Genomic DNA, 57671 nt, shown 5'->3' on the forward strand with positions numbered 1-57671 from the left:
TGGAACGGGCGGTGACGGGGGGACGGACGGTGGGAGGGGCTCGGAGTTCGCGTGCAACGTGGCCCGGCAGGAGGGCTGCGGCACCGGGGAGAGCTGCCACTTCGCGGATCTGCCGGACGGCGGCACGGGGAGCCGGTGCTTCGCGGCCGAGTGCGACGTCGTCCTCCAGAACTGCGCGCAGGGCCAGCGGTGCACGTACGTCACGGAAGGCGCGGCCACACGGCGAAGGTGCGTGGAGCCGGGCTCGGAGGCAGAAGGCGCGCCCTGCACGCTGGCGCCCACGGACGGAGGGCTCGCCTACGACACGTGCGCGGCGGGCCTGTTCTGCAAGGACGCGCGGCTGGAGGACGGCGGCACCGTCTTCTCCTGCCGGAGGCTGTGCCACGCCACGCCCACGTGCGGGAACTCCAGCGAGTGCAACACGGTGCTGCGGCTGGAGGGCACGTCCGAATTGCCGCTGGTGTGCGGCCCGCCGTCGGCGCGGTGCGACCCCTTCGCGGAGGACTGCGCATCTCCACTGAGCTGCTACCCGTCCATGTCCGGTCCGGTGTGCGCGGGCAGCGGCACGCGCCGTGAGGGCGAGTCGTGCGACTTCAGCAACCAGTGCGCCCCGGGGAGCAGTTGCGTGAATGCCGGCGGCGGCCTCACCTGCCGCCCGCTGTGCAAGGTGGGAGGCACACCCGCGTGCGCCACCGGCACGTGCCGCGAAATCAACGGCAACCCCGGCGTGGGCGCCTGCGTTCCGTGAGCCGCACTGTCCTCCCCTCGTCACCGAGGGGAGGGGCCACGCGGGTCAGCGGCCGTCGACACGCGCGCCATCGCCGGGCGGCTCCGGGGACGCTGCTCCGCTGAAGCCCGGGCGCGTCCTGAACGGCACCACGAGCGTCGTCCCGCTCAGGTCGCAGATGGAGCCCGGCCCCGCGTCGTCGGCCGGGTCGGGGCCCGGGCCGGTGGGTGCGCCCCAGAAGGAGCGCGTCGCATCCACGGTGTTCCCGGAGTCGTTGACGAGGCCGCAGTTGGGCATCGGCGGGAAGAAGCCGCCCACGGCCTCACCCAGGTTCCCGAAGAGGTCATTCCTCCGGAGCACGAGGCTCGGAACCTGCGAGGTCAGCACCCAGATGCCCGTGCCCCGGTTCCCGATGGCGTCGTTGTCCGTGAAGACGTAGCCCGTGCCACCGGCGGAGGAGAGCAGGAATCCAACGCCGTCGTTGCCGATGGCCCTGTTCGACACGATGGAGAAGCCGTCACCCAGGCCGATGATGAAGCCATGGCCGAAGTTCTCGTCCGTGCCGTTGGACGTGGCCACGTTGCCCGAGACGCGGTGGCCCTCCTGCGTGAAGCCGATGATGAAGCCGTGCCCATTCTCGTGGGAGAGGTTGTCGCGGAGCGTGTGATGCTCCCCTTGGAGGAGGAAGCCCGCGTCCCGGTCATCGTCCGCGATGTTGCCCGTCACCTCTACGTCCCGCGTGCCGGGCAGCACGTGCAGCCCGATGCCGTCATCGTCGCCCGTCCTCCGGGCGCCCGTCAGGGTGAAGCCCCTCCCATTCCCACCGAAGACGACGCGGCTCGCGGTGATGTTGACCACGTCCAGCCGCGCACCGGCGGCGTCGAGCACGGTGGCGGCGGCGCCGTCGGTCGACTCGATTCGCAGGCGCTTGTCGATGAGCACCATGCACCTGCAGCCGGTGTCCACCTCGGCCGCCTCCTCGCCGGGGTCGCTGAAGTCTCCATCCCCATTCAGGTCGCCATAGCGTCCGGGGCCCACCCGGATGCGGTCCCCCTCGCGGGCGTTGGCGATGGCGCGGCTGAGGGAGCGACACGGACGCTCGCTGGAGCCACACGTCGCACTGTCCACGGCGTTGTTCGCCACATGGAGGGTCCTCGCCGTCCACTCTTCGAGGGGCTCGGCCATCAGCATTCCCGGAAGCCCCAGCACTCCCAGCAAGACCCAGTTCGCGATTGTCCGCCTGGACATGGTTTCCCCTCCTGTCGAAGCCCGTCGAGCACGGGCTCACGGGCTGGATAGGGTGGGGACACGGAAGATGTGAGCCAACTCCGACCCCGAGAAGGACAGCGGCTCCGCCATCCGACGATTGTCGCGACGCCGGGTGGGGCAGATGGGGCTTGACCGTTGCGGGCGCGTCCGCTTTGGGAATGGGTACATGCATCCCGCACGGCCCCTCTTCTTCGCGTCGCTGCTGCTCTCGGGCCTCTCCGCCGCCGCCCCCGTCATCCAGGTGCCCGAGGGCGGCAGGGCGGTGCCCGCCATCTCGAAGGGCGTGGTGTGTGGCCCGCTGCGCGGCGGCTGGTCGCTGGCGGAGGACGGCCGCTCCGTGCAGCCGCCCTCGAAGCCGGACGACGACGCACGGACGCAGGAGGTGAAGGTCGCCGACAACGCGGACCAGTGCGCCGCCAGTCAATCCTCCGTCACGCTGATTGCCACCGGTCCCCTGCCCCGCATCGACGCGGCGGCGACGTCCTTCTATCCGGATGACGGCCGCCTGGAGCTGCGGGGCACGGGGCTGCTCGAGGTGGGCATCGCCTGGAGCGGCATGCCGCGCGGCGAGGCGCGGAGCACGCCCATGGAGGGACAGGACGTCTGCCTCACGCCGTCCCCGGGCAAGGGGCCGGTGGACTGCGCCGTGCCGGTGACGCAGGGCCTGCCCACGGACGCGGCGCTGTATTGGATTCCCCCGCACGGCCGGCGCGGTCCGGACGTGACGACGTACGACGCCAACGGGCGCGTGGTGGACCCGGAGTCCCAGCGTGTGCGCCCCGGCCGCGTCGTCCTCACCCAGCCGCTCGTCCTGTCCAGCGGCATCGACGTGTCGAGGGGCCCGGGCTCCGTCGCCGTCAGCCACTCCGAGGCGATTGCCACCGTGGACTGCGGGCTGGTGCGCTGCGAGGTGGGCGAAGGCGTCATCTCCGTCCGCAACGTCCCCGGGGTGGACGCCACCGTCACCCTGAGGCTTCGGCTGACGCCTCGCGTGCTGTTCGCCAAGGGCGACGCGCTGGAGCAGGTGCTGTCCGCGACGCTGCCCGTGCTGGCCTGCCCGCTCGCGGTGGTGGATGGCACGGCGCTGCGGGACGTGGAGGACTCGGCGCTGGTGGTGCGGCTGGACGCGGCCTGCGCGCATGACCCACGCGCGCTGGTGTGGACGGTGAACAACCAGCGCGCCCGCGTGGAGCGCGTGGTGAGGGCGGAAGGCACGTACGTGCTGCTGCGCACCGGAGGCCTGCCGGACCCGCAGGCCGTCATCACCGCGCTGACGTCGCGGCAGGACGGCACGGTGGTGGCCTCCGAGACGGTGAAGACGGTGCCCCTGCCCGCCCCGCGCGCCACCCTCGAGCTGCCCGGCCACGGCTTCATCGACTTCATCCCCACCAACCGCCCCGCCCGCGTGCAGGTGGCCGCCGCGACGGAGCAGGGACGCTTCTCGCTGCGTCCCCTCGCCGGCGCGTACACCGTGACGACGCAGGACGGCGCCACGCTCGCGCAGGGAGAGGCGGCCGCGGGAGGCTTCGTGGCGCTGCGCTTCGGCTACCAGGTGCCGTCGCTGCCGGGAGAGCTCGCCACCACGGACCTGGCCTTCTCCAACGAGCGCGTGCAGCGGCTCGTGCGTGAGGCCAGCGTGCCCGCGAAGATGGAGAACCTCTTCGAGCTCGTCTGCGCGGACGACACCGGCAAGGACGCGCGCCTGGAGCCGAGCCGGCCCCATCGGATTTCGTACGAGATGCGCAACACCTGCCGCGTCATCGTGCACCGCGAGCGGCTGAAGCCCGAGGAGGGCAACCAGGAGGTCCAGCTCCGCATCGACGTCACGAAGGTGGACGGCTCCGCGCGCTCCGAGAGTCACGTGGAGCAGCGCATGTTCCTGCGCCCCGAGGGGGACGAGCGCGCCATCCCCATCCCGGGCAACCTCGCGCAGTACGACCGCATCCTCGTGCAGGTGTCCCACGTGGCGGACGAGTCCCGCTACGCGCTGAGCACCACGGACCGCACGGGCCTGCCCTCCGCGCAGTGGACGGTCATCGTGAAGGGCGGCCTCTTCCGGCTCTACACGACGGCCACCATCCCCGCCGGCCTCTACCGCGCCACCGAGCCCACCGGGCAGCTCAACATCAACTTCGGCCTCGTGTCCCGCCTCGCGCTCCTCAATGACGAGGGCAAGGAGCGGTTGCTCGGAATCGAGTTGGGGTTGATGGGGCTGGGGCTCGTGCCGCAGTCGGGAGACATCCAGTTTCCCCCCACGCTCGCCGTCGTCGGAGGCGTGGGCCTGCGCGTGCCGATTGGCCCCGGCGCGGCCGTGGGCGCCCAGGCATGGGTGGCGTACGAGTTCCGCGACGAAATCAAACGGCGGACGAACGGGGACCCGAACATGGAGACCGTCGTCCCGTCGAGTCACTGGTCCTTCATCTTCGGGCCGTCCATCTCCGTCGGGAACGTGGGCTTCAACCTGTGAACACTCCCACTTGCGCCGTGGCGCTGTTGGCCGGTGAACGGCGCGTCCCTGCTTCCTGACAGGCGAGCCTCCAGGCAGGCGTCACGGGTGGGTGTCGCGTCGGAGTCAACCCGCTCGTCACGGCCAAGGTGGGTGCGCATCGTCTAGCGCCGGGAGGGCGAGGGGATGCGAGTGTGGCGGGCGTGGCTCGGAGTCCTGGTGTGCGCGGGGAGTGCGCTGCTGGCGTGCGCGGACAGCACGGGCGGGCAGCTCCCAGAGGAGGCTCCACCGGGAGACGACGGCGCGTCCATGGTGTCCGCGCCGAGTGAGCCGCTGGAGGTGGCTCCCGCGCTGGTGTTGAACGATGAACGCCGCGTGCGCGAGACGCCGCCTCCGGCACCGCCACCCGCGCCGCCCGACTCCTTCCAGCCCGGCTTCCACCAGGCGCTGCGCTGGTCCGAGAGCGTGGGCGGGATGATGACGTTCCGCCTGCGCGTGCCCGTGGGGCGCGAGGGCGGGCGCATCCGCGTGACGTTCCGCTCTGGCGACGGGACGCTGACGCTGCAGCGGGCCACGGTGGCGAAGGCGGGTGTCGAAGGCGCGCTGGCGTCCACGCCGGTGTCGCTCACCTTCGACGGCAAGGCGGGCTTCACCGCGCCCGCGCGCACGCTGGTGACGTCGGACCCGGTGGACTTCCCGGTGACGTTCCGCGACGACCTGGACATCAGCTTCGAGGTGCGAGGCGCGGTGGCGGCGAGCGCCATCGATGCCTTCCCCGGCAGCTTCGCGCGTCCGGGGGCGTTCTCGACGACGCCCGGGGCGATGGGAGGTCAGCCCTTCGAGCGCTCCGTGGGCGTGGCGACGGTGGAGGTGGAGGGCCCCACCACCCGGGCCTTCGTGGCCCTCGGTGACAGCATCACCGAGGGCTACATGGACATGAAGAACGACACCCGCAACGCGTGGCCCGCGCTGGTGGAGGCGGAGCTCGGCGTGCCGGTGGTGAACTCGGGCGTGAGCGGCCAGGGCTTCTACGACGCGCTGGAGTTGCTGGACGGTGAGGTGCTCTCGCTGGAGGGCATCACCGACTGCATCGTGCTGCTGGGCACGAATGACTTGGGCAACGAGGGCGCCCTGGCGCAGGCGCAGGCGCGGATGCTGCGGATGGTGGAGCGGCTCCGGCCCTTCTGCCGGGTGTGGGTGAGCACGCTCTTGCCCAAGGAGAAGTCGAACTTCGGCTCGTACGCGGCGGTGAAGGTGCAGCGCGTGGCCTTCAACGACTGGCTGCGAAAGGGCGGCACCGGTACGGACGTCATCGACCTGGAGGCGGTGATGCGCCGGCCGGACAACGTGCACCTCTTCCTGGAGGGACTGGGCGCGGACGGCATCCACCCCAGCCCCGCGGGCCACAAGGTCATGGCCGCCGAGGTGGTGCGCGTCCTCCGCGAGCAGGGGGGGCTGTAGCCCTCACGACTGGCGCGGGCCAATCACCCCGTGCAGCACCAGCAATTCGGCGAGCCCCGGCGGCGCGAGCAGCCAGTCCTCCTTCGTGGGCACCCAGCGCACCGGCGCGCCCGCGCCTTCGAGCAGCCCATTCACCTGCATCAGCAGCGGCTTGAAGGTGGGGCTCGGGTCGTCACGTGTCCCCTCCCCTGCATCCACCTCGATACCCGTGGGTTGGAATCTGAAGGCCGCTCGCCCCTCGAGCGGCTGCACCTGGAAGCCCGGGAGGTACGGCTGCATCGCCGCCTCCAGCCGCTCCAGCAGCGAGGCGTCCTCGTACGGGTGGGCAGCCTCCCAGTCGAAGAACGTCGGAATCTGCGAGAGCAGCTCCAGGTGCATCGGGTCGTCCTTGCTCTCGCGCCAGTGGTGCTCGGCCAAATCATAGGCCGTGGAGGGAATCCGCACGTCCCACCGCTCCAGCTTCGCGAGCAGCTCGCCCATGCGCTCCACCAATTCGTAGGGCGGCTCCGCGCGAGACACCCACTCCAGCTCGGACACGGACTGGCCGCGACGCAGGCCCGCCACGCGGTCTCCCTCGCGCAATTGCATGCGAGGCACTCCGGAGTCCTCGTCCGGATAGAGCGGCGCGTTGAACAGGCCCTCGCCCTTCTCCGGGCGCAGCCTCGCGAAGCCGTGCTTGCGGTTGACCTCGACCACGCTGAAGTTGTCCCTCGGCATCCCGTCCTCTCTCTTCCTACCCCGTGTTCCTCATACCGGCGGCGATGCCGTTGAGCGTGAGCAATAGCGGCCGGTCACAATCGGGCTCTCCCTGGCGCTTGCGCTTGAGCAGCTCCACCTGGAGGAAGGACATGGGGTCCACGTAGGGGTTGCGCAGGGAGATGCTCCGCTGCAGCGACGGGTTGTTGTCCAGGAGCCGCAGCTCTCCCGTGAGCCGCTTCACCTGCTTGCGCGTGCGCCGGTGCTCCTGCTGGATGCGCCGCCACAGCGCCTTCGTGGAGGGGGGCGCCAGCTTCGCGTAGCGGCCCGCAATCGCCATGTCCGACTTGGCGAGCACCATGGTGACGTTGTCGATGACGGTGCGGAAGAAGGGCCACTCGCGGTACATGCGCTTGAGCATCGCCGCCCCGCCCTCCTGTTTGGCGTACGCCTCCAGCGCCGAGCCCACGCCGTACCACCCCGGGAGGATGGCGCGGTTCTGCGTCCAGGCGAACACCCACGGAATCGCGCGCAGCGTCTCCAGTCCTCCCGCCTTGCGCTTGCTGGGGCGCGAGCCGATGGGCAGCGACGCAATCTCCTCCACCGGTGTCGCTGCGGTGAAGAGCTCCAGGAAGTGCGGGTCCTCCCAGACGAGCGCGCGGTACTCGCGCCGGCCCGTTTCGGCCAGCGTGTCGAACACGGCGCGGAAGGTGCTTTCGTGCTCCGGTGACGGGCGCGGCTGCGCGTCCAACGTGTGCAGCAGCACGCCGCCCAGGATGAGCTCCAGCGTGCGCCGCGCCAGCTCGGGCCGGGAGTATTTGTGGTCCAGCGCCTCGCCCTGCTCCGTCGCCTTGTAACCACCCGCCACCGCGCCCGGAGGCAGCGCGAGGATGGCCTCCTGCGCGGGGCCTCCACCGCGAGCCACGGACTCGCCGCGCCCGTGGAACAGGCGCAGGGCCACGCCGGCCGCGCGCGCGACTTCCGTCAACGCAATCTGCGCGCGCTGGAGCGCCGCGCTCGCCGCGAGCAGGCCCACCTCCTTGCCGGAGTCGCTGTAGCCCACCATGACCTCCTGCACGCCTCGCGCGGTCAGGTGGCGACGGTACTCGGTGTTGGCGAAGAGCGTGCGCAGCACGTCCGGCCCCGAGTCCAGCGCGCCGAGCTGCTCGAAGAGGGGCACCACGTCCACGGTGGCGCAGCCGCGCTTCTCGTCCCACAGGCCCGCGTGCTTCACACAGCGGAAGGCCGCGAGCACGTCATCCGCCGTGCTGGCCATGCTGAGGATGAGCGTGCGGCAGGCCGGCTCGCCGGACTCGGCCTGGGCCTCGCGCAGTTTCGTCAGCACCGCGAGCAGCCGCGCTCCACCCTCCGTGGGCGTGGGGCCTCCGTTCAGTGACGCCGCCGCGCTGACCGCGTCCTCCGCCGGCACGCGGGCCTCCAGCTCCGCGAGGGACAGGCCCAGCGCGCACACCCGCTCGCGCATGCGCCGCACCTGCCGCAGCCCCGCGTGCGAGCCCTTCGCCTCCTCCAACGAGCGTGCCAGCAGGTCCAGGTCCGCGAGCAGTGCCTCGGGCGTGCGGTAGGCGCCCGCGGGCATCGGAGCCGACTCACCCGCGCGCTGCGCCGTCACGTGGCTCAGCGCGCGCTGCAGGCGCTCCTCGATGAAGCGCAGCTTGCGGCGCCACGGCTCGCCGATGGTGCGCGGGCCCTGGCGGCGCTCCGCCTCGGGCAGGTCCGCCGCGTCGCGGACGAGGGATTCCTCCAGCTCCTCGGACGGCCTCGCGTGACGAGACGACTGCGACAGGCGGCCTCCGAGCTCCTCCAGCTCGCGAAGCAACAGCCGCAGCCCGCGGGCGCGATGGGCGCGCAGCGTGTCGGCGAACACCTCCGGCGTCACCAGCGGGTTCCCGTCCATGTCTCCGCCCACCCACGAGTGGACGCGCACGGGCGTGCCCGCCGGCCCGAGCGGCTCTCCGTAGGCGCGCTCGAAGGCCCAGTCCATCAGCTCGGGCACGAGGGAAATCTGCTCGGCGAGGACCTCCTCCACGTACCAGAGGATGTTCTTCACCTCGTCGCCCACGGTGGGGCGCTCGCGGCGCAATTCATCCGACTGCCACAGGCTGGTGATCTCCTCGCGGAGGGACTCCAGGTTGTCGGCGGACTCGCGTGGCGTCAGCTCGCACCTGTCGCGCTCCTCCAGGAGCCCGGCCATGCGGTACAGCTTCTCCAGCAGCGTGCGCCGCACGGCCTGCGTGGGGTGCGCGGTGAGGGTGAGCGTCACGCGCATGGCGCGGATGGCCTCGCGCACGCGCTCCGCGGGCACGCCGGCCGTCTTGAGCGTCAGCAGCGTGGCCTCCAGCGAGCCACGCTGGGGCGGCGACTCCGTCGAGCTCGCATGCTCGCGCGCGCGGCGGATGCGGTGGTGCTGCTCGGCGAGGTTGACGAGCTGGAAGTAGACGGAGAAGGCGCGCAGCACGGGCTCGGCGCGCTCCAGCGGCAGGCGCTCCAGCACCTCCGCCAACTCCGCCGCCGCGGCCCTCCGGCCCGCCATGGGGCCCCGGCGGCGCTGAATCGCCAGGCGCCGGACTTCTTCCTCGAGGTCGAAGAGCACCTGGCCCTCCTGCTCGACGAGCACCTCACCGAGGAGCCTGCCAAGCAGGCGGACGTCACGACGCAGGGGCGGATCCAACACACGCAGTCGGGCCATACATACGGGAAGCTAACAACGCACCGCGTCTTGGGCTTGGGTATTCCGCGAAAATCGCCCGGCACCGGAAGGAGATACGTCTCGTGACACCTGCGCTCACGCTTCGACCTTCATCCGAGTCCCCTGGAATCCGGCCCCGGGGCTGGTGGCGGCAGGACCGCGCCCCCTGGATTCACCCGGCCTTCGCCCCATGCCGCCACCGTCCCGGAAATAAGAAAGGCCATCGTGGCGGCAATCCAATAGATCAGAAACATGCCGAATGCCTCGTCCGGCCAACGGCTGTAGAGCCACGAGATGAAGAAGTAGTAGGTGAGGGCGATCCCAGTGCTCACGAGCGCCATGAGGCTCGACCTCATGGCCTTGTTCGCGGCTGCGCTTGCCCCACCGATGTCGTCCCTCTTGAGCGCTCTCTTCGCCCTCAACGCATCTCTGCATGCAGCGATGCTCATGAGGGTCGCCACCACCGAGACGAGCAGGACGCTCTCGGATTCGGGTCTCTGCAAAGGGTACGCGCCCGGAACGTCGCTGGGGTCGAGGGCGAAGAATAATAAGAAGACAGTTATCCCGTATTCGAAGATGCCGAAGATGGACACCCCCAGGGCGAAGCACGAGAGGCCCCAGCGGCTCTTGACCGGGGCCCCCTGGGGGCGTGGATGTTGCTCGGCGCCGCCGGGTTCTCTCCGAAGCGCAGGAGGGGGCTGTCCAGGCTCCGGCATGGACGTCACGTGGGTCGGCCCGGGTGGCTGCGGGTGCACGGGCATGGACGGTCGAGGAACCTCCGCGAGCGGTGGAGCGGTCAAGGGCATGGATGGCCCATGTCCCTGCGCGAGCCTCGGGGGCGTCGGCCTAGGTGACTCCGAGCGCGAAGACATGGACAGCCGAGGTGCCTCAGGAGGTGGAGGCACAGTCGATGGTCGGCTCTCCGGAGGGGAAGGCTCGGACCTGGGCGTCGACTTCTGCCTCGTCTCCATCTCCTTGCGTGCATGCTCGATGGAGGCACACAACCGGTTGACGTCGTACTGGAACCGGCTGTCGCTGACTTCGATGGCGTGGCGGCGCGCCAGTTGGGCGAGTGACGGGAGAAGCTCCTCCGCCGAGGGCATGGTCGCGCCCTGGACGAGCACGGGGATGACCCGGAGGTTGGTCGCCAGTCCCGTCTCTACCTCCAGCCGCACACTGTCATCCGGGAGATCGAGTCGGCGGCGCCCCCGCTTGTCCTGGATGGTGGCCCACTGCTTCCCGATGATGACGATGAGGACGTCACACTCGCTCAGTGCCTGCTGGATGGTCTCGAGGAAGTCCTCTCCGAATTCGATGCTGTCGATGTCCTGAAAGACCTGGGTCGCGCCGAAGTGGCCCGCGAGAAAGTCGTAGAGTCGTCCCGCATGGCCGGCGCTGTCCTCCCGGCGATAGCTGACGAAGATCTTCTCCTCCCTCATGGGCCGCCCCTCTCCCTGGATTGAAATTGCGGGTGGCGCGTGTGGATGGAAAGAGCAGCGCGGAAGCAAGGGAGCGGAGAGGCGGTCGGGGCAGGTCCACCCCGGACTGCTCCATGCGGAGCGCGGCTTCCCAGCCACACGAAGGTCCGGTCCGCCCCTTGCACAACACCCCTCCCGAGAGCCGCGGACACACACCCGCGGCAGGGAGTACGTGGCATGTGGACGACGAGGGTCTGGAAGGCGACGCTGCTGTGTGGCTGGCTGGCCGCGCCCGTGGCGCTGGCGCAGTCCGAGGAGGCCGCCTACGCCGAGGGCGCCCCCGACGAGATGGCCGAGCCGCTCGGCGTCGCGGACGAGTCCCAGTTCTTCATGGAGGACCCCGAGGCCATCGACGCCCCGCGCCTCCGCTACGCCGAGCCCCTCTCCTGCCCCGCCGTCCCCGAGGGGCGCGTCTGGGTCGCCGACACCGAGGAGTGCGGCGAGACGGAGTGCATCCGCAAGACGACAGTCTGGGTGGGTGACTGGACCATCGAGGACGCGGAGATGGAGGTCCGCTGCGAGACGGACCGCGTCGTCCTCGGCACCCATGACTGGCAGCTCGTCCTCGCCCCGGACGCCGAGGGCAGGCTGGACATGGCGGACGCGGCGCCGGGCGAGCCGGACACCGCGATGACGGCGGATGCGCCCAGGGCTCCGAACCCGAAGACCTGAGCCGCGCCTCTACGTCCCGATGCGCCGCAGAATCAGGATGGGCCCGTCGTCGATCTTCCGGTCGCGCAGGTCGATCTCGCAGTCCAGCATCCAGTCCCCGTGGCCTTCCGGGTCCATGATGCGCTGCTGGGCCTCCCACAGCCGCGTGCCCGACTCCTTGATGAAGCTGTTGGCCGGCCTGCGCGCCTGGGGCGTGAGCACCACCAGCTTGTTCTCCTCGAAGTACGGCGCCATGGCCTGCTCCAGCTTGGGCGCGGTCCACTCGCCCAGCGGGTTGTCCAGCATGGCCAGCGCGTCCATGTAGCGCTTCTGTCCCAGCGCGCGGAGCAACCGGTGCATCTCCTCGCGCACGCGGGCGGCGAAGGCCTTGGGGTCGTCGGTGAGCTCCTTCGGCTTGAGCTCCACCACCGGCTTCGCGGTGATGGCGGCCTCCGGGTTCTTCATCCGCTCCCACTCGTCCAGGAGGCTGGAGTCCACCTGCCGCAGCGTGGCGCGCAGGTGGTCGGCGAAGTCCTCCACCTCCTCGTTGCGGAAGCGCTCGGGCACCGTCTGCACCAGCGTCTTGTAGCAGTCATTCACGTAGCGCAGCAGCACGCCCTCGCTGCGCTGCAGGCCGTACTCGCGCACGTAGTCGTGGAAGGACATGAAGCGCTCGAACATGTCCCGCACCACGGACTTCGGGCGGATGTTCTCCTCGCCCACCCACGGGTGCTTCTGCGCGAACTTGTTGAACGTCCCGTAGATGAAGTCGCGGTTCGGCTTGGGCCACTCCAGCTTCTCCAGCTCCTCCATCCGGTCGTCGTACTCCACACCCTGCGCCTTCAGCTCGTTGACCTTCTCGCCCTTGAGCTGGTTGAGCTGCGCGTAGAGCACCACGTCCGGGTTCTCGAGAATCGACTCCACCAGCGTCACCACGTCGAGCGCGTACGTCTCCGTGGTGGGGTCCAGCAGCTCCAGCGTCTCCAGCAGGTACAGCGACAGGGTCTGGTTGAGGCTGAAGTCGTGCTGCAGCTCGCCGGCCACCTTCACCCGGGCGCCGGAGCCATTCTGCCCGCGCACCACCTCGACGATGCCCGCGCCCACCAGCGTGCGGAAGTCGCGCGCGGCCTCCTTCAGGTGCCGCTTCTTGAGGAAGTCCGAGTCATGGCAGCGCTGGATGAGGTGCACCAGCCGCCGGTAGCCGCCCCGCGCCTCCGTCTCGTGGTCGCTCTGGAGGAGGTTGAGAATCATCCCGTGCGACACGGCGAAGCGAGACTCCAGCGGCTCGGGCATGCCGTTCTGGAGCCGTTCGAAGGTGTTGCGGTCGTACTGGACGAAGCCCTTCTGCGGAGGCTTGGCCTTGGGCGCCTTCTTCTTGCCCGCGGCCTCCTTCGCCGCCTGCTTGATGTTCTCGACGACGTAATCGGGGGCCTGCGCCACCACGCTGCCCTGCGTGTCGAAGCCCTTGCGGCCCGCGCGGCCGGCAATCTGCTTGAAGTCGCGCACGCTCAGCGTGGCCAGCTTCTCGCCGTTGAACTTGAAGAGCTGCGTGAAGAGCACCGTGCGGATGGGGATGTTGACGCCCACGCCCAGCGTGTCCGTGCCACTGATGACCTTGAGGTGCCCGCCCTGCGCCAGCTTCTCCACGAGGAGCCGGTACTTGGGCAGCAGGCCCGCGTGGTGCATGCCGATGCCGTGGCGCAGGAAGCGCTGGAACTCCTTGCCGTAGGGCGTGTCGAAGGGCGCCTCCAGCAGCGCGAGCCGGATGGCCTCCTTCTCCTCCTTGGTGGAGAAGTCCACGCTCATGAGGTTCTGCGCCTGCTCGGCGGCGGCGCGCTGGGTGAAGTTGACGAGGTAGATGGGGTACTTCCCACGCGCGATGAGGTCTTCGATCGTCTCGTGCAGCGCCCTCTCGCTGTAGTCGAAGTCCAGCGGCACCGGGCGCTGGTCGCTGCGCACGGTGGCGACCTCGCGGTTGGTGAGCTTCTGGAGGCTCTCCTCGATGATGTGCGTGGGGCCCAGCGTGGCGGACATGAGGAGGAACGTCGTGTCCGGCAGGGCAATCAGCGGTAGCTGCCACGCCACGCCGCGCTCCTTGTCGGAGTAGTAGTGGAACTCGTCCATGACGACGTAGTCCACGCGGGCGCCCGCGTCACGCAGGGCCAGGTTGGCGAGGATCTCCGCCGTGCAGACGATGATCTTCGCGTTGCGGTTGATGCTCGCGTCGCCGGTGAGCATGCCCACGTTCTCCGCGCCGAAGGCGTCGCAGAGCGCGAAGAACTTCTCGTTGACGAGCGCCTTGATGGGACACGTGTAGTAGGAGACCTTGCCCTCGCACATGGCCTTGAAGTGGAGCGCGGTGGCGACCAGCGACTTGCCGGAGCCCGTGGGCGTCTTCAGGAACAGGTGCTTGCCCGCCAGCAGCTCGAGGATGGCCTCCTCCTGGGCCGGGTAGAGGCTCAGCCCGTTCGTCGACACGAAGCCGACGAAGCGGTTGAGGATTTCATCCGCGTCTAGAGGGGGCTCGCCCGGCTTGGGCAGCAAGGCGGCGAGCGGGGCTTGGGTTTCAGAGGTAGCCATCACACGCAGGACTCTAGGCGGCGGGCGCCTCCCCTCACCGGGAAAAATCGCCTGCTGGCGTACGGTGCGTGAAGGAGAACGGTGTCCCGCCCGCCCGGGGGCCGTTCCCGAGCCTCGCGCCGGATGGACCCGGGTCCAATGGGCGCGCGCGGGCGGAAGAGCCAGAGTTGGTGCGACCCGGGCACGGAAGTCCATGTCGCCTCGTGCCGGGTCGCTGACATGCCTCAGGCCGGGATGGGTGCTTCCTTTCCCTCACTCCTCCCGGCCTGTCCTTACCGGCCGCCGTGACACCCTCGCCTGCTTTCGCAATGGCGTTGCGAAACACGTCCTCGCGGCCACACTCGCCCTACCTCGTATGACAGTGGCAGGCGCCCATGGCGCGTCTCCACCCTCCGGCATTTCGCCGAAGGAGGCGTGGCATGCGGGTGGCGAGGCACTGGTTGTGGGCGGTGGTGGCGACCCGAGCTTCGACCTGGTGGCGATGGACGCGCAGGTGGCGGCGCACGCCAGCACGGCCCTGAAGGCGGACGCATTGCTCGCGCCGCAGGCGGGGAACACGGCGCTCGTCCAGGAGCTCCAGGCGCAGCGGCTGACGGTGCAGCAGCACCTCCAGGAAGCGGCGACGTTGCAGAACACCGTCTTCGGCGCCCCGCCCGCCACGCCGTAGTGGCAGGCAGGCACCCGGGGATACGTAGCGTGGCCCCGGGTGCGCCCAATCCAGGCAGGCAGCCGTTCCTGGGAGACGCTCGGCCGCACGCTCTCTCACTAGCCCTGCGTCCGACGCTTTACTTCGAGCGAATTCTCGACGGCCGCAGGTAGCGCTTCTTCATCTCCGCCACCACGTCGGCATGCCGGTGCACCCGCCCTGCCCTTGCATCGCCGAGCCCCTCTTCGATGGCCCCGATGAACAGGCTCCTTTCCGTCGACTCATCGATGGATTCGGGAGAGTGCTGCACGCCAGCGGTCTTTCCATTCTTCATCATGCAGCTCCAGCGCAACAACCGAATGCAGGCCTCCATCAGAGTAGCCTGCCTGCCACCGCGCATCCTCAGGCTCAGAGCACCTTCACCGCCTTCACCATGTCCGGAGCCAGCTCCTCGTGCGGGAGGATGGCGAAGCCCAGCTTCCGGCTGATGGTCTGCATGGCCCGGTTCCCGGAGAGGATGTCCGCGACGATTCGCTGCATCTTCCAGTCGCGTCCAATCTCCACCAGCCGGCGCAGCAGCTCCGAGCCCAGTCCCTGCTTCTGCGCCAGGTCGCTGATGAGGATGGCGAACTCCGCGTCCTGCGTCCCTCGCAGCCGTGTCAGCCGCCCCACTCCGAGCAGCGAGCCGTCCTTCCGCTCCGCCACCAGCGCGAGCTCGCGCGCATAGTCGTTGAAGCAGATTCGCGCCAGTCGCTCGTGCGCCACGCGCGTGTTCACGTGCAGCAGTCCCGCGTAGCGCAGGAACACCGTGTGCTCGGACAGCGTCCGGTGGAACTCCTCCATTCGCGGCTCGTCTTCCGGACGGATGGGACGCAGGAGCACCTCCTCGCCGCTCGCCATCCGGAAGGGCGCCACGTACTGCTGTGGGTACGGTTCAATCGCCAGCTTCGGGAGCTCCGCCTCCGTCACCTCCGGCGCATGCAGCACCACGCGCGCGTCCAGCGCCAGCAGTCGCTCCGGTGAGGCCAGCAGCGGATTGATGTCGATCTCCTTCACGAACCGCTGCTCCACCACCAGCCGGCTGAAGCGCACCATCAACTGCTCCAGCGCGCCCAGGTCTACCGGGGGCCGCCCACGCACGCCGCGCAGCGCTTGATAGATGCGCGTCTGCTCCATCATCCGCCGCGCCAGCGTGGTGTTGAGCGGCGGCAGCCCCAGCGAGCGGTCCTTGAACACCTCCACCAGGATGCCGCCCGCGCCGAACAGCAGCACCGGGCCGAACTGTGCGTCCTGCCCGCTGCCGACGATGAGCTCGTACCCGTCCAGCTTCACCATCGGCTGCACCGTCACACCCTCGAACGACTCCGCCTGTCCCAGCTCCCGCAGTCGCTCATGGATGCCACGGAAGGCCGCGCGCACCGCGTCCGCGTCCGGCAGGTTCAGCCGCACACCGCCCACGTCCGTCTTGTGCGTCACCGCCCGCGAGTGCAGCTTCACCACCACCGGGTAGCCCAGCGCCGAGGCCTCGGCCACCGCCGCGTCCTCCGTGAGCGCGAGGCGCGTCTCCACCGTGGGGATGCCGTACGCGGCCAGGAGCTTCTTGGACTCGTACTCCGTCAACAGCGTGCGTCCGGCCGCGCGGGCCTCGTCAATCTGCCGGCGCGCCTCGTTACGGGCGGCGGCGTGCTCCTCCGCCAACGTCGGCGTCTCGTACAGGCCGGCGAGGTTGTACGAGTACCGCCACATGTAATTGAAGATGCGCGCCGCCGTGTCCGGATAGCCGAACGTCGGAATGCCCGCGTCGTTGAGGATGCGCTCGCCCGCCGCCACCTCCGAGCCACCCATCCAGCTCGCCAGCACCGGCTTGCCGTGCAGCTTCGCGTAGGGCTTGAGCCGGTCCGCCGTCTGCGTGGGCTCGGTCATGTCTTGCGGAGTCAGGATGACGAGCAGGCCATCGCTGTTCGGGTCCTTCCCCGCCACCTCGAGCGCCTTCGCGTACCGCTCCGGGTCCGCGTCTCCGAGGATGTCCACCGGGTTCGCATGGCTCCACTGCGGAGGGAGAAATCCACCCAGCGCCTTGCGGGTGTCCTCCGTCAGCGCGGCCAGTTCCCCGCCTCCGGCGACCAGTGCATCCGTGGCGAGCACTCCAGGCCCACCCGCGTTGGTGAGGATGGTGAGCCTGCGCCCGGCGGGACGCGGCTGCCGGGCCAGCGTCTCGGCCATGTAGAAGAGGTCGGCGATGGAGTCCACGCGCAGCACGCCGGTGCGGCGGAAGGCGGCGCTGAGCACCTCGTCGCTGCCCGTCAGCGTGCCTGTGTGGGACGCGGCGGCCTGCGCGGCCTGCGCGGTGCGCCCGGCCTTGATGACGATGATGGGCTTGGTGAGCGCCACCTCACGCGCCGCGGAGAGGAACGCGCGCGCGTCGCCGATGGACTCCATGTAGAGCAGGATGGACCGCGTCATCGGGTCATCGGCGAGATAATCGATGAGGTCGCCCCAGCCCACGTCCAGCATGGAGCCCACCGAGACGAAGGCGCTGAAGCCCACCGCCTCGCGCAGGCTCCAGTCGAGGATGGCGGTGAGCAGCGCGCCACTCTGGCTGATGAAGGCAACGTTGCCCGGCCGGGCCATGGCGCCGGCGAACGTCGCGTTGAAGCCGCTCGTCGGCCGCATCACGCCCAGGCAGTTGGGGCCGATGATGCGGATGCGCGCCGCCTGCGCAATCTCGAGGATTTCGCGCTCCAGGCGCACGCCCTCTGGCCCCGTCTCCTTGAAGCCGGCGGAGATGATGATGGCGCCGCGGACGCCCAGCTCCGCGCACTCGCGCATGACGCCGGGCACCGAGGCGGCGGGCGTGACGATGACGGCCAGGTCCACCGGCTCCGGCAGCGCGCGCAGGGACGGCCACGCCTTGATGCCCAGCACGTTGGGCCGCTGCGGGTTGACGGGGTAGACGGTGCCGCCGAACGGGTTGCTGATGAGGTTCCAGAGGACGGTGCGCCCCACGCTGCCGGGGCGCTCACTGGCCCCCACCACCGCCACGCTGCGCGGCGCGAAGAGGACATCCAGCGGCAGCCGCGTGGGCTGCTGGTGGAGCACGTTGTGGGACGGGTCCGTCTTCTGGGAACCGGGAGCGCGCGAGTCCATGGGCCTGTCTTGAAACGGCGCCCGCCCGCGCGCAATGCCTTTGTCGTAGCCTCCGTGCGACAGCCGTCAGAGCGACTGTCGTGGCCGGTGAGCAGCCCGCATGCAGCCGGCGCCGGTGCGAGTCGTCGCAGAAGCGCTGAAATGCGTGTTTTGGCTTGTCTCCCGCAAGGCCGTGCCCTACTCAACTGTAGATGCAACGCGATCTACTTCAACGTCCCAGAGGGAACTGCATGCGCTCAGCTTCAGCACCGCTCGCGAGTCTGTTGGTGGCTTGTGTCATCTTGGGATGCTCGGGTGAACCCTCCTCGCCAGAGGCGCCGGGCAGCGATGGCAACGTCCCGGATGGCGCTGGGTGTGAAGGTGAGCGCCCCTGTGCCGGTGGCGAAGCCATCACCATCCTCCATGGCTCACAGCTCACCACCTCGGACGTCGGGCCGGCGGGGATTAACATCTCCTCCTTCACGAACGTCTCCGGAGGGACCTTCACCGGGACCGCGCTGAGCGGCTGGGGGGCTCTCGCACGCACCGTTGGCACCGGGGGCGAGACCATCGACGGCTTCGCCTTCCCGCAGGGCACCGTCGTCCTCCAGGGCGCGAACGTCACCTCGCTCATCACCGTCAACTCCGGATGGCTGGTGCTGCGAGGCTCCAAGGGCAGCCTCCTCCTCAACCACCCGACTGGAAATGGAGGTGGCGCCGCGGCGCTGTACAGCCAGCTCAGCTCGTTCAACGCGGCGGGGGCGAAAGACGGCAGGCAACCGGCGAAGACGATCTGCCACCGCTGCTACTTCCCGAACAGCGGGTTGGAGAACGTCTACTCCAACAACGTCACCATCACCGAGTCGTGGATTGCCGTGGCGCCCGGTGCCTCCGGCGACCATGTGGATGGCATCCAGACCTGGGGCGGGCAGTCGTACTTGAACTTCTCTCGCAATCGCCTGCAGTGGACGGGCGTCTGGAACAGCACGCAGTCCGGGTTGATTGCCATGTATTCCGACGGCTCGCAGGGCGGGTTCGCCGGCTACGACCACGTCACCGTGCAGGACAATTACTTCGTGATTGGGACGGGCGGGGGAATCGCTCTGCACGCGCCCATGGGCGTGGCGACCACGAACATGGTCGTGACCGGAAACCGCTGGGCGTGGAGCTCTGACTACGACGACCCGGACTACACGCCGGCCGTCTACAGAGGCTCCGGGACGGCGAACTACAAGACCGGCGGGAACGCCTGGTCGAACAATCGCTGGGCGGACGGCCCCTACGCGAACCAGTTCCTGCGGCCCGACAACAGCACCGGCACGACGGATTACTGAGGGCGCGGGTCCGTACCGCAGAGAGGCCTCTGAGGCCTCTGCGGTACGCCGACTTCAATCCTACGTGCTCGCGGAGATGAACCCGGTCATCTCCTGCTTCTGTGCCGCGGGTGCCCCGTCCCACATGTCGTCATGCCGGGTGGCGGGCAGCTTGGTGATTCTCATGCCCAGGGCGTGCTCCTCCGCGAGCGTCGGCGTCTCGTACAGGCCGGCGAGGTTGTACGAGTACCGCCACATGTAATTGAAGATGCGCGCCGCCGTGTCCGGATAGCCGAACGTCGGAATGCCCGCGTTGTTGAGGATGCGCTCGCCCGCCGCCACCTCCGAGCCACCCATCCAGCTCGCCAGCACCGGCTTGCCGTGCAGCTTCGCGTAGGGCTTGAGCCGGTCCGCCGTCTGCGTGGGCTCGGTCATGTCCTGCGGAGTCAGGATGACGAGCAGGCCATCGCTGTTCGGGTCCTTCCCCGCCACCTCAAGCGCCTTCGCGTACCGCTCCGGGTCCGCGTCTCCGAGGATGTCCACCGGGTTGCCATGGCTCCACTGGGCTGGCAGGAATCCACCCAGCGCCTTGCGGGTGTCCTCCGTCAGCGCGGCCAGTTCCCCACCTCCGGCGACCAGTGCATCCGTGGCGAGCACTCCAGGCCCACCCGCGTTGGTGAGGATGGTGAGCCTGCGCCCGGCGGGACGCGGCTGCCGGGCCAGCGTCTCGGCCATGTAGAAGAGGTCGGCGATGAAGTCCACGCGCAGCACGCCGGTGCGGCGGAAGGCCGCGCTGAGCACCTCGTCGCTGCCCGTCAGCGTGCCTGTGTGGGACGCGGCGGCCTGCGCGGCCTGCGCGGTGCGCCCGGCCTTGATGACGATGATGGGCTTGGTGAGCGCCACCTCACGCGCGGCGGAGAGGAACGCGCGCGCGTCGCCGATGGACTCCATGTAGAGCAGGATGGACCGCGTCATCGGGTCATCGGCGAGGTAGTCGATGAGGTCGCCCCAGCCCACGTCCAGCATGGAGCCCACCGAGACGAAGGCACTGAAGCCCACCGCCTCGCGCAGGCTCCAGTCGAGGATGGCGGTGAGCAGCGCGCCACTCTGGCTGATGAAGGCAACGTTGCCCGGCCGGGCCATGGCGCCGGCGAACGTCGCGTTGAAGCCGCTCGTCGGCCGCATCACGCCCAGGCAGTTGGGGCCGATGATGCGGATGCGCGCCGCCTGCGCAATCTCATGGGACCGTCTCGAAACGGTGCCCGCCAGCGCGCAACGACTTTGTCGTGCCCTCCGTGTGACAGCCATCAGTGCAGTGCGCCCGCCCAGTGCTCGTTCGATCCACAGAAAACAGACCGCATGCCTTACAGAGATGGATGAATTGCATGCGGAGACATTCAATAGCTGTCGTGAAGAACTATTGAACCCATGAGGACAAAGTAACGACGGAGGCTGGCAGCGCGGACCAGGGGCGGAGTTGATGCGCAGAGCCGCTGTGCCGCAAATGTTTGCTGAGCGGTAACGCTAATGACGAGCCCGCGCACACGGGCGCTTCTGGTCGACTCGTGGGGTGCCGAACACCCATCCCTGAAGACCAGTCTGTGGGTTCATTATGAGACTCAAGCGACTTGGCCCACAAAGGCAACCATGGTCGTCATTGCAATAATGAACGACCTCTTGAACCATTGACTTTGGCGATTTGTTGGTCGGCGATGGAGCTTGGTGACTCCATTGAGAGTTCAATGAAGGCGCAATACGCAGACAGCCCGATTGCCGCCCCAGGCGTGTGATTTGACGTGGCAACCCACAATCGAGGGAGGCTCAAGATGAGGCAAAGTTCAGTCGCATTGGCAGTCCTACCAATATTGCTTGCGCTGAGTGCAAGAGCTCAGACTGACGGAGGTGTTCCAGGAACTGCGGACACGACCCAACTGGCACAGGAACTCAGAATCACCGCTAGTGCAATCGAACAACTGCGGACCCAGGTAAATTCCATCACCCAAAAGGTCGACTCCCACGATGTTGCCTACAAACAGGTGATCGAGTTGGGGCAGAGGGTCAGCGACCTCGACAGATACAACACAGACGAATCACTACAAATCATCTCGGAGATAAAAGACCAAGTAGACATAAGGAACCTAAAGGATCAGGCAGATGTGGCGAGTCTTGAGCTCTTCAAGTTGTCTCGAGATGCCATCATCAGGCTCCAGGCCCCCAGGTTTAATGGGGTAAGGGCAACGGCGAACGCTGAAACGAAGGTTATTATCACGACTCTCGATGGCTACCTCGCAGGGCGAACGGGCACGGAGTCAGATTGGGAGAAGAGCGCCGCAGGGTACAAGAAGGCCATCAAGACCTCGCTGCAAGATGCCGTGGCGATTTCAAGCAATGCTGCGCTTGAGCGCCAGATATTCGGAGACATGATAAAGCATATGGACCTGTTTTCCGGTGAGGAGTCTCCATTGCTGAAGTCCCTGCTGGTAGGCGGGGGTGGGCTCACGACCTTGGTCAGCGGCATTTCCATTCTCGGCAATGGGGACAAATCAATGAGCCGGGGGCAAGGGGTCGCCTTAGCAGTGGGCGCCCTCGCGGTGAGTGGAGGTACGGTCTGGGAGATTCTTCAAAAGAACAAGAGCGTGGATTCGATTGCCAATGCGGTCGCCAGAAACCAAGCATTTGCAGCCGCGGCGAGATCTATCTCTTCGCAGGGCGAAGCCTTGAATGATGAGGAGGACAAGTGCCTCAAAAGCACTGAGGGAATTTCCGACGAGGCTCAACTCGCGGATACTCTTTCGGAGTGCATGTCAATTGCGTCCAAGCGGGTCGTCGCATATACCGCAGGCACCAACGTCCTGAAGGGGTACGTTGACAACGGTGGCATTGCCGGAATCCGCCCCAATGCTGAGAATATCAGCAGGGTCAAAGGGTTTATCGCCCAACTCGAAGAAACGACCAAATCGCTGAGATCCAGCTTCGAGAAGATCAGTGCAAATGCAAAGGAGAATGGCGATAACCTGCGAAAGCTCCAATTGGTTCTGCCCGCGCGCAAGGATGCCTCTGCCAAGATGGCGCAACTCCTGAAGGAAATGAAGGCGGCGGCGGGCAACGGCTGACCGCTGAACCCGAGATGCATCACATTGGCAAGCAAGATGCCGCGTGCATCCGATTGAGCACTGTGCTTCAGTCTTTAAGAAACGCGGAGATGACCCCGTTCATCTCCCGCTTCTGCGCCTCGGTCGCTCCGTCCCACATGTCGTCGTGCCGGGTGGCGGGCAGCTTGACGATTCTCATGCCGAGGGCGTCCTGCTCCGCCACATCCGGCAACACGCCTTCATCCGCCGGCTGGTCGCTGGAGCGGATGGAAAAGACTCGCGGCGACCGCGTCCGTGGCAGCGGCATGCGCCGGTTGTCGAGCGAGATGACCTTCTCGACGAGCGCCGGATACTCCTGCGCGAACAGCATGGCCATGTCACCGCCGTTGCTGTGCCCCAAGAGCAGCAGATGCTCCACGTCGAGCTCCGAGTGGGTGCGCCGCAGTTCCTGCCTGACGTAGAGCATGTTCCGCACGCCCTCTTCCCAGTTGGGACGGCGGGCCTCACGGAGGTTGCCGCTGGTGGCGATGGGCGGGTCGCCGGGCCGTCCGTGCTGGATACTGGCCACGAAGTAGCCGTGCTCCACCAGATTGCGCGCGATGAAGGAGTAGTCGGTGTTCGCACCGCCATAGCCGTGGCTGAGCAGGGCGAGCCTGGGGCGCTGGCCCACAGTGTCGCGGTGATACAGGGCCACGGGGATGGGGCGACTCCGGGACGCATCGAACAGCGTGAGCGTTTCGGTCCGGATGTCCGCGTCGGCGCTTGCCGAACCTGGGGCAGGAGCGTTGCGGCTCGCGGGAGCGCAGCCCGCTGCCAACCCGAGCACGCCCAGTGCCAGAGCGAGGGTGACTCTCATGGGGACGAGTGTCCCATGATTCAACGATGAAACAACTGTCGGCTCTGGCTCCGTGCGGTGCCAGGATGCGGTTGCGAGAGCGACACCTTCGACCGAATCACCATCGAGGCCCTGCTTGGAGAACGCATTCCGCGGCGTCGTGCACAGCGGCTGCTTCATCGATGAGCGCAACCTGGCACTGGTCGTCAGCCATCCGCATCCGGACGGCGACCACGGAGGCGGACCCGGCCCCGTCGAGGAGTGGCGCGAGCCCCACGACGCGGACGCGTACCGGTCCCTCATCGACTCCGACTTCGACCCCGACGATGTCTCCTTCGAGGTGGACGCGTTCCAACACGTGGCGGTGTGTACCGGCGGCGCGTGGACCCTGGAGGAGCTACCGGGCGCGGGAACCATCGAAACCCTGTGCCGCCTGGGCACGGGGAACCTCGGCGCGCTGCTCTCGTACGGCGGTTCGGCCTGGTTCGCGGCCATCCGCGACGGAGGCCACTGGAAGAGCTTCGAATACCAGGGCCTGCCTGCCGGACTCATCCAGATGCGCGCGTGTTTCAGCGGCGCGGACGTCGTGCTCGCTGGGAGCCGTTCGTACGACCTCGACCAGCCCTCCGAGGTGGGTCTGCTCGTGCGCGGCGAAGGCGCCATGACGTGGGCTCGCTCGCTGGGGCAGGTCCCCGGGCGCGTGCTCGCGCTGGATGGTTGCCTCGGCGAGGACGGGACGAGGGTCCTCTATGCCGGAGGCAAGAACCTCTGGATGCATTCAGACGACGGGTGGCGCGAAGTGCATGCGTACCTGAGCGGCGAGGTGGTGTTCCTCCGCAGCTTCCCTTCCGGCGAGGTCATCGCGGGCACGGCGAAAGGCGACGTCATCGCCGGGACGGGACCCGGCTGCCGCGTCGTCGGGCGCGTGGGGCCCATCCATTCCGCCGAGCGGTGGGGTGACACGCTCTACGTGGCGGACTCGGAGCGCGTCTATCGCCTCGGCCCGTCCGGCTTCGAGCGCTGCGCCATTCCCCTTGAGGACTCCATCGGCCAGTACGCGACGGTGGGCCGGCTCTCCTCAGGCGGTGGCCGCCTCTGGCTGGCGGGAAGCCACGTGCTCGCGTCCACCGTCGACGGCACGGAGTGGACGACACACCCGGTGCGCTGACGTCGCTCAACGTTCATTGCGAGGAGGGCCCCAGGCGGTGCTCAGGCTTCGGCGCGCCCTGGAGCGCAACCCATCAGCCGAGGCCTGATTCAGGCGACTCGGTCCAGGTCCAGGTGAACAGGAGGGCGCCCAGCATGAGCATGAATTGCTGCCCGGCGGCTCGAAATTTCCGGCTCTGCAAGGCGACACGCATGAAGCCGAGGTGACTCAGCGCGTGCAGGCGCGTCGTCCCCTGCCCCAGTTGATGCGCATGAATGAGGTGCAACATCGCGAGCGCGCGTTGCCCCGACCGCAGGGCGACAGACGCCGCATTCCACTCCTGGCCGAACGTCTCGACGAGTTGCTCCTGAGGCACTGTGAAGCTCCTTTCGCAGCGTGGAGGACCTGCGGACCAGCCCTGGCGCGAATCAGTCGAGCCCGCTCTTCCCCGCCGACCAGTACGCCTTCACCTTCTGTGTCGCGCCCACGCCATCCGCCCGCAGCCGCGAGCGCAGCGCCTGGATGGCCTGCGCCCGTCCCGTCATGACGAGGTTCGCCCCCGGCCGCTGCTGAAGGGCGGCTCGCAGGCGCTCCGCCACCGCGGGCAGGTGCGCCTCGTCGGGCGTCTTCTCGACGACGGCGCTGCCCGACAGGTGGAGCTCCTTCAGCACCCCTTCGGACTCGGCGCGCGAGGAGACCTCGAACACCTGCTCGACGCCGCCCACGCCAGCCCGCAGGTTCCGCAGCGTGTGGGCCACGGCGAAGGACGTCTCGTCGCCGAACAGCACCACCGGTCCTTCAAGGGCTGCGAGCGAAATCGAGCCCCTCGGTCCCATGAACTGGCAGCGGTCTCCCACGCGGACGTTGCGGCCCCACTCCGCGCCCGGGCTGTTGCCGTGGAGATACACGAGCAACTGCGTGGCCCCTCTCACCGCGTCCCACGCCAGGGGCGTGTACGTCCGCATCCCCCGGCCCGGCAGGAACACCTGTACCTTGTCCCCCGCGCTCCAGTGCACGTCGCGCAGCCCCGGCCCCACCAGCTCCATCCACCGGAAGTGCGGCGAGACGTCGCGCACCTGCTCCACCTTCGCCTCGCGGAACAGGAACCGCCCCAGCATGCTTCCGAGAAACGCCTTCCCTGACGCCATTCCGAGTCACTCCCGGGAAGGCGCCTCGCCTCCCCTTCACATGGTTCATCCTCGCACCGAGGCGCCGGAGCCGGGATGAACCCATGTGAGGGAAATATGAAGAAGCGTGAAGCGCGTCAGGCGGCGGCCGTGGAGGCCTTCTCCACCGCGGGCTTGAGCACCTCGCGGGCCCACTTCGACAGCGGCGTGGGCGTGGTGGTCTCCGGCGAGCGCGGCTCGGCGGGGTCCATGCGGCCATCGATGATGGCGCCGTACATCTCCGCGAACGTGTCCACCATCCACGCCGGAAGGCCCGCGCCAGCCATGCCCTTGCGCGCGTCGTCCATCGTCACCTGCACGTAGCGGATGGGGCGGCCGAGCGCCTCGCTGAAGAGGGGCTCCAGCTCCGCGTACGTCACGTGCGCCGGGCCATGGATGCCCACGTAGCGGTGCCCCTTCCAGCCCGCGTCGAGCAGCACCTCGGCCGACTTCGCGGCGATGTCCGCCACCGCCACCATGGGAATGGCCTTGGTGCGCGGCATGGGCATGAACAGCGAGCCCGTCTTCGCCAGCGTCCCGACGTCGCGCAGGAAGTTCTCCATGAAGAAGCCGGGCCGCAGAACCGTGACGTCCGGGCACACGGCCTTGAACGCCTCCTCCACCGCCAGCAGCGCGCTCACGGGGCCCGTGCCGCGACCATTTTGCGCGCCCACGCTGGACAGCACCACCACGCGCTTCACGCCGTGCTTCTTCACGGCCTTCGCGGCGATGCGCGCCGTCTCCTCCGCCCAGGTGATGAAGTCCGGGCGGAAGGCCGGCGGCGTCAGCCAGAAGAGCGTCTCCGCACCCGCGAGCGCGCGGTCCAGCACCGCGGCGTCGTCGGTGGAGCCCTCCACCAGCTTCGCACCGCGCTTCACCAGGTCCGCCACCTTGTCCGCCGTGCGGCTGATGACGGTGAGCTGGCGGCCCGCCTCCAGCAGGCGCAGCGAGAGGGGACGGCCAATCTGCCCATTGGGGGTGTTGATGACGATGCTCATGGGTGCCTCCGGGAACGTCGAGATGGGCGTAACGTGCTCCCGCTCCCGCCATGAGGCCACTGCATGTTACTCATGTGCACATGAGCCCTGTTCATGCCCGCCGCGCTCGTGCGCCCGCCCCCGCGACGCCCGAGCCGCCACCGCCGGACCTGTCCGGCATCAACCTCAACCTCGTGGTGGCGCTGGACGCGCTGCTGACGGAGGCCAACGTCACGCGGGCCGCGGCGAAGGTGGGCGTCACCCAGTCGGCCATGAGCCACTCGCTGCGGCAGCTCCGCGAGCTGCTCGGAGACACGCTGCTCATCCGGGGACGCGGCGGCATGGTGCGCACGCCTCGCGCGGAGCAGCTCGCCGCGCCCCTGCACCGCGGACTTCTGGAGCTGCAGCGCGCCCTGCGCAACGAGCCCGTCTTCGACCCCGCAACCGCCCGGCGCCGCTTCACGCTGGCCACGGGCGACTACTTCGCCGCCACGCTGCTGCCGGAGTTGCTGGTGGTGCTCAACACCGAGGCGCCGCACGTGGACCTCGTCGTCAAGCACCTCGTCCCGGACCAGGCCATCTCCCTCCTGGAGAGCGGCGACGTGGACCTGTGCGTGTCCGCCTTCCCCGACTCCTCACTGTCGCTGCGGCAGCAGAAGCTCTTCCGCGAGGAATTCGTCTGCGTGGTGCGCGAGGGCCACCCCGCCATCCGCAAGGGCCTGGATTTGGAGACGTACCTGCGCCTGCCGCACGTCCTCATCAGCCCCCGGGGAGAGGGGGCCGGGGCGGTGGACTCCGCGCTGGCGGCCATGGGGCGCTCGCGGCGCATTGCGTTGCGGCTGCCGTACTTCCTCACCGCGCCGCTGTCGGTGGTGCGCTCGGACCACATCCTTACCGCACCGCGTCGTCTGGTGGAGACCTTCACTGAGGGCGGGCGCTGGCCCCTGCGGGTCCTCCCGCCACCGCTCGCGCTGCGCTCCTTCGACGTCCTCCAGTTCTGGCACGAGCGGTTCGATGGCGACCCGGCCCACCGCTGGTTACGAAGCGCGGTGGCTCGCGCCGCCGGAGTCACGGGCGACCTCCCCTCCAGGTCTTCACGGCGGGTGCGTCGGCCACAACCTGCCTGACACTGCTGTACAGGGACACTGAACGCAGATTCAAGGGTGGGAGAGCATCCCATGGCCCTGCCGTTGTATAGGTGGTCCTCTATGACTTCTTCCGAGAAGCTTGTTTTTTCTCAAACGGTCGACGCGCTCTTCGTGCGCGCTCTGGAGAACCGACTGACCCCGGCGTGCCGTGAGCACCTGCGCCGGGCGGGGTTGGACCTGGAGCAGAAGCTGGCGCGGACCTACACCTTGGAGCAGTGGAAGGAGTTCCTCCGTATCGCCGCGGGCCACGTCTATGGAGGCGTCCCGGCGGAGGCGGCGTATTACTCGCTGGGCGAGCGCTTCATGGACGCCTACTTCGGGACGTTCTTCGGCCGGGCGCTGCTGGGCGTGGTGAGGCTGGCGGGACCCCGTCGCATGCTGCTTCGCGCGGCCATGGGGTTCCGGGCCGGCAACAACTTCAGTGAGGTGGACATCGTCGAGCGCGGCCCGACGATGGTGGAGCTGAGGATGAATGACGTGCTGGCGGACCTGCCCACCTTCGCCTCGGGGCTGCTGGCCCGCGCGGTGGAGCTGTGCGGCGGCTGGCGCGTCGTCGCGGTGCCCGAGGAGTTCGACGGCACCTCCGCCTCGTTCCACATCCGCTGGTCCGAGGTACCCGTCGAGGCCGCCCTCAGCGCGACGGGCGACGGCTCTGGGGCCTCGCGGACCCGGGCGTAGCAGTTCCTCTTCGGGGCCCGGTGAAGGCGAGCGTGTCATGCGCTACCACTCCGGGCCCTGGGACGGGCTCACGACTCCGGCACGTGTTCCGTCGAGTCGTTCCGTCCAGCGTCACCCATTGCCTGGTTTGACGATGCTGGCGATGGCGCGTCCCAGTCCTTCGGGGTTGTCCTCCGAGAAGCCGTGTCCGGACGCATCCACGGTGACGACGGGGATGCCCGCCTCGGCCACCTGCCGCGCGGTCTCCATCGTCGCGTCGTCGCTGAGCGCTCCAAGGATGTAGCCCTTCACCGGCACGGGCAGCGCGGCGAGGCGCGGAATCAGCCCCTGCCCCACCCGCACCAGCGACGTCGCACTCCGGTGGAAGGCCACCGGGTCCGCGAGCCGCACGCTCTCGCGGTACATGGGCGAGGACATCGACTCCACCCACCGCGGCCACTTCGCGACGAAGGCATCCACCGGTGTCGCCGCCGCCACGGCGCTCCCGGTGGCGTCCTCCGCGCGCAGGTTCGGCTCGGCGACGAGCAGGGCCACCGGCGGACGGCCCGCGCGCACCAGCTCCTCCGCGACGAGGAGTGCCAGCGTGCCGCCCATGCTGTGCCCCACCAGGGCCACGGGTTGCGACTCGCGCGCGAGGAACGTGGCCACCCAGCGCGCCTGCTCCGGCAGCTCGTAGCCGTAGTCTCGGGGACGCTCGCTCTGGCCGAAGCCGAGCAGGTCGAACCACACACTCGCCCGGCCCGCGAGCGCGGCGCTCCGGGCCACCGGCGGCCAGTCCCGGCTCCCCGCGCAACCCAGCCCGTGCAGGTACACCAGCAGCGGCCCCGTTCCCGGCGTGCGTCCACCCACGGCGTGCGAATGCGTCCCCGGAACCTCGATGCGCAGCGACTCGGATGAAGAGCTCACGCGCGTCACGCTACGGATGCACGCGGCCGTGCGTCCACCGTGTCGAGGAACGCGAGGACGCGCCGTCCGCACGCCTCTGGCTGCTCCAGCGGGAACAGGTGCGTGGTGCCCGGCAGCTCCTCCGTGTGCACGCCGGGCACGGTGCGTTGCACGCGCTCCAGCGCCGCCGGGGTGAGCGTGGCCGTGTCGCCACCGCGAATCACCAGCGTGGGCACCGTCACCGAGCGCAGCGCGGACCATACGCCGAGGGGAATCGTCTCGAAGATGCGCGCCTCCCACGCCGCGGGGATGGTCAGCCGCACGCCGCCGCCGGGCATGTCGACGAGGCCGTGGGTGAGGTAGTCCTGGAAGGACTCCGGGTCGAAGCGGCGGAAGAGGCCCTTCTTCTGGTAGCTGGCGGCCACCTCCTCGCGCGAGGCCCAGGTCTCGCGGCGCTTGCGCGCGCCCCGGGCCAGCGGAATCCGGCTCCGCATGCCCAGCAGCGCCGCCGCGCGGAGCGTCCACAGGCGCTTGCCGGTGACGAGCACGGGGTCCAGCGCCACCACGGCGCGGAACAGTCCCGGTGACTTCACGGAGGCGAGCATCGTGGCCACGCCGCCCATGCTGTGTCCCACGCCGAGCACGTTCTCCAGCCCGCGAGAGCGCAGCGTGTGGGCCAGCTCGTCGGCCAGCTCCGTCCAGCTCCGCAGCATCGCCGGGTCCGAGCCTGGTACGAGACACCGGCTGCGCAGCGTGAGGACGCGGTAGCGCGTCTTCAGCAGCTCGATGAGCTTGCGGTAGCTGCCCGGAGGAAAGCCATTGGCGTGGGCCAGGTGCAGCACCGGGCCGGTGCCGCCCCAATCATCCAGTTCCAGAGCGTCGCGCATCCCCTTCCGAATACTCCAGACGCTCCCGGGTGTCTCCACCCGCCGCGTGCCTCATGCATGAGCATGCTTGCGGTTGAGGGCGTGCATGGCGAGCACGGCCGCCAGCGCTCCCACCGCGGCGCCGAAGATGTTGGGAGCGCGCAGGACGAACAGCGATGTGCCCGCGTTGAAGCTTCCCACGAGCATGCCCCCAACGACGCTGCCCACCATTCCGACGAGGAGCATGGAGACGAGGCCCATGTGCCGCACGCCCGGAAGGATGACCCGGGAGATGAGACCGACGACCCACCCGATGATGACGAACGCGAAAATCCCCATGCGTCTCTCCGTGGGGCCGGTGCCAGGTTGATGCGGCCCTCCTCCTCTAGAGATGCGGCGCGCGTGCGCGGTGCCAAGCGGGGCCGTGGCCTGGAGGGCAGGCGAGCCATCGGCTGAAGGAACGCGGGAGATGCACCGTGGAGCGGGCGGGCGAGCCGTCAGCCGTTGCATCCATGGGCGTGCCGCGTCGGGGGGCGATGACGTCAGCCCGCGCCGGCGCTGAGCGCTCAGCGGTGAGCCGGACCCATGCCGCTCGACGCCTGGACGGCCTTCAGTCGTCGCAGCTCGGTGCGGGCGATGTTCGCCCCCTTGGGATTGCCCGCCTGCTCGAACTTCAACGCGGCCTTCTCCAGCGCCTCCGCCAACGACGACATCTCCTCGGGGTTGTCCATGGACGGCCGGACGAAAGAAGCCTGGGCTGATGACCCGGTGCGGTGTCTCGCCCTCGCGCCCCTCACCGCCACTGCGGATGCGCGAGCACGCGTGCCTCGACTTCGGGCGTGAGCTCGGCGCCGTGCGGCGCTCGCGACGACGAGCGCTTCCACCGCTCCAGCCAGCGCGCACCCAGCGGCAACTCCAGCGACTCACGCCGGGTGGCGCCCACCGTCGTCTCGCCCTTGGTGCCCGTGGACACGCCAGCGCCCACGAAGAAGCCCGCCAGCAGCAGCGTCACCCGCGTCGGCGTGGCCGCGCTGTACGTGAGCAGCAGCGTGCCCTCTCCGTCCTCGCGACAATGCCTGCGCACGCGCGTGAGCACTCCCTCCGTCCACATGTCTGGATTGGACGCGGGCGAGAACGGGTCGAAGTACACGAGGTCCGCCACCGGCAGCGCGCCGTCGAGGAACGGCACCGCGTCCCCGAGCAGCAGCTTCCAGCGCACGCCCTCCCCTTCCCACTCGCCATCGCGCATCAGCGCTTCAGCCGCCTCGCGGAAGGGCTGCAGAAAGGGGAAGCCCGCCGCGTCCGCCAGCGCCAGCCGCAGCGGCGCCAGGTCCACCTCGAAGCTCACCACCTCCAGCGTGCGCCGCTGCTCCGCGCCCAGCGAGCGCGCGCAGGTGAGCGCGGCCACCGCGTTGGTGGCGGCCCCCAGGCCCACGTCGTGGATGACGAGCGGCGGGCCCGGCTGGCGCAGTCGCTCGGCCAGGCGCGGCTGCTCCACGTAGAGCCGCAGCGCCTCCTGCCACGGACCCACCGAGGGGTGCATCACCTCGCCATGGCCCAGGTGCCGCACGGCGCGCGCGCCGTTGCGCAGGGTGACGACCTCGAAGTCCCCGTCGCGCGGATTGGGCGCCGTCACCTCGCCGCTCACCCGACCTCCTTCAGCGTCACCTCGCGCGCGTTGGCCTCTTCCTTCAGGTCCTTCGGCGTGGCGATGGCGGCCTTCAGCTCGCGAGCCACCTGATCGTAGGTGCCGTTGAGGATGCCCTGGCGGATGCGCGCCATGAGCTTCTGGTAGTGCCGCACGTTGTGCACCGACAGCATCCGCGAGCCCAGGTGGTGCTTGCCGCGCATCAGGTGCTGGAGGTAGCCGCGCGTGTAGCGCTTGCACACGTAGCAGTCGCACTCCGCATCCAGCGGCGCGTCGTCCAGCCGGAACACGGTGCGCGTAATCCGCACCAGCCCCTGGAACGTGTACGCGTAGCCCTGCTGCGCCATCTTCGTGGGGATGATGCAGTCGAACATGTCCACGCCGCGCAGCACGGCCTCAATCAGGTCCGTCGGCGTGCCCACGCCCATCAGGTAGCGCGGCTTGTCCACGGGCAGCGACGCGGTGGCGCGCGCCGTCATGGTCTCACGCTCCGCCTTCGTCTCGCCCACCGCCAGTCCGCCAATCGCGAACCCGTCGAAGGGCAGCTTCGTCAGGAAGTCCGCGCTCTCGTCGCGCAGGTTCGGGTGCACACCGCCCTGGACGATGCCGAACAGCGCCTGCCCCGTGTCGTGCTTCGCCTTGGCGTTGAGGCTGCGCACGGCCCAGCGGTGGGTGCGCTCCATGGCCTCGCGCGTGCCGGCCTCGTCCGTGCGCGAGTCGATGCACACGTCCAGCACCATCATGATTTCGGAGTTGATGGCCTGCTGCATCGCGATGCTGGACTCGGGGCTCAGCAGCTGCCGGCTGTTGTCGTGGAAGCTGCGGAAGTGCGCGCCCTTCTCGGTGATGAGGCGGTCCTCGGGCAGGGAGAAGATCTGGAACCCGCCCGAGTCGGTGAGGATGCCGCCGTCCCACTGCATGAAGGGATGGATGCCTCCGAAGCGCTTGAAGACCTCGGCGCCGGGGCGGAGCATCAGGTGGTAGGTGTTCGCCAGCAGGATGCTGGCCCCCGTCTCCTTCACCTCCTCGGTGCCCAGGTGCCGGAAGGCGGCGTGCGTGGCCACCGGCATGAACATCGGTGTAGGGAAGGAACCCCGGCGGGTGTGCAGGATGCCCGCGCGGGCGCCGGTGGGGTCGGTGGAAACGAGCTCGAAGCGGACGGCCATTGAACGGCCCTTATACCCGTCACTCCCGGCGGGCACCGCATCCATCTGCCCTGCCTGCTTCCCTGCCCCTCCGTCCCTCGGAACCGGGGCTCCGGACGCTCCTCCGCCCCTCGGAATCAGGGGTTGGGAGGCCCCGTTGCCTGCCAGGGGGCCCGCCAGGAGCTCCCACCCCGCTCCCCCGGGCCCTCCGCACCGAAGTGACCTCCCCGGCATCCCACAGCCACTCCATTGATTTCGGGACGCCGCCCGACCGCCAGGCGGCATTTTCCGTCCCCTCCCGGCGGTTACATTGGGTCACCGCGAACGGGCCGGGACGCGAAACACCTTGCTTCTTTGGCCCACCGCGCCATTTCCGCTACAACGCCGCCGCCATGTTCAACGTCATCAACGTCTCCAAGGCCTACGGGCCCAAGAAGCTCTTCGAGGAGGTCAACGTCACCTTCTCGCCGGGCCGCCGCTACGGCCTGACCGGGCCCAACGGGGCCGGTAAGTCCACGTTCATGAAGATCCTCGCCGGGGACGAGGAAGCGGACATGGGCAGCATCGTCCGGCCTCGCAAGCTGGGCATCCTCCGCCAGGACCACTTCCGCTACGAGAACGACCGCGTCCTCGACGTGGTGGTCATGGGCAACAAGGCCCTGTGGGCCGCCATGACCGAGAAGAACGCGCTGCTGGCCAAGTCGGACATCACCGAGGAGGACGGCAACCGCCTGGGCGAGCTCGAGGGCACCATCGCCGAGGAGGACGGCTACTCCGCGGAGAGCGACGCGGCCACCCTGCTCGCGGGTCTCGGCATCGAGGAGTCCTTCTACGAGGGCCCCATGCGCCAGCTCACTGGCGGCCTCAAGCTGCGCGTGCTGCTCGCGCAGGCCCTCTTCGGCAAGCCCGAGGGGCTGCTGCTCGACGAGCCCACGAACAACCTCGACATCGACTCCATCCGCTGGCTGGAGAACTTCCTCCACGCGTTCGAGGGCGTGCTCATCACCATCAGCCACGACCGGCACTTCCTCAACTCCATCTGCACGCACATCGCGGACATCGATTACGAGGCCATCATCCAGTACACCGGTGGCTACGACGACATGGTGCGCCAGAAGGCGCAGGTGCGTAGCCGCGTGGAGTCGGAGACGGCCGAGAAGAAGAAGAAGATTGCCCAGCTCCAGGACTTCGTCGCCCGCTTCAGCGCCGGCACGCGCGCCTCGCAGGTGCAGAGCCGCATCAAGCAGATCGAGAAGCTGAAGTCGGACGACCTCAAGCGCTCCAACATCGCGCGTCCGTTCATCCGCTTCGACCAGAAGGTCGCCAGCGGCAAGCAGACGCTGATGATTGAGGGCATCCAGAAGTCCTTCGACGGCCAGCAGGTCATCAAGCCGTTCAACGCCCTGGTCTGCAAGGGCGAGAAGGTCTGCGTCATCGGCCGTAACGGCGTGGGCAAGTCCACGCTGGTCCGCATGATTGCCAACCAGCTGGAGCCGGACGCCGGGAAGATTACCTGGGGCCACCAGGCCTCCGTGGGCTACCTGCCGCAGGACCACCACGGCGTCGTCCGCAAGGGCACCACCTGCTTCGGCTGGCTGCGCGACATCAGCGAGAAGCTCACCAACGAGGAGATTTCCGGCGTGCTCGGCCGGATGCTCTTCTCCGGTGAGGAGCGCATGAAGAACACGGACACCCTCTCCGGTGGCGAGACGGTGCGTGTGCTCCTGTCCAAGCTGATGATTACCCAGGACAACGTCCTGGTGCTCGACGAGCCGACGAACCACCTGGACCTAGAGTCCATCGCCGCGCTGGCGGAAGGCCTCCAGAAGTTCGAGGGCACCGTCATCGTCGTCACGCACGACCAGGAGCTCATCTCCGAGGTGGCCACGCGCATCTGGTCGCTCCAGCAGGGCCAGGAGGTGCTGGACTTCAACGGCCCCTACTCCGAGTTCGTGGAGAAGCACGGCGCCGTCGCGGCGCAGCGCCGGTAACCACGCTCACCTCCGCTGAAGCACGAATCGCCGCCCGGACCGGGGAAGTTGCTCCCGGCACGAGGCGGCGATTCGCGTTTCCACGCAGGGAGGCCCGGGCCCACTCACGACGCCCGGCGTCCACGCGCGGAGGCCTGGCCTCCACGCACGACGCCCCGGAGCCCGCGCACCATGGCGCGGACTCGCGGAGCGAAGGTGCTACGGGTTGGGGAAGCCGAGCGTCGCGCTCCCCACGGTCCAGTCCTCACGCCGGTCGGAGTCCCCGAAGGCGATGCGGTTCACGGTGGTGCTCTTGCCCGTGGTGAAGAACGCGCTGGTCCAGTCCACGGAGACATCCCACGCGGTCGGGAAGGTGGTGTACGTGCAAAGCGCGCCGCCGCAGTCGCTCGGCAACCACAGTCCCTCGGCCTGGATCGCCTGGAGCAGCGCCGGGTAGGTGGCGAAGGTGTTGCCGGAGGTGGCGGCGGCAATCGCGTCCTGCGTGACGCCGAAGGTGTCGCGGATGCGCAGGGTGCGGTTGCCCGTGCCGATGCCCGTGGTCCCGCCCTGGAAGTCCCAGGCCGTGTCGTAGTTGGAGGTGTGGAACCCCTGGGGGTACTCGGTCTTGCTGAGCGTCTCCGAGGCCGGGCCGTCCGTGCCGCCCACCCGGTCCGGGTTGAGGTGGATGACGATGATGTCCCCCGCGGCCACCTGCACGTCGGGCAGCGTGGCCAGCGTGTTGTTGCCGTCCACGAACGTCGCGCCCTGCACGCTTCCGCCCACGAGGACGGTCAGCTCCACCAGGTCGCGGCCCTGCGAGACGTTGGGGGCAATCTCCGAGATGCGCAGCCACGCGGGCTGCACGTAGCCCATGAAGGTGGCGGTTCTCGCCGCCGCGTCCAGCGGCTTGCCGGACGTGTCCCTCACCGTCGTCGCCACCGTGACGGTGTAGGACTGGCGCGGCGTCTGGGTCGTGGTGGTGAGCCAGACGTCGCGGTTGTTCGCGACGGCGCCCGACACCGTCAGGCCGGAGATGAAGAACTGGCTGCCGTTGGACAGCACGGACGCCGGGTCGATGCGGCGGTCGAAGCGGACGACGACGGTGGTCGCGCTGCTGGCATACGCACTCGTCACCTTCGGCGCCGGACACGTGAGCGAGGTGACCTGCGACGCCGTCCACACCGAGGGCTGGGTGGAGTTCACCGTCGTGGTCGTGAAGCGCCACAGGGGAGAGGTGACGGTCAGCGTGCACAGCGGCGCCAGGTCGAGCTCTTCCCGCACCGTCTCCACCAGGCGCAGCCGCAGGTTGGCGGCACTGGCCGAGCCCTCGGGCACGCCGGCCGTCACCAGCGGGGCCTGCACGTGGCCCGCACCACCCGCCCCGAAGCCGGCGGTGCCGATGGTGCCGGAGATGGAGATGTATTCCGACTCGAGCGTGTCCAGCAGGGAGGGCAGGTCCGCGTTGCTCACGTCCTGCACCAGCCCGCCCAGCGCGTTGCCCGTGGAGAGCCGGCTGTAGCCGGAGATGCGAGCCCGGGCCTGACCGTTCACCGTGAGCCGCTCGGAGACGGAGACGTTCACGCGGTCGCCGCTCTGGGGCACGGGAGAGAGCGTGAACGGGTCCACGTCCACGAAGATGGCGGGCCCGTTGCGCTCGGCCTGGAGGAACAGGCCCGCCGGGTCGTTGGTGAGGTTGCCGACGCCCGGCTTGACGTAGGTGACGAAGGCGCCGTTGATGGGAAGGCTCACCGGGCCGTTGGCGGCGGCGCGCACGGCGGCAATCTGCGCGGAGGCGGTGCTGGACGTGCTGTCGATGGCGTACGTCTCCGTCTTCACGGCCTCGGTATTCCCCACTCCGTCCTGCGAGTAGAAGCGCAGGGTGGTGTTCGCGCCGAGGTGGATGGGCGCGGTGTACGTGAGGAAGCTGCTGGTGGGCGCGGCCGGGTCGGTGCTGTAGCGGATGGCGCCGGCGCAGCCCACGCCGCTCCCGTCGTTGCACGTGAGCACCACGTCGATGACGGTGGTGTAGCTCCCGCCCGGCGGCGTGGCCGTGGTGACAGGGGGCGTGGTGTCGATGACGTACGTCTCCGCCTTCGCGGCCTCCGCGTTGCCCACGGCATCCACGGAGAAGAAGCGCAGCGTGGTGGTGGACTCGAAGCGGAAGGCCGCCGTGTACTTCTGCGAGGACGTGGTGGGGGCGGTGCCATCCAGCGTGTAGTACGTCGCCGCGCAGGTACTGCCCCCGGAGTCCGCGCAGGACAGTGACACCGTCTGCGCGCCGTTGAAGTTGCCGCCGTGGAGGCTCACGGTGGTGGTGGGAGCCACCTTGTCGATGGTGAAGGACACCACGCGCACCGGCTCACGGTTGCCCACGGCGTCCACGGAGAAGAAGCGCAGCGTGACGGAGGACGTCACGGTGAACGGCCCGCTGTACAGGGGCGACGTGTCACCGGGCACCGTGCCGTCGAGCGTGTAGCGCGTCGCCGCGCAGCCGGTGCCACCCTGTCCGTCGTCGCAGGAGAGCGTCACCTGCGTGTCCGCGTTGAACGCGCCGCCAGCCGGGGAGGCCGTGGTGAGTGGCGCGGAGGTGTCGATGGCGTACGTGCGCGACTGCACCTCGCCGCGGTTGCCCACCCCGTCCACCGCGAGGAAGCGCAGCGTGGTGTTGGCGGAGAGCTGCAGGGGCGCGGAGTAGACGGCGGAGCCCGTCGTCGGCTGCGAGCCGTCCAGCGTGTAGTGGATGGCGGCGCACCCGCTGCCGGCGCCGTCGTCGCAGGTGAGCGTCACCCTCTGCGCGGTGCTGTATGCGCCGGAGGGCACGCTCGCGGTGGCCGTGGGCGGCACCCTGTCGATGAGGTAGGGCTCCGTCTTCGTGGCCTCGGCGTTGCCCGCGCCGTCCACGGAGAAGAAGCGCAGCGTGAGGCTGGAGGAGACGCGCACCGGCGAGACGTACAGCGGAGAGGCGCTGGTGGGGGTGCTTCCGTCCAACGTGTAGTACGTGGCCGTGCAGCCGCTGCCCGCGGGGTCCTCGCACTCCAGCGTGACGAGCTGCTCGGCGCCATACGAGCTGCCCGGCGGCACGGCCCGCGTGACGGGGGCGGCCTGGTCCACCACGTACGTCTCCGTCACCGCCGGCCCGTCATTGCCCACGCTGTCCACGGAGAAGAAGCGCAGCGTGGTATTGCCAGGGATGGCGATGGGACTGGTGAAGCGCGTGGAGGCCCGCGTCGGCGCGGCGCCGTTGGTGGTGTAGTACGTGGCCGCGCAGCCGCTGCCCGTGCCGTCGTCGCACGCCAGGGACACGGTGAAGGCCGAGCGGAAGGTGCCGCCCTTCGGCGTCGCCGTGGAGACGGGGCCGGCGCTGTCGAGCGTGTACTGCTCCGAGCCCGTCTGCGACGCGTTGCGCGCGCGGTCCACCGCGAGGAAGCGCACGCGCGTGGTGGCCGTCAGGTGGATGGCCGCGGTGTACGTGGGCGAGGCCTCCGAGGGGATGGAGCCGTCCAGCGTGTAGTGGATGGCGGCGCAGCCAGCGCCGTTCCCGTCATCACACGCCAGCACCACGTCCACCTCGGAGCCGTACGTGCCGGTGCGCGGCGAGGCGGACACCGTGGGCGCGTCCGTGTCGAGCACGTAGCGCTCGGTGCGCGCGCCCTCGGTGTTGCCCGCGACGTCCACGGAGAAGAAGCGCAGCGTGGTGCTGGCGGAGATGGCCAGCGGCGCCGCGTAGCGCGCGGACGTCTCCGTGGGCACGCTCCCGTCCACCGTGTAGTACGTGGCCGCGCAGCCGCTGCCCGTGCCGTCGTCGCACGCCAGCGCCACGCTGCGCGGGCTGTTGTACGCGCCGCCGGCCGGGGTGGCCGTGGTGGTGGGCGCCTGCGTGTCCCTGCCGCTGGTGAAGGTGTACTGCTCGGACTTCACCGCCTCCGTGTTGCCGGCCTTGTCCACGGAGAAGAAGCGCAGCGTGGTGCTGGCGGAGAGCGTGAAGGGCTCGCGGTACTGCGTGGAGCCGGTGCCGGGCGTGGAGCCGTCCAGTGTGTAGTACGTGGCCGCGCAGCCGATACCCGAGCCGTCCTCGCAGACCAGCGCCACCGCCACCGTCTGGCTGAAGTTGCCGCCGGGCGGCGTGGCCTTCGTCGTGGGCGCCGCCGTGTCCTGCCCGGGCGTCGGGTCGGGATTGCCGCCACCACCACCACAGGCGCTCGCGAGCTGCGCGGTGAGCAACGCCACGGCACAGCGGAACAGCCAGGAAGATTTCAGGGACATCTCAGCTCCAGGATGCAGGGCACCCACCCCTCGTCGGGGGTTGTGGTTCGGGAAGACACGTGCGGGGGGAGGGGGAACGGCAGGGCAGAATCAAACGTTGCCCATCTGACAGCGCGCGCAGGGTGTCACCGGACACCGGCCGTTCGCAAGCGTGTGGCCGCGGGGTCGTGCATCACCCGGCCTGAAATGCACCGAGGCCCCGGCCCCTCTCGCGAGGAGACCGGGGCCCCGGGGCCCTTCAGGATGACGGAGCCTCCGCTACCGCGCGGTGTTGCGGCGCACGAGGAACAGGCCCAGGCCGAGGCCCGCGACCCAGCGGGCGGCGGCGGCCAGCGGCGTCTGTCTCAACTGCGGCGGAGGGGCGGTGGGCCGGCCCGTGCGCGGATTCACCGCGGGCCGGAACTCGCGCGAGCCGGGGAGCTGCGCCCCACCCTCCTCCAGCTCCGTCTTGGTGGCCGTCACCGCCTTGCCCGGCTCGGGCACCTTGTCACCCGGTGCCTTCCCCTCGGGCGAGCGGTGCTCGAGGATGGCGTTGATCTCCGCGCCCAGCAGGATGACCTGCGCCGAAATCCACATCCACAGCAGCATGACGATGACACCGCCGATGGCGCCGTAGTTCACGTCGTACTTGCCGAAGTTGGCCACGTACTTCGAGAAGCCCCACGAGGCCACCACCCAGATGACCACCCCCACCACCGAGCCCGGGGTGATGAACCGGAACCGCTGCTCCACGTCCGGCAGCAGGTAGTACAGGACGGCCCAGAGGAACATCACCAGCAGGCCGGCGAGGGGCAGGCGCAGCCAGTTGAACACCGTGCCCACCGGCCCGAGCTTGTCCGCGATGACCGGCGTGACGACGATGGCCAGCGCCGCGACGATGGCCAGCGCCGCGCCGCCAATCGTTATCAGCAGGGCCATGCCGCGCAGCTTCCACATGGGCCGCGACTCCTCCACGCCGTAGACCTTGTTGAGCGCGTCCGACAGCGCGACGACTCCTCCGGACGCCGCCCAGACGGCGCCCACGCCGCCCACCGTCAGCAGCCCCACCGGGTTGCTCTGCGCCAGCGAGTTGATGCGGTCGCCCAGGATCTTCGTCACCTCCTGGGGCGCCACCTTCGCCAGCTCCTGGATGAGCGCCTGCGCCTGCGCGGGGTCGATGAGGACGCCCGCCAGCGACACCAGGAACAGCAGGAACGGGAAGAGCGCCAGGATGGCTCGGAACGTCAGCGCTCCCGCGACATCTCCCACGTCGTCGCGCTTCCATTCGGACTTCAGGGCCTTGAAGAACTCCATCCAGCCCATTCCCTTGCCAGGGAGTACCATTCCGCCTCCTCAGAGGTGTTGTGACCTGGGGAACGATGCGCATTCCCCACACCTCGCGGCCTCTCCTCACGCCGAGCCACCGAGCGGGCGCCCCCAGGGCAGGCGGGCGCGGCTGCGCCCAAGAGTGCGGATTCCTGGAAAACGCGCGTGTCACTACCCCCGCCCCCCTAGGCAGGGCCGCGTTCATTGGCGTACACCGTGAGGTGGGCGGCCCGTCGTGAGGGGGGGTTGCCCATCCCCGAGGACGTTCATGTTCGTCACCTGTCTGCTGACCGTCAGCCTGGCACTGACCGCCAGCGCCGCACCGGAAGTGCCGCCCGGCACCGAGGCCGCGACTCCCACGCACACGCTGTGGCTCGTCCAGCCGATGTACCCGGGCCAGGACGCGCTGGTGAAGCGCACCGAGGAGGGCATCGGCGGCCTGATTCCACCCGACCTGAAGGCGCAGCAGGTCATCGGTCGCGACGCGCTGGAGGGCTTCCTCCAGGGCCGCAAGGGTGATGTCGGCTGTGTGACGGGCGCGGTGCGCTGCCGCGAGCCGCTGGAGTCGTACCTCGCCTCGCTGGGACTGGAGCGCGTGGTGCTGGTGCAGACGGGCCAGGACGACGCGGGCTACCGCTTCCGCGCCGTCAGCGTGCGTCCGGACAGCGGCGCGCGCGCGCAGGCGGAGACGGCCAACCCCGCCTTCGAGAAGGCGCTGGCCGGCGTGCTGGTGAAGTTCCTCACGCTCAACGCCATGGTGGACGCGGTGACGGAGCCCGCGGGCGCCACCGTCTTCGTGGACGGCGTGAAGGTGGGCACCACGCCGTACGCCACGGAGGTGCTGCCGGGTGAGCACACCTTCCGCTTCGAGTTGGCCTCGCACCTGCCGAAGGAGGAGACGCGGGTGGTGGCCTCGCGCGAGCAGGTGAAGCTGCGCGCGGCGCTGGAGAAGGTGCCCGCGCGGCTGGTGGTGAAGGCGCTGCCGGAGGGCACGCGCATCCTCGTCGACGGCAAGCAGGTGGGCACGGACGCGGTGGACCAGGGCATCCAGCCCGGCGCCCGCACCCTGTCGCTGGTGGCGGACGGCTACGAGCCGCAGGAGGTGAAGGCGGAGATTGCCCCCGGCGCCACGTACACGCTGGAGCGCGAGCTGAAGCCCACATCCATGCAGGCCTTCAAGCTGGCCATGCGCCGCCGCCAGGCCGCCACCATGGCGAGGCAGAGCTACATCGAGGGCTCCTACGAGATGGTCAGCCTCACCGGCGCGGACGTCACCACGCAGCCGATGAGCTCCTCGGGGGCGCTGAACGACTTCCGCACCGCGAGCGTGCGCGCGCCGGGCGCTCGGAAGCTGATGGGCATCGGCGTGGAGTACGGCCGCTATGGCCAGTACTTCGGCGTCATGCTGGTGGGCGCCACGTACTACCGCACCGCGGACACATGGACGATGGGCGTCACCATCCCCGACGCCGCGACGGGCGAGTGGGTGGACCGGGTGCGGGGCAACGACAACGCGCTGGACACGACGGTGCAGATGGCCTCGGTGCGCGCGCTGCAGCCGCAGCTGCGCTACGTGCTGGGCCCCGTCTCCTTCGCGATTCAGGCCGGCGTGGACGTGCGCGGACTGCTGCTCAAGGAGAAGAACCGGCCGGAGAGCGCGCCCTTCGAGAAGGGCCTCTACGCGGTGGACCTGCACGCGTCCGGGCAGGCCGCCGCGCGCATCTTCGTCTACGAGGGGCTCTACGCCTCCGTGGCGTACCAGTATGGCTTCTCCCTGCTGAAGAACATCGCCGGCACGAGCAACCTGCGCGGAGGCATTGGTTATGCGTTCTGAACCGCGTCGCTGGGTGGTGATGTGCGCGCTGCTGGTGAGCGGCCTCGCCGCGGCCGAGCCGCTGGTGGGCCCCGCGGTGGGCAACGCCGAGGCGCTCGTGGCCGAGGGCACCCGGCTCTACAACAAGAAGCGCTTCGCGGACGCGTCCGGCCTGTTCCTCAAGGCCACGCGCGCCAACCCCACGCTGCTGCCCGCGTACCTGGGCCTCGCCCGCGCGCGCCTCGGCGCGAAGCAGCTCCCGGAGGCCTGCTCGGCGTACCGCGCCTATCTGCGCAGCGCGCCGGACATCCAGGACCGTCCCAAGGCGCAGCGTGAGCTGGAGCTGTGCGAGCGCCAGCTCAAGGCCTCGCGCAAGAAGAAGAAGAAGGGGCCGGCGCCGGTGGATTTGACGGCGCGCCACGTGGAGCTGAAGGCCGGCTTCTTCGCCGCGCTGGAGGACGGGAAGCTGTTGGGCCCGGACTCGGCGGCGGAGATGCTGACCACGCTGGTGACGGAGGGCTACCTGGGCACGGACCTGGGGGAGATGGGCACCCGGCTGAGCGCCGCGAGCCGCAACGCCACCCAGGAGCTGCACCGCCGCGCGCTGGCCGGTGAGACGCTCCCGCCCGAGCGCCTGCGCGAGGCGCGCAAGCTGTTCGAGCTGGCGGCGGACACGGGCGAGGCCTCCTCGGACGCGGCCTCGCAGGCGCCCTTCCTGGACGGGCTCGCGGTGTTCCAGGAGGGGAACTTCACGAAGGCTCAGGGCCTCTTCGCCCAGGCGGCCACGGCGGCGCCGGCCCGCACTGAGTACAAGGTCTGGCGCGCGGCCGCGCTCCAGCGCGCGGGGGACTTGAGTGGCGCGCTGGCGGTGATGGAGGCGGACCTGCCGGACGACGCGCGCACGGACGTGCTGCGCGCGGAGGTGGCCCGGAAGAAGTCTCCGAAGGACGGAGCGCGCGAGCTGGAGCGCATCCTCTTCCAGCGCTACCCCACCGCCTCGCGCTGACGCCATGGCCCTGTTCATCTGCCAGCGGTGTGAAGCGGAGCACGACAAGTGGAACGGCGCGTGCCCCGCGTGCGGCGGCACCGAGCTGCTGAAGGTGGCGCCGCAGGTGGACCGGATGCTTGGCCGCACCATCGCCGGCCGCTACCGCATCCTCCGGCGGCTGGGCCAGGGCGGCATGGGCTCGGTGTACCTCGCGGAGCAGGTGGGCATCGGCCAGCAGGTGGCGATGAAGTTCCTCAACTCCGGGCTCTCGCTGGACCCGGACGTCGCGCGGCGCTTCCTCAACGAGGCCAAGAGCTACGCGCGCGTGGCGCACCCCAACGCCGTCAACCTGCACGACTTCGGGCAGGACGAGGAGGGCTCGCTCTACATCTCCATGGAGTACGTGGAGGGAGACGACCTCAAGCGCCTGCTCTCCAACGCGGGGCGGCTCCCGGTGCACGAGGCCGCGGACATCATCCTCCAGGTGGCGGACGTGCTCGCCTACGCGCACGCGCGCCAGGTGGTGCACCGGGACTTGAAGCCGGAAAACGTCATGGTGCGCCAGGGCATGCGCGGCTGGCACGTGAAGGTGCTGGACTTCGGCATCGCCCGCATCAGCGACGGCGCCCCGCGCCTCACCATGCAGGGCGCGGTGGCCGGCACGCCCCGGTACATGTCGCCCGAGCAGGCCATGGGCCAGGACGTGGACTCGCGCGCGGACATCTACGCCGTGGGCGTGGTGCTCTTCGAGCTGCTCACCGGCAAGCAGCCCTTCGACGGGATGAGCGTCGCGGAAATCATGCAGAAGCAGGTGCACCAGCCCACGCCGCACCTGTGGGACGTGGTGGAGGACCTGCAGCTTCCCGCCATCGACGCGGTCATCCAGAAGGCGACGGCGAAGAAGCGTGTGGAGCGCTATGCCACCATGGAGGCCTTCGCCTCCGACCTGAGCAACGCGCTGCCCACGCTCACCGGCCGCTCGCCCATCAGCGGCGTCAACCCGACGGTGAAGGGCTCCTCCAACAACGAAGAGCAGGGCCCGGGCACCCTGCTCTACGGCGACGGCTCCGAGGCCACGCTGGTGCGTGGCACGCCGCCGGTCAGCGCGGGGGCGTACGACACGGGCCGGATGACGCCGATTCCGCTGACGCAGCCCGCGCTGACGCAGCCTCCGCGCGTGGGGCTCGCCGTGTCGGACGGGTTCGACAAGACGGCTCACAGGGCGTCTCCGTATGCGCCGCCGAAGCGCTCGGGCGCGGGCCTGGTGATGGGCCTGGGCGCGGCGGCCGTGCTGCTGGCGGCGGGCGTGGGCGTGGTGGCCGTCCGGAACACGGGCGGTGACACCGTGCAACCGGTGCCCGCGCCGGCCGCGACCGTGGAGCCCTCCCCCGCTCCGCCGCGAGTGGAGGCGCCCCAGCCCGCGCCGGCGCACGCGGAGGCGCCGACACCCGCACCTGTCCCCGCTCCGCCGCACGCGGAGGCGCCTCAGCCCGTGCCCGAGGTCCCTCGTCCCGCCGACACGGGCCATGCCAACGAGGAAGCCGCGGCACCCCCGTCGAGCGCCGACGCCTTGCTGGCGAAGCAGCTCAAGCTGCTCGCGGCGGGACAGGCCATCGAGATTGGCAATGACTTCAACGAGGGCCGGCTGGACAGCGCGATGCGGCGGCTCGCGCTGGCGCGTGAGCAGGGACTGGAAGCGGCGGAGCCTGAATTGGCGAAGCTCGGGGCCCGGGTCGAGGACGCCTCGAAACGGATGCGCCAGGCGCGAAGCCGGGAGAACGACGGCGACTGCGAGCAGGCCATCAAGCTCTACAAGTCGCTGAAGAAGGACTACCCCCAGCTCACCGAGGCATCCAGGGGCATCACCCGCTGCAAGAACAGCCTCCCGCCCGACATCTCCGAGTAGGCCTCGCGACGCGCGTCCATGCCCGAGCTCCGTGAGATTCGAGCCGACCATGACCGCGCGACCATCGTGATGTACCAGGCCTATCCGGACGCCATCGCGGACGTGGCCGTGAAGCAGCAGAGGTTCGGCCCGCCCTTCTCGGTGGGCCGGATGACATGGATAAAGCCCAGCTTCCTGTGGCTGATGCACCGCTCCAACTGGGGCCGCAAGAGCGGCCAGGAGCGGACGCTCGCGGTGCGCATCCAGCGCCAGGGCTGGCATGAAGCGCTGAGCCTCGCAGTGCTCACCGCCTTCGAGCCGCGCGCCCATGGCACTCCCGAGGCGTGGCGCCGGGCCTTCGAGTCCGCGTCCGTCCACGTGCAGTGGGACCCGGAGCGCACGCTGCGCGGCGCGGGGCTCCCGTACGACAGCATCCAGGTGGGACTCGGACGCGCGGTCATCCAGCGCTACGTGGAGGCGTGGACCGTCTCCATCGAGGACCTCACCCCACGTGTGCAGAAGATGCGCCGCCTGCTGGACGAGGGACGCGCGGAGCAGGCCGCGCGCCTGTGCCCGCCCGAGCGCGTCTACCCCGTGCCCGCGGACCTCACGCAGCGCCTGGGGATGTGAGCCGCGAGCTTCGACTGTTTCCGGGCGGCGGCTTCCAGCGACGCAAACGCCGCTGCTACGCTCCGCGCGCCCACCGCATGCGGCGGTGGACGGAGGGGGAAGTCCGATGACGGCGATTCAAGGCATGGAGAACATGACGGTGGGCCAGCTCCAGGAGGAGCTGAGCCGGGGCGGGAAGTTCGTCGTGTTCGAGTACTGCGTCTCCATCGTGGTGATGACGTTCAAGCGCTCGTCGGACGTGTACTTCATCCGCGCCGGCGAGGGCACGATGGGCAAGAGCATCGGCTATACGCTGCTGTCGCTCTTCCTCGGCTGGTGGGGCATCCCCTGGGGCTTCATCTACACGCCCATGGCCCTCTTCACGAACCTGGGCGGCGGCAAGGACGTCACCGAGGCCGTGGTGTCTGCGCTGCTGGAAACCGTTCCGCAGCGCTCCGGCGCCTGAGTGAGAGGCTTCCTCTTCGTGGGCCCGCGGTGGTGGGCGGCCAGGATGTCCGGCCGCCCGGGCACCACGCCCGCGCTCAAGGCGTGACGACGAGCCGGATGGGGTTGCCCTCCTTCTTCACCAGCCGCTCCACGCCCCGGGCCACGTCCTCCAGCGGCATCGTCGCGCTCACCGAGCGGGACACGTCCAGCCGCTTCGTCCCCACCAGCGTCACGAGCTGGTCCAGGTGCTTCTTGTCGTAGCCCAGGTGCCCCAGCATCGACTGCGACTGCACGCCGAACACCACGCCCGGTCCCAGGTGCATGGGCTCCGGAGACAGGCCCACCATCACCACCCGGCCGAAGCGGCCGATGCACGAGGCCGCCTGCGCGAGCACCGCGTTGGCGCCCACCAGGTCCACCGCCACGTCCAGGCCCAGTCCTCCGGTGCGCTTGAAGACCTGCTTGCGCAACTCCGGCACACGCGGGTCGAAGGCCTCGTCCGCGCCGAACTCCAGCGCCCGCGCGCGCGCCGCCTCGTTGGTGTCGAACGCGAGGATGGGCGCCGCGCCCACCATGCGCGCAATCTGCACCGCGTGCACGCCCAGGCCGCCGATGCCCCACAGGCCCACCGACTGCGCGGGACGCAGGCCGGCCCGGTCCACCAGGCCCGCGTAGGGCGTGGCCACCGCGTCCGCGAGGATGGCGGCCTGCTCGAAGGGCAGATGCTCCGGAATGGCGGACAGCGCGACGTACGGCACCACCACGTACTCGGCCCAGGCACCGTCGTAGTGGAAGCCCATGATTTGGAAGTCCAGACACTCCGGCAGCCGGCCATTCGCGCACTTCTGGCAGCGCATGCACGGCTTGCCTCCGGCCATGGCCACGCGGTGCCCCGGCTGCCATGCCGGAACGCCGGGCCCCACCGCGTCGACGACGCCGGAGGACTCGTGCCCCGGCGTCACCACCGGCAGCGGAGACTGGAGCGAGCCGTCGATGAGGTGCGCGTCCGAGAGGCAGATGCCGCACGCCTTCACGCGGACCCGCACTTCACCGGGCCCGGGCGTGGGCACCGGAACGTCCTGCACCGTCAACGTCTTGCGGGCCGTGTCGAAGCGAGCGGCCCGCATCATCCCCGGGGTGGCAGCCATGGTGTGTTCCTCCTGTGTCGGGAGGAAGCCAACCCGTGAAGCCGTGCGGGGGCAAGCGTTGTCGTCATCCCGTGGCGAAAGGACGACGATGCCCCTCCTTCCGGAGGGGCTCACGCCTACGTCGCCGCGCCTGGGCTCCTCGCCCTACCTCGTGCCACGCCTGGCGCGATCCATCGACCATTCGACGAGCTTCCGGGCCTGACGGTGGAGTGACGTCCGCTTGAGCGCGCTGTTGAGCTGATCCACGAGCTGGTGCCGCAAGGGCGGCGCGGCGGCGAGGCGCTGCTCCAGTTCCTGGACGCGTGCCTGCATCGTGGCGATATCGGTGATGTGCCGCGCGGGGGGCGGGGCGCTCCTCCGTGGGATGAGCTCCGTGTTGTCCCCCTTGCGAAGAACGAAGTTCAGCGTGCCGCGAGTGAAGGCCGCTGGCACGCGGACGCCCGTCTTCTCCACATAGAAGCGCAGCAACTCCTCGTCGAGGGTGACGGGGAACATCTCGAGCACCTCCGGCTCGAAGCCCGTGCCCACCAGCAATGGCTCACAGTCCCCTATCGCCAGCTCGAGCTCGTGGTAGCTGGCGCCCAACCCCCATCGCGTCAGCGTCATGTGCCCTTCTCCGGGCGGCACCCGCGCGATGGCGTCACGGAAGAGCGCCCGCGGCGAGCGCGAGGCATAGGCCAGCGCCAGCTCCGTCGGCAGGAGGTGGAAGAAGGGAAGCAGGGAGGTATGCGCGTCGGAGTAGATCAACCGATTCGGCGTATCCACGACGACGAGCAGCCCCCCGGGCCGCAGCATGTCCCATCCGGTGCGCAGCGTTGCCAGCCGCTCGTCGGGCGTCTGGTGTTCGAGCACCGCGTAGAGCAGGAAGACGTCGGCTCCGTTCGGGTGCTTCTCCCGCAGCGTGTCCAGCAGCCGGACGGGCTCCACGAGGTGCAGGTCGGCGTTGCGCAACCCCATGGCATCCAAGCGGGCCCGCGCCGCGCTCACGGAAGGCGCATGGATGTCGTAGCCCGCGACGTGTCGCGCCACCTGCGCGAAGGCCGCCGTGCTGGAGCCCGTGCCGCAGCCCAGCTCGACGATGTCCGCCGCCTCCAATCTCGAATACCGCCCGAGCCAGGGCAGCACGTAATCGACGCACCGGTTGTACCGGCCATCCACGTGGTCCGCGACGTCCGAGCGCCCAGCAGGTGTTGCCAGGAAGGCAGGTTCGTAATCCGCGAAGTAGGACTGGAGCAGCGCCTGCTGAACGCGCGCCATGAGTGTGGCGTCCACCATCCTGTATGACTCGAAGCCCGTTGCCATGCGTCCCTTCCCCACGACTCGGCTTTGCAGAGCGTGGGCGCGGAGCGTACCAGGGCATTCGCGACACACGAAGGGAAGGCTCTCAAACCCTCTCAATGCAAGCGAGTGTCGACAAGCCAACCCAACGCATCCAGCACTTCACGACGGAAGGCCCTGCCCTCGTGAAGCCCTGGGTTCAGGGCGACTCGTACACGGGCAGGACCAGGGCGTCCTTGAGCCGAGGGGCCTTCGTGTCCTTGGCGGACAGGAGCGGCGACGACACCGGCCACGGAATGCCCAGGTCGGGGTCGTTCCACGCCACGCCGCGCTCCGTCTCCGGCGCGTACAGCGTGGTGCACTTGTAGTGGAAGTCGGCGGAGTCGCTCAGTACGCAGAAGCCGTGCGCGAAGCCGGGCGGAATCCAGAGCTGGCGCCGGTTGTCCGAAGACAGCTCCACCGCCACCCACTTCCCGAACGTGGGCGAGCCGCGGCGCACGTCCACCGCCACGTCGTACACGGCGCCGGCAATCACCTGCACCAGCTTTCCCTGCGCTTGCGGCTCCTGGAAGTGCAGGCCGCGCAGCGTGCCCTTCCCCGAGCGCGAGTAGTTGTCCTGCACGAAGGGCCCGGTGATGCCGGCTTCCGCGTAGCGCTTCGCATGGAACATCTCCATGAAGAAGCCGCGGTCGTCGCCGAACACGTTCGGCTCCACGAGGAGGACGCCCGGAAGCTCCGTGGGAAGCACCCTCATGACACCGCCCCGCGGTTCTCCGCGAGCATGAGCAGGTACTGGCCGTACTCGTTCTTGCGCATCGGCTCCGCCAGCGTCGTCAGCTGCCGCGCGTCGATGTAGCCCATGCGGAAGGCAATCTCCTCCGGGCACGCCACCTTGAGGCCCTGACGGCGCTCGATGATTTCGATGAAGTTCGACGCCTGCATCAGCGACTCGTGCGTGCCCGTGTCCAGCCACGCGTAGCCGCGCCCCATCAGCTCCACGGTGAGCTGGCCGCGGCGCAGGTACTCCGCGTTGACGTCGGTGATTTCCAGCTCGCCGCGCTTGCTCGGCTTCAGCCCGGCGGCGATGTCCAGCACCTGGTTGTCGTAGAAGTACAGGCCGGTGACGGCGTAGTTCGACTTCGGCTTCGACGGCTTCTCCTCCAGGCTCACCGCGCGGTGCTGGGCGTCCAGCTCCACCACGCCGTAGCGCTCCGGGTCCTTCACGTAGTAGCCGAACACGGTGGCGCCCGTGGTGCGCTTCGCGGCGCGCTGGGCCATCTCCACCAGGCCGTGGCCGTAGAAGATGTTGTCACCCAGGATGAGCGACACGTTGTCGGAGCCCACGAAGTCGCGGCCGATGATGAACGCCTGCGCCAGCCCCTCCGGCCGGGGCTGCTCCGCGTAGGAGAAGCGCATGCCCCACTGGTCGCCGCCGCCGAGCAGCTCGCGGAAGCGCGGCAGGTCCTGCGGGGTGGAGATGACGAGCACGTCCCGGATGCCCGCCAGCATCAGCGTGCTGAGCGGGTAGTAGATCATCGGCTTGTCATGCACGGGCAGCAGTTGCTTGCTCACCACGCGCGTCAGCGGATACAGCCGCGTGCCCGAACCGCCCGCGAGAATGATGCCCTTCATGTCCACCTCGGCATGTCACGCACCTCGTGCCGCCAACCAGGTGGCATGAAAGCGCGCCAATGACTCCATCGTTTCCAGGGGCTTCACCGACAACTGCGCGCGGACCTTGTCCGTGCGCAGGCCGCTCTTCAGGGGCCTGGGGCTGGCCAGCTTCAGGTCCGCCATGCGCGTGGGGACGATGAGCTTCGCGTCGAAGCCGAAGACCTCGCAGAGCGCGCGGCCGAAAGCCACCCGGTCGAGGACGGTGCCCCCGCACGTGTTCCAGATGCCCCCGAGCCGCCGCTCGCCCAGCTCCACCAGCATGGCGGCCACGTTCTCCGCGAAGCTGGGCGACACCACCTGGTCCTCGAAGAGGCGCACCTGCTGCCCCTTCTCCAGCGACGTCACCAGCCACGCGCCGAAGTTGAGGCGCCCCTCCACCGGCGGCCACCCGTACACCACCGCCGTGCGCGCGATGGCGCACCCGGGCGCGAGCACGCGCGCCGCCTGCTCGCCCATGTGCTTCGTCACCGCGTAGACGCCGCGCGGGTTGGGGATGGCGCCCTCGTCGTACGGGCCCGCGTCGCCGTCGAAGACGTAGTCGGTGGACACGTGCACCAGGTGCGCCCCCGCCTTGCGAGCCCCTCGCGCCACGGCCGCGGCCGCCTGGACGTTGCCGGCGTAAGCGGCCTCCGGGTCCTTCTCACAGGCGTCCACCTCCGTCATGGACGCGCAGTGGAGGATGACCTCGGGCGCGGCGTCCTCGATGGCGGCGGACACCTCGGCCTCTCGCGTGAGGTCCACGCTCGCGTAGCGGTAGTCACCGCCGGTGCGCCGGGCGCCCCGCCCCACGCCCACCACGTCGTGCCCGCGCTGATGGAGCAGCAGGCAGGCGCGGCTGCCCACCAGGCCGTTGGAGCCGGTAACGAGGAAGCGCATGGTGTCAGGCCTTCCCCTGCAGGCGCGCGCGGTACTGCGTCTCGAAGTAGTGGCGGTAGGCGCCGCTGGTGACGCGCTCCCACCACGCCGGGTGGTCCACGTACCAGCGCACCGTCTCCGCGAGCCCCTGCTCGAAGGTGTGCGCCGGCGTCCAGCCCAATTCGGTGCGAATCTTCGTCGGGTCGATGGCGTAGCGCCGGTCATGCCCCGGCCGGTCCTTCACGTACTGGATGAGGGACTCCGGCTTGCCCACCAGCCCGAGGATGGCCTTGACGATTTCGATGTTCCGCCGCTCCGCGCCGCCGCCGATGTTGTAGACCTCGCCGGCCCGGCCCTTCTCCAGCGCGAGCAGCAGCGCCTGGCAGTGGTCCTCCACGTGGAGCCAGTCGCGCACGTTGCCGCCGTCGCCGTACACGGGCAGCGGCTTGTCGTGCAGCGCGTTGACCACCATCAGCGGGATGAGCTTCTCGGGGAACTGGTAGCGCCCGTAGTTGTTCGAGCAGCGCGTGACGACCACGTCCAGCTTGAAGGTGTGGTGGTACGCCAGGGCGATGAGGTCCGAGCTCGTCTTGCTGGCCGAGTAGGGACTGGAGGGCTGCAGCGGCGAGGACTCGGTGAAGGCGCCGGTGGGGCCGAGCGAGCCATAGACCTCGTCGGTGGACACCATGAGGAAGCGCTTCACGCCGCGGGCGCGGCTGGCCTCCAGCAGTTGCTGCGTGCCCAGCACGTTGGTGGTGACGAACACCTCGGGGCCGAGGATGGAGCGGTCCACGTGACTCTCGGCGGCCAGGTGCATCACCGCGTCGATGCGGTGCACCGCCATCAGGTGCTCCACGAGCTCGCGGTTGCCGATGTCGCCGCGCACGAAGACGTGGCGCGGGTCGCCCTCCAGCTCGGACAGGTTCTCGAGGTTGCCGGCGTACGTGAGCTTGTCGAGGTTGACGACCGTCCAGTCCGGACGCACCCGGCGGAGGTACTTCACAAGGTTGGAGCCGATGAAGCCACAGCCCCCAGTCACCAGTACGTTCATGTCGCGCGAGCCTCGAGTACCCAGAGTGGCTGCCTGCGTATCGGAGGGGTTCCCGAGCGTCAAGGCACCAGACGCCCAAGGCTTGTGTGCTCGCCCCTCGCGGCTGTAAGGGAGCCGGGCGTGAGTGCTCATAGACGCAGCGCGCCCGGAGAAGGGCCTCGGGCCATCCATCAGCTCGTTCCCCGGCTCGCCTGGGGCGACGCCGTCGGCAACCAGGTGCGCTACCTCCAGCGCCTGCTGCGCGACTGGGGTCATGCCTCGGACATCTACGCGGAGGCCTGGGACGACGCCTGCAAGGACCAGGTGGTTCCGGTGCGCGACTATGCGCGAGCAGCCGACCGGGACACCGTGTTGGTGGTGCACCACAGCTTCCAGTCGAGGCTGGTGCCGCTCATCATCCAGTCGCCCGGCCGGAAGGTGCTCGTCTATCACAACGTGACGCCTGCCCGGCTGTTCGAGGGGTTCGAGCGGAAGGCCGCCGCCGGCTGCGAAGGGGCCCGGGACGAGCTGCTGGAGCTGCGGCCCCATGTGGAGTCCGCCTTCGCCGACTCGAGCTTCAACGCGGAGGAGCTGGTGGCGGCGGGGTACCGGAATGTCTCGGTGCTGCCCTTCCCCATCGACTGGAGCGCGTTCGACGCGGCTCCGGACCCGGCGCTCCAGGCGGAGCTGTCCGACGGCTGCGCCAACATCCTCTTCGTGGGCCGCGCGGTGCCGAGCAAGAAGGTGGACGACGTGATGCGCGTCTTCACCGCGTACCAGCGGCTGTATCAGCCGCGCAGCCGGCTGGTGATTGCCGGCTACCTGCACCGCGACGGGGCCTATGGCGCGTACCTGCACGGGCTCAAGGAGGTGCTGGGCGCGGAGCAGGTGCGCTTCCTCGGCCGAGTGAGCGCGGCGCAGCTCTCCGCGTGCTTCGCCACGGCGTCCGTGTACCTGTCCATGAGCAGGCACGAGGGCTTTGGCGTGCCGCTGCTCGAGGCGATGTACCGCGGCGTCCCGGTGGTGGCGTATGGCGCGGCGGCCGTGCCGGAGACGATGGGAGGCGCGGGGCTCGTCACGCTGTCCGATGACCCGGCCGAGGTGGCGGAGCTGCTCGCGGTGCTGGAGCGCAGCCCGGCCCTGCGTGAGCAGGTCATCACGGCGCAGCGCGAGCGGCTGGCGCCGCTGTCCCAGGAGGCCGTGGCCGAGCAGGTGCGCGAGGCATTCCAGGGCGTGCTGTCCGGGCACGCGGCACCGTCCCCTGCTCCGGCGCCGGAGGCCACCGTGGAGTTGGTCTGCCCCGGCTTCACCGTGCGGCCGGAGGCGCCCGAATCGCGGCTGGCCAGGGAGCTCGCGAAGAAGCTTCCGGGGGCGCGCATCCTCGCGCTGCGTCGCCGTGGCGAGGGGCCCTCGCTGACACTGGGCGCGGAGGACGTGGAGGGCGTGCCGGTGTGGCACTTCACGCCGGACCAGCCGCCGGGCCGTGCGCCCGCGCCGCTGCCCGGTGCCTCGTCGCTGGAGACGGCGGTGCGCGTCTCGCGAGCGCCCGTGGTGCTGCTGGGGGCGGACACGGAGGTGGCGCGCGCCGTGCTGCCGCACGTGAGGGAGCGGGCCTGGGGGACGTTCGAGCCGTCGTCGTCCGGGCCGTCCATCGAGCAGGCGCGTCAGCACCTGGGACAGAGATGGGTGGCGCTGGAGCCGGAGCGTCTGGAGGATGCGCGGCGCGCCCTGCTGAGCGCGGTGGAAGGAGCCTCTCGTGCGAACTGAAGACCTGCTCACCCGTGCGCCGACGGCCGAGGCCGTGGCGCGGGAGACGGCGAAGCTACCCGTGCCCTCGGAAGAAGCGCGTGAGTCGCTGCGCCGCGCGCTGGACGCGGCGTCACGGCCCGCGACTCCAGCGCCCTGGCCCGCGCTGCTTCAGGAAGCGCGCGGGAAGATGGACACCCGGTACGCCGAGCCCGCGACGACCCATCGCGAAGGACTCGCGGCCCAGGCGCTCGTCGTGTCGAAGCGGGCCTTCCGGCGCGTCTTCCAGCCCTTCATCAACGAGGTGCTGCGCAAGCAGGTCGAGTTCAACGAGTCCATCCTCGACGCGCTCGCCACGATTCACGACGTGCAGCGCGAGCACGTGCGCAGCCAGGCGCTCTGGCGGCAGGAACAGGAGCGCAGGCTCGCCGCGCTCGAAGCCGCCGCACGCCAGGCCACGGCGCCTGCTGTCCGGCCCGAGGAGTCACCCGACACGGGCGCGAAGCCAGCTGAATCGTCTGCCACCGCCACCGAAGTGGAATCCATTCCTCGCGCGAGCGGACGCGCGGGGGGGGGCACCGCGCGCGGACGCTCCCGACGGCGCTGAGCCAGGCCTCGCGAGCCCGCACGGCCCGGTCGCGCCAGTGCCGATTCATCGAGCCCTGGCGCGATGTGCCCTTCGAGAATCGTGAGTATCCGTTCAGCCCCCGCGCGGTCGCTTCCCGCCTCTCCTGTCGAGGTCCCTCCCTTGCGAATCTGTCTCGTCTCCAAGTCGCTCGCGCCATTCACCGGGGGCGACCTCGGCGAGTACGCATCGCGCATGGCCCGGGCCCTCGCCGACGCGGGGCATGAGGTCCACGTCCTCACCGCGTCACAGCCGGGCCTCGCCGTGCCCGCCGCACAGGAGCTTCCGGGCGTGCACCTCCACCTCGTGGGGCCACTGCCTCCCGCGCTCGGAGGTGCCTTCCCGCACGCCCCCCTCCGCCATGCGATGCAGGCGTACGAGACGCTGCGCGCACTGCACACGCGGCACGCCTTCGACGTCATCGAGTTCCCCGAGCGCGAGTGTGAAGGCGTGTTCGCCATTCGAGCGAAGCGCACGCTGGGCCACTTCGCCTCCGCCGTGCTCGCGGTCCGCCTGCACACGCCCACCGCGGACCTCCAGCAACTCAACCGCGTCGCCGCGCTCACGCTGGACACCGCACAGCAGGAGTTCTTCGAGGCCGCCTCCATCCGCGAGGCGGACCTGCGCCTCTCTCCGACTCGCGCATTGCTGGAGCGGCTCGGCCTCGGCGATACGGGCGTGGTGGTGCCCTCGCCGTTCGCACGTGCCCTCCCGTCAGTCGCGTCCGCGCCACCGGAGACGCCACCGCGAGTGCTGTACGCCGGCCCCCTGGAGTACCGGAAGGGTCTCCATGTGCTCATCGCCGCGATGCAGTCCCTCTTCGAGAAGGGGCTGCGCGCGGAGGTGTGGCTCCTCGGTGAAGACACGCCCACCGGGCCCGGAGGGCGCTCGCTGCGTCAGTGGCTGGAGCGCGGCATCCTCCCTGCCTGGAAGCACTGCTTCCACTTCGAGCCGCGCCCCACGGAGTCCCAGCTCACACAGGCTCTCGCCAGCGCGACGGTGTGCTGCCTTCCCTCGCTCTGGGACAACCTCCCCGATGAGCTGCTGGAGGCCATGGCCGCCGGCTGTCCCGTGGTGGCCAGCGACGCGGGCGGCATGGCGGAGCTCCTCGAGGACGGCCGGAGCGGACGCCTCTTCCGCTCCGGTGACGTGGCCCACCTCGCCTCCGTGCTGGAGCAGGCCCTCGGCACGCCGGCGCTGAAGGACTCCGCGCGCGAGCTCGCTCCCGCTCGCGTCGCCAGCCACTGCGCCCCGGCCCACGTCGTGAAGCAGTTCGAGGCGGCCGTGGCCCGGGTGGCCCCCACGCAGCCCGCGAAGCCGACGGCACCCCGGACGCGCGGTCCCGGCTCGCCGCGCGTGTCCTTCCTGGTCCCCTACTTCAACATGGGGCGCTACCTACCGGAGACGCTGCGCTCCATCCGCGCGCAGACCTTCACGGACTACGAAATCGTCCTCGTGGACGACGGCTCCACGGACGCGGAGAGCCTCGCGCTGCTGGACACGCTCCAGGCGCCGGACCTGCGCCTCGTCCGCAAGCCCAACGGCGGGCTCAGCTCCGCGCGCAACGCGGGCCTCCAGGCCGCCCGGGGCCACTACGTCCTGCCCCTGGACCCGGACGACCTCATCGAGCCCACCTTCCTGGAGAAGGCCGTCGCCGTCATGGAGGCCACGCCGGAGCTGGCCTACGTCACGTCCCTCGTCGCCTACTTCCGCGAGTCGCCGGACAACCTCGTGGGCGGCTGGGTGCCCTCGGGCCTGGACCGTGACGCGCTGTGGGTGGTCAACGTGGCCTCCACGTGTACGGCCCTCATGGAGCGCAAGCTCCTCCTGGAGCTCGGCGGCTACGACGAGTGGCTCACCTCGTACGAGGACTGGGACGTCTTCTCGCGGATGGCGGAGCGCGGACTGACGGGTACCGTCATCCCCGAGTTCCTCTTCCTGTACCGGCTGCGCCACGACTCGATGACGCACTCGCTGCGGCTGAACGAGCGCCAGCAGATGCTGGCCTGGTTGAGCCAGAAGCACCCCGCGCTGGCACTGGACGCGGGGCGCGCGCTGCGCATCCAGCAGGGCGAGGCCCACCGTCTCGAAGCCCGCCTCCAGGGAGAAATCCAGGCGGCCATTCCCCAGCCGCTGTTGAACCGGGTGGCGGACCGGGTGAATGGCACCCTCAAGCGGTTCGACTTCCTGCACCACACGCTGAAGCGCGCGGCCCGCGTGGTGGCACCGGACGAGTCCCGCCCCATCCGCCACCAGCTCATGGACCGCTTCCGCCTCCGTGGCGGGAAGTGACGGGCGGGCCTACTTCCCCGCGTTGACCTGGTCCCCCACCAGCGGGGACACCGGCGAGGACTCCGGGAGCGAGATGACCGGAGCGCTCGGGCCACCACTCCCGCCACCCTTCCCACCGGAAGCGCGCGAGGCACTCCGGTTCATCAGCGAGCGGAGCCGCAAGCCCAGCAGCGCCGCGGACACCTTGGTCATGAAGCGCAGGCTCTTGAGGCCGCTGAGGCTGGACGTGCCCGTGGTGCGCGGACTCATCGTCACGCCGAACTCCTGCACGCGCAGGCCGGCCAGCGTGACGAGCGCGATGGACTCCGGCTCGGGGTACTCGTCCGGCATCAACTGGAGCAGCGTGCCCATGGCCCGCCGCGAGTAGACGCGGAAGCCCGACGTCGGGTCCGACACGCGCGCCGGAGCGCCGAACATGCCCAGCAGCGTGGTGATGACGACGCCGCCCGTGCGCCGCAGGCGGGTGGTGCTGGCCAGCGTGTCCTGCCCCCCGGCCACGCCGCTGAAGCGCGAGCCGATGAGCATGTCCGTCTCGCGCTCGCGGGCCGCGCGCACGAGGTCGGGAATGCTCTCGATGGGATGCTGCCCGTCCGAGTCACACTGCACGGCGAAGTCGGCGCCGGTGCCCTGGGCCACGAGGAAGCCGGTGCGCAGGCCGCCGGAGACGCCGATGTTGGTGTGATGGGTGACGTGGTTGCGGGGCGCCAGGCGCCGCAGCACCTCGGGCGTGGCGTCGACGGAGCCGTCGTTGACGATGCAGAAGTCCAGGTCGAGGTCCGGCGTGGCGCGCTGGAGGGCGGTGAGGCGCGGCACCAGGACGGGCAGGCTCGCGGACTCGTTGTAGCAGGGCAGCACCACCAGCACGCGGGTGCGCGTGTCGCCGGGCTCGCGCACGCGCTCCGGGAAGGACTGGGCCGCGATGGAGGACACCATGCGGACCACCTGCCGCTGCATGCGCGCGTTCTCGGAGTACTGCTCGAGCATCTGCACGAACAGGAACATCGTCAGCCCGGCCAGCACCATGTTGCTGACCAGGGTGATGCCGAGCAGGTGCGC

General features: G+C 69.5%; 46 protein-coding genes (2 of these 46 running past the window's edge). 19 read left to right on the plus strand and 27 right to left on the minus strand.

Going from position 1 to position 57671, the window contains the following annotated elements; translation table 11 throughout:
• On the plus strand, positions 1-748 hold the 3' portion of the coding sequence (locus ACVTJA_RS33415; RefSeq protein ID WP_465825629.1) for a hypothetical protein. 131 nt of this gene lie to the left of the window's left edge; only the last 748 of its 879 coding nucleotides appear in the window; the start codon falls outside the window, past its left edge; the stop codon is at positions 746-748.
• A 45-nt stretch (positions 749-793) separates the two neighbouring features.
• On the opposite strand, the gene ACVTJA_RS33420 is transcribed toward ACVTJA_RS33415, so the two are convergent.
• A complete protein-coding gene (locus tag ACVTJA_RS33420) occupies positions 794-1975 on the minus strand; it encodes a NosD domain-containing protein (protein ID WP_465825630.1) in 1182 nt (393 codons plus the stop codon).
• 187 nt (positions 1976-2162) lie between these two features.
• Between ACVTJA_RS33420 and ACVTJA_RS33425 the strand changes: the two genes are divergently transcribed.
• Complete coding sequence (locus ACVTJA_RS33425) at positions 2163-4463, plus strand: hypothetical protein (protein ID WP_465825631.1); 2301 nt, start codon at positions 2163-2165, stop codon at positions 4461-4463.
• 165 nt (positions 4464-4628) lie between these two features.
• Complete coding sequence (locus ACVTJA_RS33430; protein ID WP_465825632.1) at positions 4629-5903, plus strand: SGNH/GDSL hydrolase family protein; 1275 nt, start codon at positions 4629-4631, stop codon at positions 5901-5903.
• Positions 5904-5906: 3 nt separating this feature from the next.
• Here the strand turns inward: ACVTJA_RS33430 and ACVTJA_RS33435 are convergent, their stop codons facing one another.
• The 3 genes from ACVTJA_RS33435 to ACVTJA_RS33445 all read right to left on the minus strand — a co-directional run bounded on the left by ACVTJA_RS33435 (position 5907) and on the right by ACVTJA_RS33445 (position 10745).
• The gene (locus tag ACVTJA_RS33435) at positions 5907-6620 is read right to left on the minus strand and encodes a hypothetical protein (protein ID WP_465825633.1); all 714 of its coding nucleotides are present in this window, start codon (positions 6618-6620) and stop codon (positions 5907-5909) included.
• Between the two features lie 16 nt (positions 6621-6636).
• On the minus strand, positions 6637-9306 hold the full coding sequence (locus ACVTJA_RS33440; protein WP_465825634.1) for a phosphoenolpyruvate carboxylase: 2670 nt from the start codon (positions 9304-9306) through the stop codon (positions 6637-6639).
• A gap of 110 nt (positions 9307-9416) precedes the next feature.
• Positions 9417-10745 (minus strand): toll/interleukin-1 receptor domain-containing protein, encoded by a 1329-nt coding sequence (locus tag ACVTJA_RS33445; RefSeq protein ID WP_465825635.1) that lies wholly within the window; start codon positions 10743-10745, stop codon positions 9417-9419.
• A gap of 216 nt (positions 10746-10961) precedes the next feature.
• Between ACVTJA_RS33445 and ACVTJA_RS33450 the strand changes: the two genes are divergently transcribed.
• A complete protein-coding gene (locus tag ACVTJA_RS33450; protein ID WP_465825636.1) occupies positions 10962-11456 on the plus strand; it encodes a hypothetical protein in 495 nt (164 codons plus the stop codon).
• 9 nt (positions 11457-11465) lie between these two features.
• Here ACVTJA_RS33450 and ACVTJA_RS33455 read toward each other — a convergent pair whose 3' ends face one another.
• Positions 11466-14015, minus strand: coding sequence for a DEAD/DEAH box helicase (locus tag ACVTJA_RS33455; RefSeq protein ID WP_465825637.1), 2550 nt, complete (start codon positions 14013-14015; stop codon positions 11466-11468).
• A gap of 355 nt (positions 14016-14370) precedes the next feature.
• Between ACVTJA_RS33455 and ACVTJA_RS33460 the strand changes: the two genes are divergently transcribed.
• Positions 14371-14682, plus strand: coding sequence for a hypothetical protein (locus tag ACVTJA_RS33460; protein WP_465825638.1), 312 nt, complete (start codon positions 14371-14373; stop codon positions 14680-14682).
• A 118-nt stretch (positions 14683-14800) separates the two neighbouring features.
• Here the strand turns inward: ACVTJA_RS33460 and ACVTJA_RS33465 are convergent, their stop codons facing one another.
• Both ACVTJA_RS33465 and ACVTJA_RS33470 read right to left on the minus strand, forming a co-directional pair.
• Positions 14801-14998, minus strand: coding sequence for a hypothetical protein (locus ACVTJA_RS33465; protein WP_465825639.1), 198 nt, complete (start codon positions 14996-14998; stop codon positions 14801-14803).
• 71 nt (positions 14999-15069) lie between these two features.
• Positions 15070-17808 carry a bifunctional acetate--CoA ligase family protein/GNAT family N-acetyltransferase gene (locus ACVTJA_RS33470; protein WP_465825640.1) on the minus strand — a complete coding sequence of 913 codons (2739 nt, stop codon included), beginning with the start codon at positions 17806-17808 and terminating at the stop codon, positions 15070-15072.
• 230 nt (positions 17809-18038) lie between these two features.
• Here ACVTJA_RS33470 and ACVTJA_RS33475 point away from each other — a divergent pair, with 230 nt between their 5' ends.
• Entirely contained in the window at positions 18039-19121 is a 1083-nt protein-coding gene (locus ACVTJA_RS33475) for a hypothetical protein (RefSeq protein WP_465825641.1), read from the plus strand.
• A gap of 60 nt (positions 19122-19181) precedes the next feature.
• Here the strand turns inward: ACVTJA_RS33475 and ACVTJA_RS33480 are convergent, their stop codons facing one another.
• Positions 19182-20408: an acetate--CoA ligase family protein gene (locus ACVTJA_RS33480; RefSeq protein ID WP_465825642.1), complete on the minus strand. Its 1227-nt coding sequence runs from the start codon at positions 20406-20408 to the stop codon at positions 19182-19184.
• Positions 20409-20926: 518 nt separating this feature from the next.
• Between ACVTJA_RS33480 and ACVTJA_RS33485 the strand changes: the two genes are divergently transcribed.
• Complete coding sequence (locus ACVTJA_RS33485; protein WP_465825643.1) at positions 20927-22213, plus strand: hypothetical protein; 1287 nt, start codon at positions 20927-20929, stop codon at positions 22211-22213.
• A 67-nt stretch (positions 22214-22280) separates the two neighbouring features.
• Here ACVTJA_RS33485 and ACVTJA_RS33490 read toward each other — a convergent pair whose 3' ends face one another.
• Positions 22281-23048 carry a serine aminopeptidase domain-containing protein gene (locus tag ACVTJA_RS33490; protein WP_465825644.1) on the minus strand — a complete coding sequence of 256 codons (768 nt, stop codon included), beginning with the start codon at positions 23046-23048 and terminating at the stop codon, positions 22281-22283.
• 115 nt (positions 23049-23163) lie between these two features.
• Between ACVTJA_RS33490 and ACVTJA_RS33495 the strand changes: the two genes are divergently transcribed.
• Positions 23164-24195: a hypothetical protein gene (locus ACVTJA_RS33495; RefSeq protein ID WP_465825645.1), complete on the plus strand. Its 1032-nt coding sequence runs from the start codon at positions 23164-23166 to the stop codon at positions 24193-24195.
• 73 nt (positions 24196-24268) lie between these two features.
• On the opposite strand, the gene ACVTJA_RS33500 is transcribed toward ACVTJA_RS33495, so the two are convergent.
• The 3 genes from ACVTJA_RS33500 to ACVTJA_RS33510 all read right to left on the minus strand — a co-directional run bounded on the left by ACVTJA_RS33500 (position 24269) and on the right by ACVTJA_RS33510 (position 26338).
• Positions 24269-24550, minus strand: coding sequence for a DUF3703 domain-containing protein (locus ACVTJA_RS33500; RefSeq protein ID WP_465825646.1), 282 nt, complete (start codon positions 24548-24550; stop codon positions 24269-24271).
• Between the two features lie 52 nt (positions 24551-24602).
• The gene (locus ACVTJA_RS33505; protein ID WP_465825647.1) at positions 24603-25322 is read right to left on the minus strand and encodes a siderophore-interacting protein; all 720 of its coding nucleotides are present in this window, start codon (positions 25320-25322) and stop codon (positions 24603-24605) included.
• Positions 25323-25438: 116 nt separating this feature from the next.
• Positions 25439-26338, minus strand: a complete 900-nt coding sequence (locus ACVTJA_RS33510) for an NmrA family NAD(P)-binding protein (RefSeq protein ID WP_465825648.1) — start codon at positions 26336-26338, stop codon at positions 25439-25441.
• A gap of 80 nt (positions 26339-26418) precedes the next feature.
• Here ACVTJA_RS33510 and ACVTJA_RS33515 point away from each other — a divergent pair, with 80 nt between their 5' ends.
• Both ACVTJA_RS33515 and ACVTJA_RS33520 read left to right on the plus strand, forming a co-directional pair.
• Positions 26419-27444 carry a LysR family transcriptional regulator gene (locus tag ACVTJA_RS33515; RefSeq protein WP_465825649.1) on the plus strand — a complete coding sequence of 342 codons (1026 nt, stop codon included), beginning with the start codon at positions 26419-26421 and terminating at the stop codon, positions 27442-27444.
• Between the two features lie 81 nt (positions 27445-27525).
• On the plus strand, positions 27526-28143 hold the full coding sequence (locus ACVTJA_RS33520; RefSeq protein WP_465825650.1) for a DUF2378 family protein: 618 nt from the start codon (positions 27526-27528) through the stop codon (positions 28141-28143).
• A 111-nt stretch (positions 28144-28254) separates the two neighbouring features.
• Here ACVTJA_RS33520 and ACVTJA_RS33525 read toward each other — a convergent pair whose 3' ends face one another.
• The 6 genes from ACVTJA_RS33525 to tgt all read right to left on the minus strand — a co-directional run bounded on the left by ACVTJA_RS33525 (position 28255) and on the right by tgt (position 32708).
• A complete protein-coding gene (locus ACVTJA_RS33525; RefSeq protein WP_465825651.1) occupies positions 28255-29049 on the minus strand; it encodes an alpha/beta fold hydrolase in 795 nt (264 codons plus the stop codon).
• Positions 29050-29054: 5 nt separating this feature from the next.
• Entirely contained in the window at positions 29055-29915 is an 861-nt protein-coding gene (locus ACVTJA_RS33530) for an alpha/beta fold hydrolase (RefSeq protein WP_465825652.1), read from the minus strand.
• 51 nt (positions 29916-29966) lie between these two features.
• Complete coding sequence (locus tag ACVTJA_RS33535; RefSeq protein ID WP_465825653.1) at positions 29967-30233, minus strand: GlsB/YeaQ/YmgE family stress response membrane protein; 267 nt, start codon at positions 30231-30233, stop codon at positions 29967-29969.
• 227 nt (positions 30234-30460) lie between these two features.
• Positions 30461-30625, minus strand: a complete 165-nt coding sequence (locus tag ACVTJA_RS33540; RefSeq protein ID WP_465825654.1) for a hypothetical protein — start codon at positions 30623-30625, stop codon at positions 30461-30463.
• 62 nt (positions 30626-30687) lie between these two features.
• Positions 30688-31530: a tRNA (5-methylaminomethyl-2-thiouridine)(34)-methyltransferase MnmD gene (locus ACVTJA_RS33545; RefSeq protein WP_465840569.1), complete on the minus strand. Its 843-nt coding sequence runs from the start codon at positions 31528-31530 to the stop codon at positions 30688-30690.
• Positions 31531-31538: 8 nt separating this feature from the next.
• The gene (tgt, locus tag ACVTJA_RS33550; RefSeq protein WP_465825655.1) at positions 31539-32708 is read right to left on the minus strand and encodes a tRNA guanosine(34) transglycosylase Tgt; all 1170 of its coding nucleotides are present in this window, start codon (positions 32706-32708) and stop codon (positions 31539-31541) included.
• Between the two features lie 371 nt (positions 32709-33079).
• On the opposite strand from tgt, the gene ACVTJA_RS33555 reads away from it, so the two are divergent.
• The gene (locus ACVTJA_RS33555; RefSeq protein WP_465825656.1) at positions 33080-34678 is read left to right on the plus strand and encodes an ABC-F family ATP-binding cassette domain-containing protein; all 1599 of its coding nucleotides are present in this window, start codon (positions 33080-33082) and stop codon (positions 34676-34678) included.
• 198 nt (positions 34679-34876) lie between these two features.
• On the opposite strand, the gene ACVTJA_RS33560 is transcribed toward ACVTJA_RS33555, so the two are convergent.
• Both ACVTJA_RS33560 and ACVTJA_RS33565 read right to left on the minus strand, forming a co-directional pair.
• Positions 34877-38920 carry a chitobiase/beta-hexosaminidase C-terminal domain-containing protein gene (locus ACVTJA_RS33560; RefSeq protein WP_465825657.1) on the minus strand — a complete coding sequence of 1348 codons (4044 nt, stop codon included), beginning with the start codon at positions 38918-38920 and terminating at the stop codon, positions 34877-34879.
• A gap of 258 nt (positions 38921-39178) precedes the next feature.
• Positions 39179-40243, minus strand: coding sequence for a YihY/virulence factor BrkB family protein (locus ACVTJA_RS33565; protein ID WP_465825658.1), 1065 nt, complete (start codon positions 40241-40243; stop codon positions 39179-39181).
• Between the two features lie 250 nt (positions 40244-40493).
• Here ACVTJA_RS33565 and ACVTJA_RS33570 point away from each other — a divergent pair, with 250 nt between their 5' ends.
• From ACVTJA_RS33570 to ACVTJA_RS33590, 5 genes are all read left to right on the plus strand, one after another.
• Positions 40494-42059, plus strand: a complete 1566-nt coding sequence (locus tag ACVTJA_RS33570; RefSeq protein WP_465825659.1) for a PEGA domain-containing protein — start codon at positions 40494-40496, stop codon at positions 42057-42059.
• Positions 42049-43044, plus strand: coding sequence for a hypothetical protein (locus ACVTJA_RS33575; RefSeq protein WP_465825660.1), 996 nt, complete (start codon positions 42049-42051; stop codon positions 43042-43044). Before ACVTJA_RS33570 ends, ACVTJA_RS33575 begins: the two co-directional genes overlap by 11 nt.
• A 4-nt stretch (positions 43045-43048) precedes the next feature.
• Positions 43049-44932: a serine/threonine protein kinase gene (locus ACVTJA_RS33580; protein ID WP_465825661.1), complete on the plus strand. Its 1884-nt coding sequence runs from the start codon at positions 43049-43051 to the stop codon at positions 44930-44932.
• An 18-nt stretch (positions 44933-44950) separates the two neighbouring features.
• A complete protein-coding gene (locus ACVTJA_RS33585; RefSeq protein ID WP_465825662.1) occupies positions 44951-45541 on the plus strand; it encodes a DUF4291 domain-containing protein in 591 nt (196 codons plus the stop codon).
• Between the two features lie 106 nt (positions 45542-45647).
• The gene (locus tag ACVTJA_RS33590) at positions 45648-45986 is read left to right on the plus strand and encodes a hypothetical protein (protein WP_465825663.1); all 339 of its coding nucleotides are present in this window, start codon (positions 45648-45650) and stop codon (positions 45984-45986) included.
• Positions 45987-46062: 76 nt separating this feature from the next.
• Here the strand turns inward: ACVTJA_RS33590 and ACVTJA_RS33595 are convergent, their stop codons facing one another.
• From ACVTJA_RS33595 to rfbB, 6 genes are all read right to left on the minus strand, one after another.
• Positions 46063-47115, minus strand: a complete 1053-nt coding sequence (locus ACVTJA_RS33595) for a zinc-binding dehydrogenase (protein WP_465825664.1) — start codon at positions 47113-47115, stop codon at positions 46063-46065.
• A 144-nt stretch (positions 47116-47259) separates the two neighbouring features.
• Positions 47260-48372, minus strand: a complete 1113-nt coding sequence (locus ACVTJA_RS33600; RefSeq protein ID WP_465825665.1) for a class I SAM-dependent methyltransferase — start codon at positions 48370-48372, stop codon at positions 47260-47262.
• 220 nt (positions 48373-48592) lie between these two features.
• Complete coding sequence (gene rfbC, locus ACVTJA_RS33605) at positions 48593-49147, minus strand: dTDP-4-dehydrorhamnose 3,5-epimerase (protein ID WP_465825666.1); 555 nt, start codon at positions 49145-49147, stop codon at positions 48593-48595.
• Complete coding sequence (gene rfbA / locus ACVTJA_RS33610) at positions 49144-50025, minus strand: glucose-1-phosphate thymidylyltransferase RfbA (RefSeq protein WP_465825667.1); 882 nt, start codon at positions 50023-50025, stop codon at positions 49144-49146. The genes rfbC and rfbA overlap by 4 nt, the downstream gene beginning before the upstream one ends.
• Positions 50026-50040: 15 nt before the next feature.
• The gene (locus ACVTJA_RS33615; RefSeq protein ID WP_465825668.1) at positions 50041-50943 is read right to left on the minus strand and encodes an SDR family oxidoreductase; all 903 of its coding nucleotides are present in this window, start codon (positions 50941-50943) and stop codon (positions 50041-50043) included.
• Between the two features lie 4 nt (positions 50944-50947).
• Positions 50948-51973: a dTDP-glucose 4,6-dehydratase gene (rfbB, locus tag ACVTJA_RS33620; RefSeq protein WP_465825669.1), complete on the minus strand. Its 1026-nt coding sequence runs from the start codon at positions 51971-51973 to the stop codon at positions 50948-50950.
• A gap of 120 nt (positions 51974-52093) precedes the next feature.
• Between rfbB and ACVTJA_RS33625 the strand changes: the two genes are divergently transcribed.
• From ACVTJA_RS33625 to ACVTJA_RS33635, 3 genes are all read left to right on the plus strand, one after another.
• The gene (locus tag ACVTJA_RS33625; protein WP_465825670.1) at positions 52094-53719 is read left to right on the plus strand and encodes a glycosyltransferase; all 1626 of its coding nucleotides are present in this window, start codon (positions 52094-52096) and stop codon (positions 53717-53719) included.
• On the plus strand, positions 53709-54305 hold the full coding sequence (locus tag ACVTJA_RS33630) for a hypothetical protein (protein ID WP_465825671.1): 597 nt from the start codon (positions 53709-53711) through the stop codon (positions 54303-54305). Before ACVTJA_RS33625 ends, ACVTJA_RS33630 begins: the two co-directional genes overlap by 11 nt.
• A 141-nt stretch (positions 54306-54446) precedes the next feature.
• On the plus strand, positions 54447-56615 hold the full coding sequence (locus tag ACVTJA_RS33635; protein ID WP_465825672.1) for a glycosyltransferase: 2169 nt from the start codon (positions 54447-54449) through the stop codon (positions 56613-56615).
• 9 nt (positions 56616-56624) lie between these two features.
• Here the strand turns inward: ACVTJA_RS33635 and ACVTJA_RS33640 are convergent, their stop codons facing one another.
• Positions 56625-57671 carry the 3' portion of a DUF2304 family protein gene (locus ACVTJA_RS33640; protein ID WP_465825673.1) on the minus strand. It continues 156 nt past the right edge of the window, so only the last 1047 of its 1203 coding nucleotides appear in the window; its start codon lies beyond the right edge, outside the window; the stop codon is at positions 56625-56627.

Source organism: Pyxidicoccus sp. M6, from assembly GCF_055568925.1.

Coding starts and splice junctions, on each gene's coding strand:
- rfbC (WP_465825666.1), bottom strand. CDS start 49,147: ATGAGGGTGCTTCCCACGGAGCTTCCGGGCGTCCTCCTCGTGGAGCCG.
- ACVTJA_RS33540 (WP_465825654.1), bottom strand. CDS start 30,625: ATGGACAACCCCGAGGAGATGTCGTCGTTGGCGGAGGCGCTGGAGAAG.
- ACVTJA_RS33590 (WP_465825663.1), top strand. CDS start 45,648: ATGACGGCGATTCAAGGCATGGAGAACATGACGGTGGGCCAGCTCCAG.
- ACVTJA_RS33520 (WP_465825650.1), top strand. CDS start 27,526: ATGACTTCTTCCGAGAAGCTTGTTTTTTCTCAAACGGTCGACGCGCTC.
- ACVTJA_RS33615 (WP_465825668.1), bottom strand. CDS start 50,943: ATGCGCTTCCTCGTTACCGGCTCCAACGGCCTGGTGGGCAGCCGCGCC.
- ACVTJA_RS33565 (WP_465825658.1), bottom strand. CDS start 40,243: ATGGTACTCCCTGGCAAGGGAATGGGCTGGATGGAGTTCTTCAAGGCC.
- ACVTJA_RS33515 (WP_465825649.1), top strand. CDS start 26,419: ATGAGCCCTGTTCATGCCCGCCGCGCTCGTGCGCCCGCCCCCGCGACG.
- ACVTJA_RS33595 (WP_465825664.1), bottom strand. CDS start 47,115: ATGGCTGCCACCCCGGGGATGATGCGGGCCGCTCGCTTCGACACGGCC.
- ACVTJA_RS33600 (WP_465825665.1), bottom strand. CDS start 48,372: ATGGCGCGCGTTCAGCAGGCGCTGCTCCAGTCCTACTTCGCGGATTAC.
- ACVTJA_RS33580 (WP_465825661.1), top strand. CDS start 43,049: ATGGCCCTGTTCATCTGCCAGCGGTGTGAAGCGGAGCACGACAAGTGG.
- ACVTJA_RS33505 (WP_465825647.1), bottom strand. CDS start 25,322: ATGGCGTCAGGGAAGGCGTTTCTCGGAAGCATGCTGGGGCGGTTCCTG.
- ACVTJA_RS33570 (WP_465825659.1), top strand. CDS start 40,494: ATGTTCGTCACCTGTCTGCTGACCGTCAGCCTGGCACTGACCGCCAGC.
- ACVTJA_RS33485 (WP_465825643.1), top strand. CDS start 20,927: ATGAGGCAAAGTTCAGTCGCATTGGCAGTCCTACCAATATTGCTTGCG.
- ACVTJA_RS33490 (WP_465825644.1), bottom strand. CDS start 23,048: ATGAGAGTCACCCTCGCTCTGGCACTGGGCGTGCTCGGGTTGGCAGCG.
- ACVTJA_RS33535 (WP_465825653.1), bottom strand. CDS start 30,233: ATGGGGATTTTCGCGTTCGTCATCATCGGGTGGGTCGTCGGTCTCATC.
- ACVTJA_RS33480 (WP_465825642.1), bottom strand. CDS start 20,408: ATGGCTGTCACACGGAGGGCACGACAAAGTCGTTGCGCGCTGGCGGGC.
- ACVTJA_RS33455 (WP_465825637.1), bottom strand. CDS start 14,015: ATGGCTACCTCTGAAACCCAAGCCCCGCTCGCCGCCTTGCTGCCCAAG.
- ACVTJA_RS33465 (WP_465825639.1), bottom strand. CDS start 14,998: ATGATGAAGAATGGAAAGACCGCTGGCGTGCAGCACTCTCCCGAATCC.
- ACVTJA_RS33560 (WP_465825657.1), bottom strand. CDS start 38,920: ATGTCCCTGAAATCTTCCTGGCTGTTCCGCTGTGCCGTGGCGTTGCTC.
- rfbA (WP_465825667.1), bottom strand. CDS start 50,025: ATGAAGGGCATCATTCTCGCGGGCGGTTCGGGCACGCGGCTGTATCCG.
- rfbB (WP_465825669.1), bottom strand. CDS start 51,973: ATGAACGTACTGGTGACTGGGGGCTGTGGCTTCATCGGCTCCAACCTT.
- ACVTJA_RS33430 (WP_465825632.1), top strand. CDS start 4,629: ATGCGAGTGTGGCGGGCGTGGCTCGGAGTCCTGGTGTGCGCGGGGAGT.
- ACVTJA_RS33585 (WP_465825662.1), top strand. CDS start 44,951: ATGCCCGAGCTCCGTGAGATTCGAGCCGACCATGACCGCGCGACCATC.
- ACVTJA_RS33425 (WP_465825631.1), top strand. CDS start 2,163: ATGCATCCCGCACGGCCCCTCTTCTTCGCGTCGCTGCTGCTCTCGGGC.
- ACVTJA_RS33450 (WP_465825636.1), top strand. CDS start 10,962: ATGTGGACGACGAGGGTCTGGAAGGCGACGCTGCTGTGTGGCTGGCTG.
- ACVTJA_RS33530 (WP_465825652.1), bottom strand. CDS start 29,915: ATGCGCGACGCTCTGGAACTGGATGATTGGGGCGGCACCGGCCCGGTG.
- ACVTJA_RS33470 (WP_465825640.1), bottom strand. CDS start 17,808: ATGGACTCGCGCGCTCCCGGTTCCCAGAAGACGGACCCGTCCCACAAC.
- ACVTJA_RS33420 (WP_465825630.1), bottom strand. CDS start 1,975: ATGTCCAGGCGGACAATCGCGAACTGGGTCTTGCTGGGAGTGCTGGGG.
- ACVTJA_RS33445 (WP_465825635.1), bottom strand. CDS start 10,745: ATGAGGGAGGAGAAGATCTTCGTCAGCTATCGCCGGGAGGACAGCGCC.
- ACVTJA_RS33460 (WP_465825638.1), top strand. CDS start 14,371: ATGACAGTGGCAGGCGCCCATGGCGCGTCTCCACCCTCCGGCATTTCG.
- ACVTJA_RS33510 (WP_465825648.1), bottom strand. CDS start 26,338: ATGAGCATCGTCATCAACACCCCCAATGGGCAGATTGGCCGTCCCCTC.
- ACVTJA_RS33475 (WP_465825641.1), top strand. CDS start 18,039: ATGCGCTCAGCTTCAGCACCGCTCGCGAGTCTGTTGGTGGCTTGTGTC.
- ACVTJA_RS33555 (WP_465825656.1), top strand. CDS start 33,080: ATGTTCAACGTCATCAACGTCTCCAAGGCCTACGGGCCCAAGAAGCTC.
- ACVTJA_RS33440 (WP_465825634.1), bottom strand. CDS start 9,306: ATGGCCCGACTGCGTGTGTTGGATCCGCCCCTGCGTCGTGACGTCCGC.
- tgt (WP_465825655.1), bottom strand. CDS start 32,708: ATGGCCGTCCGCTTCGAGCTCGTTTCCACCGACCCCACCGGCGCCCGC.
- ACVTJA_RS33435 (WP_465825633.1), bottom strand. CDS start 6,620: ATGCCGAGGGACAACTTCAGCGTGGTCGAGGTCAACCGCAAGCACGGC.
- ACVTJA_RS33575 (WP_465825660.1), top strand. CDS start 42,049: ATGCGTTCTGAACCGCGTCGCTGGGTGGTGATGTGCGCGCTGCTGGTG.